Source organism: Dyadobacter sp. HNCC25DJ183, assembly GCF_056895175.1.
In genome coordinates this window covers 229,717-287,387 of sequence record NZ_JBXHAP010000007.1, presented here as the reverse complement: position 1 = coordinate 287,387, position 57,671 = coordinate 229,717, and the positions used below count along the sequence as shown (strand labels likewise).

51 protein-coding genes and 1 other RNA gene (2 of these 52 only partly in view) are annotated in these 57,671 nt (G+C 46.7%); 38 read left to right on the top strand and 14 right to left on the bottom strand.

What is annotated here, in order from left to right; translation table 11 throughout:
• Window positions 1-207 carry the final stretch of a hypothetical protein gene (locus AC1XTG_RS19110; RefSeq protein ID WP_484843044.1) on the top strand. It extends 864 nt beyond the left edge of the window, so the window shows 207 of its 1,071 coding nt (coding positions 865-1,071); its start codon lies off the left edge, out of view; it ends in the stop codon at window positions 205-207.
• 1 nt (window position 208) lies between these two features.
• On the opposite strand, the gene AC1XTG_RS19105 is transcribed toward AC1XTG_RS19110, so the two are convergent.
• Window positions 209-919 (bottom strand): SDR family oxidoreductase, encoded by a 711-nt coding sequence (locus tag AC1XTG_RS19105; protein WP_484843043.1) that lies wholly within the window; start codon window positions 917-919, stop codon window positions 209-211.
• A 193-nt stretch (window positions 920-1,112) separates the two neighbouring features.
• Here AC1XTG_RS19105 and fabG point away from each other — a divergent pair, with 193 nt between their 5' ends.
• From fabG to trmD, 10 genes are all read left to right on the top strand, one after another.
• Window positions 1,113-1,859 (top strand): 3-oxoacyl-[acyl-carrier-protein] reductase, encoded by a 747-nt coding sequence (gene fabG / locus AC1XTG_RS19100; RefSeq protein WP_056285239.1) that lies wholly within the window; start codon window positions 1,113-1,115, stop codon window positions 1,857-1,859.
• Between the two features lie 76 nt (window positions 1,860-1,935).
• Complete coding sequence (locus AC1XTG_RS19095; protein WP_484843042.1) at window positions 1,936-4,011, top strand: VWA domain-containing protein; 2,076 nt, start codon at window positions 1,936-1,938, stop codon at window positions 4,009-4,011.
• Window positions 3,998-4,924, top strand: a complete 927-nt coding sequence (locus AC1XTG_RS19090) for a DUF2279 domain-containing protein (RefSeq protein WP_484843041.1) — start codon at window positions 3,998-4,000, stop codon at window positions 4,922-4,924. The genes AC1XTG_RS19095 and AC1XTG_RS19090 overlap by 14 nt, the downstream gene beginning before the upstream one ends.
• Before the next feature lie 36 nt (window positions 4,925-4,960).
• The gene (locus tag AC1XTG_RS19085; protein ID WP_056285232.1) at window positions 4,961-5,941 is read left to right on the top strand and encodes a Smr/MutS family protein; all 981 of its coding nucleotides are present in this window, start codon (window positions 4,961-4,963) and stop codon (window positions 5,939-5,941) included.
• A gap of 94 nt (window positions 5,942-6,035) precedes the next feature.
• Window positions 6,036-7,376 (top strand): DUF4403 family protein, encoded by a 1,341-nt coding sequence (locus tag AC1XTG_RS19080; RefSeq protein WP_484843040.1) that lies wholly within the window; start codon window positions 6,036-6,038, stop codon window positions 7,374-7,376.
• Between the two features lie 106 nt (window positions 7,377-7,482).
• Window positions 7,483-7,892: RNase P RNA component class A (rnpB, locus tag AC1XTG_RS19075), an RNA gene on the top strand.
• A 154-nt stretch (window positions 7,893-8,046) separates the two neighbouring features.
• On the top strand, window positions 8,047-9,459 hold the full coding sequence (locus AC1XTG_RS19070; RefSeq protein WP_229238628.1) for an OmpA family protein: 1,413 nt from the start codon (window positions 8,047-8,049) through the stop codon (window positions 9,457-9,459).
• A gap of 137 nt (window positions 9,460-9,596) precedes the next feature.
• Window positions 9,597-10,151: a 30S ribosomal protein S16 gene (locus AC1XTG_RS19065; protein ID WP_056285226.1), complete on the top strand. Its 555-nt coding sequence runs from the start codon at window positions 9,597-9,599 to the stop codon at window positions 10,149-10,151.
• Window positions 10,152-10,235: 84 nt separating this feature from the next.
• A complete protein-coding gene (gene rimM / locus AC1XTG_RS19060) occupies window positions 10,236-10,802 on the top strand; it encodes a ribosome maturation factor RimM (protein WP_056285223.1) in 567 nt (188 codons plus the stop codon).
• Entirely contained in the window at window positions 10,792-11,466 is a 675-nt protein-coding gene (trmD, locus tag AC1XTG_RS19055) for a tRNA (guanosine(37)-N1)-methyltransferase TrmD (RefSeq protein WP_056286472.1), read from the top strand. Before rimM ends, trmD begins: the two co-directional genes overlap by 11 nt.
• A 22-nt stretch (window positions 11,467-11,488) precedes the next feature.
• On the opposite strand, the gene AC1XTG_RS19050 is transcribed toward trmD, so the two are convergent.
• Window positions 11,489-11,932 (bottom strand): GNAT family N-acetyltransferase, encoded by a 444-nt coding sequence (locus AC1XTG_RS19050; RefSeq protein WP_056285219.1) that lies wholly within the window; start codon window positions 11,930-11,932, stop codon window positions 11,489-11,491.
• Window positions 11,933-11,985: 53 nt separating this feature from the next.
• Window positions 11,986-13,011: an RluA family pseudouridine synthase gene (locus AC1XTG_RS19045; RefSeq protein ID WP_484843039.1), complete on the bottom strand. Its 1,026-nt coding sequence runs from the start codon at window positions 13,009-13,011 to the stop codon at window positions 11,986-11,988.
• Between the two features lie 40 nt (window positions 13,012-13,051).
• On the opposite strand from AC1XTG_RS19045, the gene AC1XTG_RS19040 reads away from it, so the two are divergent.
• On the top strand, window positions 13,052-13,945 hold the full coding sequence (locus tag AC1XTG_RS19040; protein WP_484843038.1) for a 1-aminocyclopropane-1-carboxylate deaminase/D-cysteine desulfhydrase: 894 nt from the start codon (window positions 13,052-13,054) through the stop codon (window positions 13,943-13,945).
• On the opposite strand, the gene AC1XTG_RS19035 is transcribed toward AC1XTG_RS19040, so the two are convergent.
• The 3 genes from AC1XTG_RS19035 to rfaD all read right to left on the bottom strand — a co-directional run bounded on the left by AC1XTG_RS19035 (window position 13,935) and on the right by rfaD (window position 18,844).
• Complete coding sequence (locus tag AC1XTG_RS19035; protein ID WP_484843037.1) at window positions 13,935-16,208, bottom strand: monovalent cation:proton antiporter family protein; 2,274 nt, start codon at window positions 16,206-16,208, stop codon at window positions 13,935-13,937. The genes AC1XTG_RS19040 and AC1XTG_RS19035 overlap by 11 nt on opposite strands.
• Window positions 16,209-16,315: 107 nt before the next feature.
• The gene (gene sufB, locus AC1XTG_RS19030) at window positions 16,316-17,761 is read right to left on the bottom strand and encodes a Fe-S cluster assembly protein SufB (RefSeq protein ID WP_056285207.1); all 1,446 of its coding nucleotides are present in this window, start codon (window positions 17,759-17,761) and stop codon (window positions 16,316-16,318) included.
• Window positions 17,762-17,878: 117 nt separating this feature from the next.
• A complete protein-coding gene (rfaD, locus tag AC1XTG_RS19025; protein ID WP_484843036.1) occupies window positions 17,879-18,844 on the bottom strand; it encodes an ADP-glyceromanno-heptose 6-epimerase in 966 nt (321 codons plus the stop codon).
• A gap of 110 nt (window positions 18,845-18,954) precedes the next feature.
• Between rfaD and AC1XTG_RS19020 the strand changes: the two genes are divergently transcribed.
• The 3 genes from AC1XTG_RS19020 (at window position 18,955) to AC1XTG_RS19010 (ending at window position 21,831) form a co-directional block, all read left to right on the top strand.
• Window positions 18,955-19,374, top strand: coding sequence for a 6-pyruvoyl trahydropterin synthase family protein (locus AC1XTG_RS19020; RefSeq protein ID WP_056286465.1), 420 nt, complete (start codon window positions 18,955-18,957; stop codon window positions 19,372-19,374).
• A gap of 106 nt (window positions 19,375-19,480) precedes the next feature.
• Window positions 19,481-20,599 carry a lipid-A-disaccharide synthase gene (gene lpxB / locus AC1XTG_RS19015; RefSeq protein ID WP_484843035.1) on the top strand — a complete coding sequence of 373 codons (1,119 nt, stop codon included), beginning with the start codon at window positions 19,481-19,483 and terminating at the stop codon, window positions 20,597-20,599.
• An 83-nt stretch (window positions 20,600-20,682) separates the two neighbouring features.
• Entirely contained in the window at window positions 20,683-21,831 is a 1,149-nt protein-coding gene (locus tag AC1XTG_RS19010; RefSeq protein WP_484843034.1) for a TlpA family protein disulfide reductase, read from the top strand.
• Between the two features lie 24 nt (window positions 21,832-21,855).
• On the opposite strand, the gene AC1XTG_RS19005 is transcribed toward AC1XTG_RS19010, so the two are convergent.
• The 4 genes from AC1XTG_RS19005 to AC1XTG_RS18990 form a co-directional block, all read right to left on the bottom strand.
• A complete protein-coding gene (locus tag AC1XTG_RS19005) occupies window positions 21,856-22,449 on the bottom strand; it encodes a Uma2 family endonuclease (protein WP_484843033.1) in 594 nt (197 codons plus the stop codon).
• 56 nt (window positions 22,450-22,505) lie between these two features.
• Entirely contained in the window at window positions 22,506-23,762 is a 1,257-nt protein-coding gene (locus tag AC1XTG_RS19000; RefSeq protein ID WP_157474738.1) for an asparagine synthetase B, read from the bottom strand.
• 118 nt (window positions 23,763-23,880) lie between these two features.
• Window positions 23,881-25,590: a hypothetical protein gene (locus tag AC1XTG_RS18995; RefSeq protein WP_484843032.1), complete on the bottom strand. Its 1,710-nt coding sequence runs from the start codon at window positions 25,588-25,590 to the stop codon at window positions 23,881-23,883.
• Window positions 25,591-25,670: 80 nt separating this feature from the next.
• A complete protein-coding gene (locus AC1XTG_RS18990; protein WP_484843031.1) occupies window positions 25,671-27,275 on the bottom strand; it encodes an amidase in 1,605 nt (534 codons plus the stop codon).
• Window positions 27,276-27,584: 309 nt separating this feature from the next.
• On the opposite strand from AC1XTG_RS18990, the gene AC1XTG_RS18985 reads away from it, so the two are divergent.
• The 19 genes from AC1XTG_RS18985 (at window position 27,585) to AC1XTG_RS18895 (ending at window position 45,962) form a co-directional block, all read left to right on the top strand.
• On the top strand, window positions 27,585-27,770 hold the full coding sequence (locus AC1XTG_RS18985; RefSeq protein WP_056285187.1) for a hypothetical protein: 186 nt from the start codon (window positions 27,585-27,587) through the stop codon (window positions 27,768-27,770).
• Window positions 27,771-27,912: 142 nt separating this feature from the next.
• Window positions 27,913-28,893 (top strand): FAD:protein FMN transferase, encoded by a 981-nt coding sequence (locus AC1XTG_RS18980; protein ID WP_484843030.1) that lies wholly within the window; start codon window positions 27,913-27,915, stop codon window positions 28,891-28,893.
• Window positions 28,894-29,066: 173 nt separating this feature from the next.
• Window positions 29,067-29,681 carry a TetR/AcrR family transcriptional regulator gene (locus AC1XTG_RS18975; RefSeq protein ID WP_056285184.1) on the top strand — a complete coding sequence of 205 codons (615 nt, stop codon included), beginning with the start codon at window positions 29,067-29,069 and terminating at the stop codon, window positions 29,679-29,681.
• Between the two features lie 447 nt (window positions 29,682-30,128).
• On the top strand, window positions 30,129-30,317 hold the full coding sequence (locus tag AC1XTG_RS18970; RefSeq protein WP_484843029.1) for a hypothetical protein: 189 nt from the start codon (window positions 30,129-30,131) through the stop codon (window positions 30,315-30,317).
• Window positions 30,318-30,403: 86 nt separating this feature from the next.
• Complete coding sequence (gene spt / locus AC1XTG_RS18965; protein ID WP_056285178.1) at window positions 30,404-31,615, top strand: serine palmitoyltransferase; 1,212 nt, start codon at window positions 30,404-30,406, stop codon at window positions 31,613-31,615.
• Window positions 31,612-32,733, top strand: coding sequence for a hypothetical protein (locus AC1XTG_RS18960; protein WP_484843028.1), 1,122 nt, complete (start codon window positions 31,612-31,614; stop codon window positions 32,731-32,733). The genes spt and AC1XTG_RS18960 overlap by 4 nt, the downstream gene beginning before the upstream one ends.
• Window positions 32,730-33,743, top strand: coding sequence for an NAD-dependent epimerase/dehydratase family protein (locus AC1XTG_RS18955; RefSeq protein ID WP_056285170.1), 1,014 nt, complete (start codon window positions 32,730-32,732; stop codon window positions 33,741-33,743). Before AC1XTG_RS18960 ends, AC1XTG_RS18955 begins: the two co-directional genes overlap by 4 nt.
• A gap of 111 nt (window positions 33,744-33,854) precedes the next feature.
• On the top strand, window positions 33,855-36,425 hold the full coding sequence (locus AC1XTG_RS18950; protein WP_484843027.1) for a DUF5686 and carboxypeptidase-like regulatory domain-containing protein: 2,571 nt from the start codon (window positions 33,855-33,857) through the stop codon (window positions 36,423-36,425).
• A gap of 27 nt (window positions 36,426-36,452) precedes the next feature.
• Window positions 36,453-37,166, top strand: a complete 714-nt coding sequence (locus AC1XTG_RS18945; protein WP_484843026.1) for a nucleotidyltransferase family protein — start codon at window positions 36,453-36,455, stop codon at window positions 37,164-37,166.
• A gap of 58 nt (window positions 37,167-37,224) precedes the next feature.
• Window positions 37,225-38,094, top strand: coding sequence for a hypothetical protein (locus tag AC1XTG_RS18940; RefSeq protein WP_484843025.1), 870 nt, complete (start codon window positions 37,225-37,227; stop codon window positions 38,092-38,094).
• The gene (locus AC1XTG_RS18935) at window positions 38,094-39,065 is read left to right on the top strand and encodes a CDP-alcohol phosphatidyltransferase family protein (protein WP_056285158.1); all 972 of its coding nucleotides are present in this window, start codon (window positions 38,094-38,096) and stop codon (window positions 39,063-39,065) included. The genes AC1XTG_RS18940 and AC1XTG_RS18935 overlap by 1 nt, the downstream gene beginning before the upstream one ends.
• Window positions 39,046-40,089 (top strand): lysylphosphatidylglycerol synthase transmembrane domain-containing protein, encoded by a 1,044-nt coding sequence (locus tag AC1XTG_RS18930; RefSeq protein WP_056285155.1) that lies wholly within the window; start codon window positions 39,046-39,048, stop codon window positions 40,087-40,089. Before AC1XTG_RS18935 ends, AC1XTG_RS18930 begins: the two co-directional genes overlap by 20 nt.
• 72 nt (window positions 40,090-40,161) lie before the next feature.
• Window positions 40,162-40,869 (top strand): HAD family hydrolase, encoded by a 708-nt coding sequence (locus AC1XTG_RS18925; protein WP_056285151.1) that lies wholly within the window; start codon window positions 40,162-40,164, stop codon window positions 40,867-40,869.
• 9 nt (window positions 40,870-40,878) lie between these two features.
• Complete coding sequence (locus AC1XTG_RS18920) at window positions 40,879-41,784, top strand: PfkB family carbohydrate kinase (protein WP_484843024.1); 906 nt, start codon at window positions 40,879-40,881, stop codon at window positions 41,782-41,784.
• A gap of 14 nt (window positions 41,785-41,798) precedes the next feature.
• Window positions 41,799-42,371: a DUF4833 domain-containing protein gene (locus AC1XTG_RS18915; RefSeq protein WP_056285146.1), complete on the top strand. Its 573-nt coding sequence runs from the start codon at window positions 41,799-41,801 to the stop codon at window positions 42,369-42,371.
• Between the two features lie 149 nt (window positions 42,372-42,520).
• The gene (gene cmoA / locus AC1XTG_RS18910; protein ID WP_056285142.1) at window positions 42,521-43,270 is read left to right on the top strand and encodes a carboxy-S-adenosyl-L-methionine synthase CmoA; all 750 of its coding nucleotides are present in this window, start codon (window positions 42,521-42,523) and stop codon (window positions 43,268-43,270) included.
• On the top strand, window positions 43,270-43,998 hold the full coding sequence (locus AC1XTG_RS18905; protein WP_056285139.1) for a methyltransferase family protein: 729 nt from the start codon (window positions 43,270-43,272) through the stop codon (window positions 43,996-43,998). The genes cmoA and AC1XTG_RS18905 overlap by 1 nt, the downstream gene beginning before the upstream one ends.
• A gap of 103 nt (window positions 43,999-44,101) precedes the next feature.
• Window positions 44,102-45,403 (top strand): NAD(P)/FAD-dependent oxidoreductase, encoded by a 1,302-nt coding sequence (locus AC1XTG_RS18900; protein WP_484843023.1) that lies wholly within the window; start codon window positions 44,102-44,104, stop codon window positions 45,401-45,403.
• 7 nt (window positions 45,404-45,410) lie between these two features.
• Entirely contained in the window at window positions 45,411-45,962 is a 552-nt protein-coding gene (locus AC1XTG_RS18895) for a hypothetical protein (RefSeq protein WP_056285133.1), read from the top strand.
• A gap of 26 nt (window positions 45,963-45,988) precedes the next feature.
• Here the strand turns inward: AC1XTG_RS18895 and AC1XTG_RS18890 are convergent, their stop codons facing one another.
• Together AC1XTG_RS18890 and AC1XTG_RS18885 are read right to left on the bottom strand one after the other, a co-directional pair.
• A complete protein-coding gene (locus tag AC1XTG_RS18890) occupies window positions 45,989-46,513 on the bottom strand; it encodes a DUF4142 domain-containing protein (RefSeq protein WP_056285131.1) in 525 nt (174 codons plus the stop codon).
• A 56-nt stretch (window positions 46,514-46,569) separates the two neighbouring features.
• Entirely contained in the window at window positions 46,570-48,576 is a 2,007-nt protein-coding gene (locus AC1XTG_RS18885; protein ID WP_484843022.1) for an ATP-binding protein, read from the bottom strand.
• Window positions 48,577-48,818: 242 nt separating this feature from the next.
• Between AC1XTG_RS18885 and AC1XTG_RS18880 the strand changes: the two genes are divergently transcribed.
• Window positions 48,819-50,879: a PAS domain-containing sensor histidine kinase gene (locus AC1XTG_RS18880; RefSeq protein ID WP_484843021.1), complete on the top strand. Its 2,061-nt coding sequence runs from the start codon at window positions 48,819-48,821 to the stop codon at window positions 50,877-50,879.
• A 70-nt stretch (window positions 50,880-50,949) separates the two neighbouring features.
• On the opposite strand, the gene AC1XTG_RS18875 is transcribed toward AC1XTG_RS18880, so the two are convergent.
• Window positions 50,950-52,575, bottom strand: a complete 1,626-nt coding sequence (locus AC1XTG_RS18875; RefSeq protein WP_484843020.1) for an NADP-dependent glyceraldehyde-3-phosphate dehydrogenase — start codon at window positions 52,573-52,575, stop codon at window positions 50,950-50,952.
• Between the two features lie 134 nt (window positions 52,576-52,709).
• Window positions 52,710-54,059 (bottom strand): MATE family efflux transporter, encoded by a 1,350-nt coding sequence (locus AC1XTG_RS18870; RefSeq protein WP_484843019.1) that lies wholly within the window; start codon window positions 54,057-54,059, stop codon window positions 52,710-52,712.
• A 282-nt stretch (window positions 54,060-54,341) separates the two neighbouring features.
• Here AC1XTG_RS18870 and AC1XTG_RS18865 point away from each other — a divergent pair, with 282 nt between their 5' ends.
• The 3 genes from AC1XTG_RS18865 to AC1XTG_RS18855 all read left to right on the top strand — a co-directional run.
• On the top strand, window positions 54,342-56,705 hold the full coding sequence (locus AC1XTG_RS18865) for a TonB-dependent receptor (protein WP_484843137.1): 2,364 nt from the start codon (window positions 54,342-54,344) through the stop codon (window positions 56,703-56,705).
• A gap of 141 nt (window positions 56,706-56,846) precedes the next feature.
• Complete coding sequence (locus tag AC1XTG_RS18860) at window positions 56,847-57,296, top strand: response regulator (protein ID WP_056285118.1); 450 nt, start codon at window positions 56,847-56,849, stop codon at window positions 57,294-57,296.
• A gap of 53 nt (window positions 57,297-57,349) precedes the next feature.
• Window positions 57,350-57,671, top strand: the beginning of a protein-coding gene (locus AC1XTG_RS18855; RefSeq protein ID WP_484843018.1) for a PAS domain-containing sensor histidine kinase. It continues 2,060 nt past the right edge of the window; the window shows 322 of its 2,382 coding nt (coding positions 1-322); the start codon lies at window positions 57,350-57,352; its stop codon lies off the right edge, out of view.

The window sequence follows — 57,671 nt, the reverse complement described above, 5'->3', positions numbered from 1 at the left end:
TTGTTTCTGCTCGGAGTTGCGCTTTTGACAGTCTCCCATTTGTATTTGTATAAAAAGCAAAGTCAGCCCGACGATCACCTCAAAGTATTTCTTTTCGGCTTTGTCGGACTGACTTTGTTGATTCTTTATAAAATCCCGTTGCTTATGCTGGCAGGAGCGGGAATGCTCTTTTCAATCTGGTTTTTCCCAAAGTGGTATAAAACCTGACTTACTTCGGCATCGACGGTCTAACTTCGATTTTGCTCGGCAAAGTCCGTGCAGGAAGTTTGATGAGGTCGCAAATGATCTGACCGATATCTTCCGGCTGAATTTTCCAGGCATCTTTGTCAGAAGGCTGGTGGTTGTTGAATTCACTGGCAACCGAGCCCGGCATAATGGTCGTAACGCGGATACCTGCGCTTCTCACGTCCAGCATCATCGCCTGCGAGAAGCCGACGAGGCCAAATTTGCTCGCATTGTAAGCAGTTCCATTTGCGAAAAAGTTGGTACCCGCAAGGCTGGCAATGTTGATAAAATATCCTTTTGTCTGGGTAAGTGCTTCTAAAGAAGCTTTTGCACTATAAAAAACACCTGTCAGGTTGATATCAATGGTTTCCTGCCATTGTTCCGGCGTCAACTCTGCGATCGGCGCAAAATGGCCGACGCCTGCATTCGCGATGAAATAATCGAGCTGTCCCCATTTATCTATTACCGCCTTAACTGCATTTTGCTGCGATTCGAAGCTTCTTACATCGGATTCAATCCCGATCGCGGCGCCTTCCCGGATCTGGTTGAGCTGTGCGGCTGCTTTTTCGGCATTTTCCTTTGAGCGGCTGGTAATTGCCACCTGGATACCTTCTTTAATCAATACTTCTGCGATCCCGAAGCCAATTCCTTTTGAGCCCCCAGTAATCAGTGCGGTTTTAGTAGTTTCTGCCATCAGTTTTAAGAGTTGTGATAAATAAATGCAAAAAGGTAACAGCCGTAAACCTGATAAGGTTTGTCACAACGGCATATTTCTAAGTTTCAGCCAACTTCCCCTGTTCAGTAAAATGTGGCTGTTTTTTACTTCATAATATCTAAAACCCTATTTTTGCCAACCATTATTTTTTTGTCAGATTTTTAAACCATCTATGAAAATAGTAGAAAACAAGGTCGCGCTGGTGACCGGTGCCTCCCGTGGAATTGGACGTTCAATTGCTTTGCGTTTGGCAGAAGAAGGCGCTGATGTGGCTTTTACCTATCTATCAAGTGTAGAAAAAGGCGAGGCGCTTACCAAGGAACTCGAAGCATTTGGTGTAAGAGCGAAGGGTTACCGTTCCGACGCGGCCAATTTTCAACAGGCTGAACAGCTCGTAACCGATGTAGTGGCCGACTTCGGTAAACTTGACGTGCTGATTAACAATGCCGGTGTAACCCGCGACGGACTGTTAATGCGGATGAGCGAGGAGCAATGGGATACCGTTATCAACATTAACCTGAAATCTGTTTTCAACCTCACAAAGGCGGCAACAAAAAGCATGATCCGCGCCAAGAGCGGCTCTATCATTAATATTACTTCAGTTGTAGGGATCAGCGGTAATGCAGGCCAGTCCAACTACGCTGCTTCGAAGGCGGGTATCATTGGTTTTACCAAATCAATCGCGCTGGAACTGGGCTCCCGCAATATCAGGTCCAATGCAGTAGCACCCGGCTTTATCGAAACCGAAATGACCGGCGCAGTAGAGTCCAAGGCAGTGGAAGAATGGAAGCAATCCATTCCGATGAAACGCGGAGGACAGCCCGAAGAAGTGGCCGATGCATGCGTATTCCTCGCCTCAGACTTATCCAGGTACATTACCGGGCAGGTACTTCAGGTAGATGGTGGTATGTTAACATAGTGTCTTTCTTCGTTTGTAAAATAGCTGGCGGTTTCATTGTATATTGTAAACATTGCCAGCTATTGACTCCGAGCACATGCGGTCCGAACTGATCTTTCAAACTCCTTACTGGTTTATTCTCTTTTGCCTGGCAGCGGGAATGCTGTATGCTTTCCTGCTTTACCAGCCAATTGCTTCCTGGGGTAAAAAGTGGAACTACATTCTGGCTGCATTTCGTGGGATTACCGTTGCGCTAATCTGCTTTCTGCTGCTCAGTCCGCTGGTCAGAAAGACGGAAACTTCCATTGACAAAGCCAAAATTGTATTTGCAATAGACAATTCGGAGTCTGTCGGTGCGTATGGAAAAGAGATCATGAAAGCAGTGGCGGAAGCATCTGCCCAGCTGGCAGCTTCGGGGTTTGAAGTGGGAATTGAAACCCTGGACCAGCAGGCAAAGCAGCTTTCGGCAGATTCTATCCGCTTTGACAAAAACAAAACAGACCTCACCGGAATGCTCCAGACGATCCGGAGTAATTACGAAGGCAGGAACTTGACTGACGTAATACTGGTATCTGACGGTATCGTAAACCAGGGCGTTTCACCGGCTTATAACCGATTTCCATTCCGTATCAGCACGCTTGCAGTAGGGGATACTGTTCCTGATCTGGATATCCGTATCAAAGATGTGGTCAATAACAGGATCGCGTATTTGGGAAATGAATTCCCGATCCGCGCTGAAATTGCTGCAAACGGGCTTGCGGGTAAATCCACTACAGTCACTTTGAAACAAAATGGCCGGGTAATCCAGAGCCAGAATGTAGCGATAGATCGTGCCGATTTCTTCAAGGCAGTGGATTTTAAAGCTACTTCTACCCAGAAAGGCGTACAGCATTTTACATTGGAAATAGGTGCAGTCTCCGGAGAAACTTCCAGGCGGAATAATACCCGTGATGTTTACATTGATATTATCGACGGGAAACAGAAAATCCTGTTAATGGCACTCGCGCCGCATCCCGATATTAAAAGTTTGCGCAGCGTGATCGAGGCGAATGAAAATTACGAGCTGGATATCAATATCCTGTCTATTTCAACAACGCCGCCGGCCGCAACCAAACCGTACGATCTTGTCATTTTGCACCAGATCCCGAATGTACTGGGACTTGGTAATGCACAGATCCGCAAATTTATTGATGCCAAAACACCTTTGTTTTTCATATTGGGAAACCAATCCGCTGTGCCACTGGCCAATTCGCTGAACCGTTCGCTTACGATCAATACAGCGAGTAACCAGATCGACAAGGTAACAGCCCGTTTTAACCCGGCCTTTCAACAACTGAATTTTGATACGGAAAGCTTGAAGATATTAGAAAGGCTTCCGCCGCTTTCGGTCCCATTCGGCGAATACAATCTGTCATCGGGAACTGAAACGATCCTTTTCCAGAAAGTAGGTACATTAAATACGCAAAAACCGCTGCTTGTGCTCAATACCAGTGGCGAGCAGAAGATTGCCGTGCTGGCAGGAGAGGGAATCTGGCAATGGCGGCAGGAAGAATTTGCGCAAACCAATAAGCAGGATGTAGTCGATAACCTGTTCCAGAAGCTGATCCAGGTACTTTCACTGAGGGAAGATAAACGGAAGTTCAGGGTATATCCGACACGGAACGAATTTGAGGCTGGTGAGCAGGTGACTTTCCAGACAGAGATTTACAATGATATTTACGAGCCTATTTTTGGTCAGGAAGTGAAGCTGGATATTACAGACGAAAAAGGAAAAGCAAGGCAATTTACATATACACATACCGCCGAGTCGCCGCGGTTCAACATCAGCGGGCTTTCAGACGGCGTTTATCGCTATACTGCGTCTGCTGCATTGCGCGGCGGGCAGGAGAAGGCGGCGGGGCAGTTTGTTGTGAGGAATGTGGATCTTGAACTTAATAATACAACCGCAGATTTTGGAATGCTCCGGGAACTGGCCGGTCGCTCAGGCGGGGCGTTTATCATGCCCGCGTCACTAACGTCCTATGTTGAAAAGCTGAAAGCTGACAGACCTGCTGACCGTCTCGACAGCTCCGAAGAAATGGTGGAGCTGATCTATTTAAAATGGCTGTTTTTTCTGCTGATACTGCTACTCGGCGCTGAATGGGGATTAAGAAAGTATCATGGCGGGTATTAGAAGTATATTGTTAGCCATTTTTCTCTGTCTTATCCTAACCAGGCCAGGCTTTTCCCAGCAAGCAGATTCGTTACTTCTACCGAACAAGCCGGATACTACACAGGAACAACGCCCGAATTATGCGATGCTGCGCGGGATCTTTGCGGCACAGTCTGCACTGTACCTGGGTACGATCTACGGGCTGAGCAAATCCTGGTACAAACAGCCGCTTACCCACTTTACAATTGAGGATGATACCCGCGAGTGGCTGCAAATGGACAAAGTGGGGCACGTTTACACATCGTACCAGATAGCACGTCACACTGCGGCTCTTTACAAGAAAACGGGCATTTCAAAACGGCAGATGCTGATTTACGGCGCTATCTCGGGCGTTATTTTTCAGACTCCCATTGAAATCCTCGACGGCTTCTCACCCGATTACGGATTTTCGCCCGGCGATATGATAGCCAACCTGGCAGGTTCGGTGTTGTACCTCGGGCAGGTTGCATTGTGGGACGAAGTTCGCATCCATCCCAAGTATTCTTTCCATGCGACGCCACTTTCGAAAGTCCGGCCGGAGCTGTTGGGGAGTTCCCTGACTGAAAGCTGGTTGAAGGATTATAATGGTCAGATTTACTGGTTGTCGGCCAGTCCGCGCTCCTTCTTTCCGGAGAGTAAATGGCCTGAGTGGCTATGTTTTTCAGTCGGTTACGGTATTCAGGATATGGTTTCGGCAGAGCCACGCAAAAGCATAGAAATGGGCTACCGGCCTTACCGGCAGTACTATTTGTCGCTGGATATAGATCTGACCAAGATCAAAAGCAAGAGTAAATTTGTTCGTACGATCGGGTTCCTTGTTAACTCGTTGAAAATACCGGCGCCTGCATTACAGTTCAGCAGGAACGGAATTGGATTTAAGCCGTTATACTTTTAGGCGGCAGGGAAAAACGATGATTTAAATAGTATATCAATGAATATTGGAGATAAAGTTAGGTTGGTACATGGACGTGAGGAAGGCATTATCTATGCTTTCCTGCCTGGAAATGTGGTTGAAATTGAGATCGAAGACGGATTCCGCATTCCGGTACTTCGTAATGAGGTTGTGACGATTTCCCCTGTTGAATCCCAGCGGATGCAGAAAGACAGGGAATTAGTGAAGGCGAGTGCAAAATCTGACGTGATCGTTCCGCGGAATGCACCGTTTGCGGAGAAGGGGATTTACATGGCTTTTGTTTCCATAAATGATAAGTCGCTTACCGTGCATTTGGTGAACAATACAGACTGGATACTTCCGTTTACCGCATCTTCCGTTGGCAATCAGGTACAAACGGGATTGGCTGCGGGCGTTTTACTACCTCGTCAGTCGCAAAAGCTGACCGAAGTTTTGATGAAAGATTTTGAGGAATGGCCTGTATTTGACTTTAATATCCTGTATTTCAGAGAAGGTAAGTACACACTTCCACAGCCTCTGAACAAGAGGATCAAATGCCGCGCGCAATCTTTTTATAAAAGCAAGAAAAAGGCACCTGTTCTGGACAAGGAAGCATTTGTTTATCAGCTGGATGAAGAGAGTTTGAAAAAGGAGCTTATTCCATCAGATATTGATGCTGCAGCTTTGAAGGAAAGTATGCTAAGAGGAACGGAAAGGGAGGAAGTGAAAGTAGGGAAGCCCCAGGAGATTGTTGATCTGCATATTGAGAAGCTTATCGAAGATCCTTCGCGTATTTCCAAGGATAGTATCGTCAAAACTCAACTCAACGTTTTTGAGGAAAACCTGGAAAAGGCGATTGCAAACGGAATGGAAGAAATTACATTTATCCATGGCGCAGGCAGCGGCGCATTGAAGAATGAACTGCACAAGCGGCTGAGCAAAAACAGGCACGTCGCATATTTTAAAGATGCATTAAAAGATAAATTCGGATACGGTGCTACGCTCGTCAAAATCAAGTAACCTGCTGGTCAGGATATTATATGTTTCGTTGTTGTCGGCAATTATGTGGAGCAGCTGGCAATGTCGCTCAAAAAGTACCTCCCCGCAAGCACCTATGGAAGAATATAAGTATTCGGATAAGGAAATTCAGAATGAGAAGCATTTGTCGGTTTTAAATATCCCGATAGAGATTCCGGTTTCAGAAATCGAGACGCAGATTAATGCCAAGATCAAGGGATTGATTTACGAAGATAATAGTTACGAGGACGAGGATAACGACAATCTCAAGGCCAAAGTCTGGAAAATCAGTCCGATCCGCGTTGTAGCAATTGATTCTTCGTTCCTTTTTGAGGTTCCGCTGAAAATCTGGGTAAGTGCCGGTTATAAGGTTAGTCCGCTGGGTATCACAATGTCCGGTTATAAAGACACGGAATTTTCCATTAAAATCAGACTGATATCGAAAATCGGGATTTTGCCCAACTGGCAGATCAAGTCTGAAACCTATGTGGATAGCTACGACTGGATCTCGGATCCGAGCATTAAGGTGGCAGGATTGAACATTCCGATCAAAAGTATGGCGAGCCGGTTGCTGAACAAGAATTTTGACAAGATTACCGAAGCAATCGACGAAGAAGTTGCTAAAAACCTGGAACTCAAAAAGAATGCAGAGCTGGCGTGGAACATCGCCCGCCAGCCGGTTATGCTCGCCGAAGAGTTTGATACCTGGCTTGTTGTAGTGCCGACAGGCATTGTAATGACGCCGCTTTTGGCAAAGAACAATGTGATCCGCGCGGTACTCGGTATCAAGGGATACACGCAAACCATCACTTCGGCTACCAAACCCAGTGTAACAGCAGTAGCCAAGCTGCCGAATCTGCAAATCAGTCCCAAGGTCACCGAAGATTTCAAGGTCGGTCTGATCAGTCTGGTTTCCTACGAAGACGCCGCCCGTCTTGCCACTGCTAAGTTTGCGGGAGAGACGTTCTCTTTCCTCGGGGGACAGTACAAAGTAGAGGTTACCTCTGTTGAAATGTATGGCCAGAATGACAAATTGGTGATCAAGGCAGGATTGAAAGGAAGTATGTCGGGCTTTATCTACCTGAAAGGTGTGCCGTACTACGACCCAGCCACGCAGCAACTGTCGCTTAAAGGGCTTGACTATGATTTGGATACCCGCAATGCAATCGTCAAAACGGCCGGCTGGCTTTTGCAGGGACAGTTCAGCAGAATGATGGAAAAGAAGATGATTTTCCCGGTAGGAGAGCAGATTGCTGAAGCCAAAAAGACGATCCAGAAGGCACTGAGTAACTATAAAGTTACAGACGGAGTGACATTAAAAGGAACGCTTTCCGACATTCAGCCAGACAAGGTTTACCTGACTCCAAAACATCTTTATTCTGTCGTATTTGCGCAAGGAAGGGTAAATTTGCGTGTCGACGGATTGAAAGGAATTTGAGTCAAAACTGTCATAATTGTACGTATAGGTACCATAATTTTTGCTTTTTATAATAAATTGACTGTCGATGAAAGAAGTTATTTGTTAGCTTTGTGGTCAGAGGAAAGGAGTGAGCTGTCCTACCGCTGCGGTATTTTTACCGGAGAGGAAAGTCCGGGCAGCGCAGAGCGCCGTACTTCCTAACAGGAAGGCAAAAAGTTGGGAACGGCTTTTTTGACAGCAAGTGCCACAGAAATGATACCGCCTTGGCATGTTTTTTATAGGTTGAGGTAAGGGTGAAATGGTGGGGTAAGAGCCCACCGACCGGCTGGCGACAGGCGGGGCAAGGTAAACCTTACGGGCTGAAAGATCAAATAGGTGTTGGTTTGCGGGGCTGCTCGTCCCCGTTCTTCGGAACGCCGGCACGGGTAGATCGTTAGAGGTCCAGGGCGACCTGGATCCTGGATAAATGGTAGGAGTTTTCGGGCACTCAGGTGCACGGAGAAACAGAATCCGGCTTATAGGCTTGCCCCTTTTTTCTTGTTTTTAGTAAATTTTTATAGTGCAATATTGAATCACATAACGCGTGTTTCCCATGAAGAAAAAGAATCTTTACGTTGCTTTGCTTTGTTTGTCCCTGCTGAGTTTGGATACGTTTGCCCAGAATCGAACGTATGATGGACCCAACAAAATGAATACCTGGTCCATTACCGGATATGGAGGGATTACAAAATTCTTCGGTGATTTATCGCAATACAACGGCTTCAGACGCGGAGACAGAGAAGTTCTCACCGGCGGATGGGGTCTTTCTGTTAACAAGCAATTGTCGCCGATTTTCGGTGTTCAGATAGTAGGGTATAATGGACGTTTACAAGGAGCGAAGGATAATCACCTGAGTTCTCTTTCTAACAGAACATATAGCGCTACATTTAACAGCCCATCTTTTGTTCAGGTGACACTTGATGGAACTATGAATTTGAATCGCCTATTGTTAGGTTACAAAAAGCTGTTAAGGTGGAAATTTGACGCTCACTTAGGTGCTGGTATCATTTACTACCACACTGATATTGACTGGACTGACGTAAATACTGGTCAGGTAGGCAACTTCTCAACTAACACTGATGCGAGTTCTAAAACTGCTGGTAAATGGGAGCGTAATGGTTCTACTTACACTCGTGAATGGGTGGTTCCAGCAGGATTTACTTTACACTACGAACTTACTCCACGCTTTGATCTTGGACTTGACTATACCCATAACTTTGTAAATACCGAGAAAATCGACGCGACAGTGGGCGGTTTGAGTGACTACGATTCTCAGCAAGGTATCTGGACATTTGCAAAAGGAGATTCTAAAAATGACTCTTACGGAATGTTGTCTCTTGCACTGACTTACAAATTAGGCAAGAATGCAGTAAGAGCAAAAGGAGGTAAGTATGATGCTGCAAGCGGACGCTATCACCTGCGCTGGGCTAACCCACAATCTTTGATCCCTGTACCTTACAACCCAACAATGGAAGATGCAGATTCAATTGCAAAAGCGAATATGCCTAAGCCTGTTGACCCACGTCTTTACACAGATTCTGACGGTGACGGTGTAGCTGATTTGTTTGACAAAGAACCGAATACTCCTGCTGGTAGCATTGTTTCAGGTGGTGGTGTAGCACTTGATATTGACAAAATCATCAGAGACGCTATTAAAAACAACCTTCCGAAAGACGAATGCGAAGCGTTGTTCAGCAATATCGAATTTGATACTGACAAAGCAATCATCCGCAATCCTTCAAAAGAAACATTGAGCAAAGTGGTTGAGCTGTTGAATATGCGTACCAACTGCCGCATAGTTCTGGTAGGTCACACGGATGCACGTGCTTCTGACAGCTATAACGTATCACTATCCCGCCGCCGCGTTGACGCAGCTAAGAGATTCCTGGTTCGTGCTGGTTTGACAGATCCTAGCCGTATCATCGCTGAATACTACGGTGAGTACCGCCCGATCGCAGAGAACACAACTGTGGAAGGTTTGCAGTCTAACCGTCGCGTTGAAATCAAAATATTGCCAAATAACTCAATCCGCTCAACTTATCCTGCTGGTTTCCGCAGATAATCGGATTGAAGATATGAAAAAGGGAAGGCTGCAAAGTCTTCCCTTTTTTTATGGCCACTATTTAGAAACAGAGGATAATTTCATACCTTTGCACCCTGTTTAATCAAGGGACGAGTTCCCGCTATAACAAATTCAAAATGGCAGTTAAAATCAGGTTAGCGCGTCGTGGACGCAAAAAGAAAGCGATCTATGATATCGTAGTCGCAGATGCCAGAGCACCACGTGATGGTCGCTTCATCGAAAAATTGGGTATTTACAACCCAGGTACAAATCCTGCTTCCATCGTATTGGAATCAGCTAAAGCAGTTGACTGGCTTTTGAAAGGAGCTCAACCAACTGATACAGCACGTTCTATTTTGCAACATGAAGGTGTAATGCTTCGCAAGCACTTGCAAGTTGGTGTTTTGAAAGGTGCAATTACTCAAGAAGTTGCAGATACACGTTTTGAAGAGTGGAAAGGATCAAAAACAGAGCGTAAAGCTACTGCTGCTGATACTTTGACCCAACAAAAAGATGCTGACAAGCAAGCGAAACTGGATGCAGAACGCAAAGTAAACCAGGCTCGTGCAGAAGCTATCGCTAAGAAAAACACGCCTCCTGCTGAACCAGTTGCTGAAACTGAAGAAGTGGCAGAAGGAGAAGTTTCTGATGCAGCTGAAACCGAAGCACCAGCTGAGGAATCTGCTGAATAATTATTGCTTCTATATCATTATGGGTCTGTCGGTAACTCCGTACAGACTCATACTTTTTTATACTCACCCTAATTGATATTATCCATGACACAGGATAATTGCTTTTTACTGGGATATATCGTCAGAACACACGGAACTGCAGGTAACGTGGTGTTTTACCTGGACGTTGACTATCCTGATGATTACGAAGATCTTGAAACTGTTTACGTCGAAATAAAAGGCGATCTGGTTCCTTACTTTATAGAGGATATCAATATTCAAAAGCAGGGCAATGCGATTGTCGCGCTGGAAGAAGTGAATACCATGGCTAAGGCGCAGGCTTTGGTGGGTAGCTCTTTATACCTGCCGCTTGAAGATCTTGAAGAACTTGGCGGGGAGAATTTTTACTACCACGAGATCAAAGGATATACAGTTATTGATCAAACTGCCGGTGAGCTGGGAATCGTGCGGGAGGTGTATTCTTTGAATGGACAGGATTTGATTGCAATGGATTACGAAGGTACCGAAGTACTGATCCCGACTGCGAACGAGATAGTACAGCGCGCCGACAAGGAGACCAAGCAATTACTTGTGAACCTGCCGGAAGGATTACTGGAAGTGTACCTGTCCAAAGACTCAGACTCAGAAAACATTCCGGATGATGCGGATTGATATATTAACCTGTGTGCCGGCGCTGCTCGAAAGCTTTTTTGCGCATTCCATCCTTAAACGCGCCCAGCAAGCTGGTCACGCGGAAGTGAAGGTTCATGATATCCGGGATTATTCTACCAATAAGCACCGTACAATTGACGACTATGCATTTGGTGGTGGAGCCGGAATGGTAATGCAGATCGAGCCGATCGCGCGTTGCATTCAGGCGTTACAAGCCGAGCGGGAATATGACGAGATCATTTACCTCACTCCCGATGGCGCATTATTGAATCAAAAAGCAGTTAACCAACTTTCCTTAAAGGGAAACCTGATCTTGCTTTGCGGGCATTACAAGGGAGTTGATCAGCGCGTGCGCGATTTGTTTGTTACTAAGGAGATCAGTATCGGAGACTATGTACTTTCGGGAGGAGAGCTCGCTGCTGCTGTACTTGCCGATGCTATCATCAGGCTGGTTCCCGGTGTTTTAAATGACGAAACTTCCGCATTAACCGATTCATTCCAGGATAACCTGCTTGCTCCACCCGTGTACACGCGACCTGCTGACTATGAAGGTCACAAAGTGCCGGATATTTTAATGTCCGGGCACGAGGCTAATATCGAGGAATGGCGCTATGAACAGGCGCTTAAAAGAACAAGAGAACGCAGGCCTGATCTGCTCGATTAACTGCAACCCAGCCTGAGATGTATTAAAAGTCCAGGCTGCAATTGATCCATTCATTATCGAAATTGGTGCCGTACTTCCGGTAAAAGCCGACTGCTGAGGTATTCCAGTCGAGCACCTGCCAGAGCATACCGGTGCAACCCGTTTGTTTCGCAGCCGAAACCGTTGCATCAAAGAGGATCTTTCCGATCCCATTTCCCCGCATCGATTCCGTCACGATGATATCTTCCATATACAATCGCTTTCCCTTCCAGGTCGAATACCGGTAATAGTAAAGCGACAATCCGATAATCTTGGAATCTGATTCGGCCACAAAAAAGTCGTACAGCTTTTCGTGGTAATCCCGCGTCATTTTCTCAACATTATTGGTGACCTGGTTTAAAGCTCTTTCATAGATCGCCAGTTCTTTTACCAACTCAAAAATGGCTGGTATATCCTCTACTTTCCCTTGCCTGGTTGAAATGTTCATTTGTATATTTTTATTCTTAAAACACCTTTGAATCGAGAATATACCTGTTTTTACTAATAGTTTAGATAGTTTTCCCACTTTTCCAGGATCGTTTGAAAGCCGGCAGGAAGCTCGGTGTCAAACTGGATCCATTCTCTGGATATCGGATGTACAAACCCCAGTGACTTTGCGTGGAGCGCCTGGCCGGGCAGTTGCTGAAAGCAGCTTTCTACCATTCCCTTATAACTCCCGCTGGAAACGCTCCGAAGGATTTTATCCCCGCCATAAACAGGGTCATTGAAAATCGGGTGACCAATGTGTTTCATATGCGCCCTGATCTGATGAGTCCTACCTGTTTCCAGGTTGCATTTGATTAGTGAAACATAACGCAGCGGCTTAATTACTTCGTAATGCGTAACCGCAAGTTTTCCGGAACTTCCATCCGGAAAAACGTCCATTACCCTCCGGTCACGCACGCTTCTTCCTACATTGCCGGTAATTGTCCCGTTAGCTTCTTTCATTTCACCCCAAACCAGGGCATAGTAAGTCCGTTCAATGGTATGATCGGAAAACTGTTTGGCGAGAAACGTCATCGCAAACTCGGTTTTGGCGATGACCAGCAAACCGGAAGTATCCTTGTCGATCCGGTGTACGAGCCCCGGCCTTCCTTCACCATTGCGGCCGGTAGGAAGTTGCTGAAAGTGATAAACAAGCCCGTTAATCAGGGTACCTGTCCAATTTCCGTAAGCCGGATGTACAACCATTCCGGTTGGTTTGTTGACAATCAGGAGTACCTCATCTTCATAGATGATGTCCAGGGGAATGTTTTCCGGCAAAATCTCCGTGTCACGGGGAGGCTGTGGCAGGGAGAGGGTAATAACATCGAGCGGCTTGACCTTGTAACTTGCTTTCGACGTTTGCCCGTTTACCTTTACCGCTTCCGCCTCGATACCATTTTGTATTTTTGTCCGCGACGCATTTGCAACGTGCAAATTGAGGTATTTGTCCAACCTGATAGGTCCCTGCCCTTTATCGGCTACGATCCGGTAATGTTCAAACAGATCATCTTCTTCTGGGATTTCAATAAGGTCTTCGGACATTTGCAGTTTAATTGGACAAGCAACAAAAATATCAAAATAAGTGGATTTATCGGGTCATTTACTTCCCACACCTCTGCAGGAGCTGCTTGACGACAGGTTAGTAAAAGCCGGTATTCAGGTCTTTGTAAAACGTGACGACCTCGTGCATCCCGAAGTTTCAGGTAACAAATGGAGGAAGCTGAAATATGTATTAAGGGAAGTGGAGGAGCGGGGTTTAAGCAAAGTACTGACCTTTGGCGGGGCTTATTCTAACCACTTATATGCAGTGGCCGCGGCGGGTTCAGCAATGGGTCTGGAAACGATTGGGATTGTAAGAGGGGAGCAGCCTGTCGAAGAGAGTGCCACATTGCAGTTTTGCCGGCACAAAGGTATGCAGCTGGATTTTGTATCGAGGGAACAGTACAAGCAGCGGCAAGCTCCCGACTACCTGGTCAGCCTTTCGGAAGAGTTCGATAACCCCTATATGATCCCCGAAGGGGGAACAACTGCTCTGGCACTTCCCGGTGTAAGGGAAATGGTGGCCGAGGTAGCTGCTCAGTTGGGAAAGTCGCCGGATTGTTTTTGTGTAGCTGCCGGCACAGGCGGCACCGCGGCAGGGATACTTTCTTCCGGCGCTAATGTACTTGCATTTCCTGTTCTGAAAGGCGGCCGATTTCTCCGGGACGATATTGCAGCTCTTACCAGTGGCCTCGCCAATAAAGGAAGCCTTGAATTGCAGACTGACTACCATTTTGGAGGTTATGCCAAATGGAACGCCGAACTGCTGACTTTTATTGATGATTTCAAGAGCAGGTTTGGCATTCAGTTAGAGCAGGTATATACGGGCAAAATGTTCTTTGGTCTTTTTGATTTAGTTCAAAAAGGCTATTTTCCGCGGGGATCGGTCGTTGTTGCGGTGCATACCGGCGGGTTGCAAGGTTTGCTCAGGAGATAGCGCTGGTCATTGCTTCCGTATTGTCGGAAGTTTTGGTATTTACAAATTCTTTAATCAGGTCCCTGTCGCCGGCTATCCAGAGCACATCGTGGTTTTCAATAACCATCGACGAATCGGGGTTCAGGATGCGTTCACCATTTCTTTCCAGTCCGACGATCATTCCATGCGTTTTCTCTCTGATGCCGCTGTTCCTGATTGATTTCCCGCGGATATTATATTCATTTCTGACCTCAATCCTTTCCAGTACGACTGTATCCTCGTGCGCCATATAAACGTCACCCGTGGTACTGATTTCGACGTGGCCCCGGAACATATCCAGCTGGTCGTCGGTACCGATTACCTCTATGCGGTCGCAGGGATAGAGTACCTCTGTGGGTTTTGGTAAATAAATCGTCTTGCTTCCCCGCTCGATCAAAACGACGTTAATGCCAAAATTCTCCCTGATTTTTAGCTCCTGTAAAGTCTTTCCTATCAGGTTGGAATCGGGGCTTACTTCAAGAAACGCGAAGTGTGCGTCCCAGGGGAGTAATATCCGCTTCGATTTCCCGCTGCCTTCCAGTTGTCTTGCATTCAGGTTTTGTAAAAAACGATCTTCGATCTTGCTGTAAAAAAGCTGCAACCTTCTGTAAAAAATAGCAAAACCGAGTATCATAATTGCTGCGGCGACAGTCAATGCAGTTGGCGTTGCAAAGAAGGAATTAAGCAGAAATCCCATCAGGATAATCGCGACCAATACGCGGGACAGTTCAAGTAGGAGCAATGGGCCTCGGCTGTATTTGCGGCTCAGCCAGATAGCAGAATAGGCTTTGCGGTTAGAGCGCTTGAAGATCAGCGCCCACAGGAATGGGGAGATAAGCAGGAAGGTAATCCCGAACAGCACCGAGTTGGTAATGTAATTTTCAGGAATTTTGGTATGAAGCTGATCAGCGAGCTGGCGTGAAGAAGCAAGAATAATCCCGACGACAACCACCGAGTTCAGTACCACCGTTTGTGCATAAGCTTTCAGGATTTCCTGCCACTGGGTTGTTTGCGTAATGGTAACTGTGCTGGAACTGTACCTGTTGAGGTAATGCCGCCATTTCTCAGGCAAATGCTTCTCAAACCAATTGTAAAATGGTTCAGAAGCTTTCATCATGTAGGGTGTTGTAAATGTGGTGATAACAGATACCCCTACGGCGATAGGATAAAGGAAGTTGCTGGTAACGTGCAGGGACAAGCCGAGATTGGCGATAATAAACGAAAACTCACCGATTTGCGAAAGGCTCATTCCCGATTGCATGGACTTTTTTAGAGGTTGCCCGGAGATAACCGCCCCCATTGTTACAAATGCTGTTTTTCCCGCAATTACAACAAACACCAGGATCATCGTGGGTACTGCATATTCTATCAGCAGGCCCGGATTGATCAGCATACCTACGGAAATAAAAAACACCGCTCCGAAAAGATCTTTCAGCGGTTTCAGCAGGTGCTCAATTTTTTCAGCGTGTGTGGTTTCGGCCAGAATGGAACCCATGATAAACGCGCCTAGTGCAGCTGAAAATCCGGCCTGTGTAACCAGGAAGACCATTCCAAAACATAGCGCGACCGAAGTAATCAGTACGCTTTCGTCATTCATCAGGTTGCGGTACTTTCTTAGCAATGTAGGAAAGACGAAAATCCCTCCTAAAAACCAGAGCGTCAGGAAGAAGAACAGTTTCAGAATGGACTGCAGCAATTCGTATCCCGCAAACTGCTGGCTGATTGATAAGGTGGAAAGCAAAACCATCAGCAACACCGCTGTAAGGTCTTCGATCACCAGAATGCCAAGTACGACGCGGGTGAATTTCTGGGTCTTTATTCCCAGTTCATCAAAGGCCCGGAAAATGATTGTTGTGGATGAAATAGCTATAATACCACCAAGGAAAAGGCTATCTGTTTTGCTCCAACCCATCAGCTGTCCCGTGACAAAGCCGGTGATCAGCATCATACTAACTTCAAAAAGACCGGTTATTGCAGCAGTGTTACCTACCTTGACAAGCTTTTTAAAACTAAACTCGAGACCGAGATTGAAAAGCAAAAAGATAACCCCTATTTCCGCCCAGATTTCAATCGTCTTGATATCTGTGATGGTGGGAAACAAATGAAAGTTAGGACCTACAAGTAATCCGGCCAATATATAACCCAGCACAATCGGCTGCTTCAGTTTTTTGAAGATGAGGGTAATCACCCCCGCCATTGTGAGTATTAATGATAGGTCTACGATCAGTTGAGGAACATGCGTCATGAAGGATTGGGTTGTGGGATGTCAATGAAAGATCAATAAAATACAAAAAGCCTCTGACGAATCAAAGGCTTTTGTAGTACAAAAACGAAATTTTGTGGGCGTAGTTTTTAACCTACACTGCCTTCGAGACTGATTTCCAGTAGCTTTTGTGCTTCCACTGCAAACTCCATCGGAAGTTGATTCAGTACTTCCTTGGCATAGCCATTCACGATCAATGCAACTGCCTGCTCGGTAGGGATACCGCGCTGGTTGCAATAGAAAAGAATGTCCTCGCCGATTTTTGAAGTAGTCGCTTCGTGTTCAACCGTAGCAGTTGTGTTACTTACTTCGATGTACGGAAATGTATGTGCCCCGCATTTGTCACCCAGCAATAGGGAGTCGCATTGCGAGAAGTTACGTGCTTTATCAGCTCTTTTGAAAACCTGAACAAGACCTCTGTAAGAGTTCTGGCTGTTTCCGGCAGAGATACCTTTTGAAACGATCCGGCTTTTAGTGTTTTTCCCTACGTGGATCATTTTCGTACCGGTATCCGCCTGCTGCATGTTATTGGTAACAGCCACAGAATAAAACTCACCGATCGAATTATCTCCTTTCAGGATAACAGAAGGATATTTCCAGGTAATAGCAGAGCCTGTTTCAACCTGCGTCCAGGAAATTTTAGATCCTTTCCCGTCACAAAGACCACGCTTGGTAACGAAGTTGTAAATGCCTCCTTTTCCGTCTTTATCACCAGGATACCAGTTTTGAACGGTCGAGTATTTCACATTTGCATTCTCGTGAGCGAAAATTTCCACTACTGCTGCGTGCAGCTGATTTTCGTCGCGCATTGGTGCAGTGCAGCCTTCAAGATAGCTCACGTGACTGTCCTCATCGCCGATAATCAATGTACGCTCAAATTGTCCGGTACCTGCTGCATTGATACGGAAGTAAGTGGAAAGCTCCATTGGGCAACGTACGCCTTTGGGGATATACACGAAAGATCCGTCAGAGAAAACTGCTGAGTTCAACGCTGCGTAATAGTTGTCACGCGGAGGAACAACAGATCCCAGGTATTTTTTAACCAGATCAGGATGTTCACGGATTGCCTCGCTGATAGAGCAGAAGATAATCCCTTTTTCCTTTAAGGTACCTTTGAAAGTAGTGAAAACAGATTCAGAATCCATTACCGCGTCAACCGCAATGCCAGAGATTCTTTTCTGCTCATTCAATGAAATACCAAGCCTTTCGAAAGTATTACGCAACTCAGGATCGATATCTTCAATGCTTTCTACCGGTTTCTTCTTTTTGGGCGCAGAATAATACTTGATATCCTGAAAATTGATTTCGGGATAATGTACGTTCGGCCACTTGGGCTCTTTCATTCCAAGCCACAAATGGTAAGCTTTCAAACGCCATTCCAACATCCATTCCGGCTCGTTTTTCTTCGCCGAAATAAATCTTACAATATCATCATTAAGACCTGCAGGAGCTTCATCCGCCTCAATATCAGTTACAAAGCCGTATTTATATTCCGAACTGGTGATTTCCTCCAACAATTCTTCTTCTTTGCTCATAGTCTTTAATTTATCACGCTGTGTTTCTAATTAAGTTAACACAGAGAAACGTTATTCAGTTTATCAGGAGGTCAAAAATACGCAAAAATGTCGAGTTTCCGGGGTTTGCCGGGAACATTAAAGATAGCTTCCCGACGACAGGTAATTCTTCACATAATCAGAAACACCTTCTTCCAAACTGGTAAAAGGCTTGTTGTAACCGATCGTGCGAAGCTTGCTCATATTCGCTTCGGTGAAGTATTGGTATTTGTCGCGGATATCTTCCGGGGTATCTATATACGAGATATCCGGCGTCTTGTCCATTGCTGCAAAAGTGCTTAACACCAGATCTTTGAAAGTCCGCGCCTGGCCAGTTCCCAGGTTGTAAATGCCCGAGTTTTTGCGATGGTGCATGAAGTAAATGCATACGTCGATCAGGTCTTTTACATAGATGAAATCGCGCATTTGTTCACCATCCCTGAAGTCCGGATTATGTGAACGGAAAAGCTTCATCTTATCGGTAGCCTTGATCTGGTTATATGCGTGAAAAATAACCGAGGCCATTCTTCCTTTATGGTATTCGTTCGGCCCATACACATTGAAGAATTTCAGACCAACCCAGAAAATAGGCTTCTGTTCCTGCGCAAGCGCCCAGATGTCGAATTCATTTTTTGAATCTCCGTAAGGGTTCAGTGGTTTTAGCTGGGATAAGGTAGATTCATTATCATCATAACCCAATTCTCCTAATCCGTAAGTTGCTGCCGAAGAGGCATATACCAATGGGATCTGGTATGCGACGCACTTTTCCCAGATCGACTTTGAATAATTTACATTCAGTTCGTCAAAGATATTTTTGTCAAATTCCGTAGTATCTGTTCGGGCGCCAATGTGAAATATAAACTCGATATCGCGGCTGTTTGCATCAATCCAGCTGAACAATGCATCCCGTTCCACGCGCTCCTTGATGATTTTGCCTTCCAGGTTTTCGGCCTTCTCAATTTTTGAAAAATCATCCACTGCGATGATGTTTTTGAAACCATCCTGATTGAGACGGCTGATCAATCCGCTGCCGATAAACCCGGCTGCACCTGTTACGATAATCATAGGAAGATTGTGTGGTTATAGGATTCTTTTTGATGATACACTTGTTGATCTGCAAAACTACGGATACAAAATGTAATTTTGCATCCGATTTCCAAAGTGCAAAGAAGTTTATGATTTACGTAACCAGAAAAGAGCATTTCAACGCAGCTCACCGGCTTTTTAATCCGGCTTGGTCAGAAGAGAAGAACCAGGAGGTATTTGGCCCCTGTGCAAATAATAATTGGCACGGACACAATTTTGAACTCATTGTTACTGTCAAAGGCAAGCCCGATCCGGATACCGGATTTGTGATAGATCTGAAAGTTCTGGGGGATATTATAAAGCAGCGGGTAGTCGATAAAGTAGACCACAAAAATCTGAATCTGGACGTGGATTTCATGGCGGGCAAAATGGCTTCCTGCGAGATTTTCGTGATGGAAATATGGAATATACTGGCACCCGCAGTTACCGAAGCCGCCCCAAATTCAAAACTACATTACATTAAGCTGATCGAGACCCCTAAGAATTTCGTGGAATATTACGGGGAGTAGGAAAGGAGAAAAAGAGTTTATGAGTTTGAAGTTATGAGTGTAAATAATTTTTACTCATATAACTCATCAACTCATCAACTCATAAACTTGCACATTCATTCAATCATTGAAATACTACTTAATTGCCGGAGAGCGTTCGGGTGATCTGCACGGATCAAATCTGATTAAAGGAATTAAAGAAAGCGACCCGGCAGCTACTTTTCGCGGCTGGGGCGGCGACCTGATGCAGGCAGAAGGCCTGGACCTGGTTACGCATTACAAGGACACAGCTTTCATGGGTTTCCTGGAAGTGATCATGAACATCCGTAAGATTTCAGGATTTTTAAAATCATGTAAGTCCGACATTGTAGCCTACCAGCCCGACGCATTGATCCTTATCGATTATCCCGGATTCAACCTTCGCATTGCTGACTTTGCGAAGAAAAAAGGCATTAAGGTATTCTACTACATCTCACCGAAAGTATGGGCCTGGAACCAACAGCGCGCCTGGAAGATCAAGCAGAATGTGGATCACATGTTCGTGATATTTCCGTTCGAAATCGATTTTTACAAGAAGTTCGATTACCAGGTGGATTATGTCGGAAATCCATTAATGGACGCCATTGCCGCATTCAAGCCTGATCCTGATTTTAAAACTAAAAATAACATCGGTACCAAGCCGGTCATTGCATTGCTGCCCGGTAGCCGGCGCCAGGAAATCTTGGGAATGCTGGACGTGATGCTTTCCATTCAGCCCCATTTTCCGGATTACCAATTTGTAATAGCCGGTGTGAAAAACCTGTCCGCCGAGCTTTATGCCAAAGCCGATCTTTCGGGGAAGTCTGTGGTGGTATATGAAAGTACTTACGACCTGCTGCACATAGCCACGGCGGCATTGGTTACTTCCGGAACTGCTACTTTGGAAACAGCGCTCTTCAAGGTGCCTGAGGTGGTATGTTACAAAACAAGCGGCGTTTCTTACGCCATTGCCAAGCGGCTCATTCGTGTGCCATTTATCTCGCTGGTCAATCTGATCATGGAGAAAGAGGTAGTAAGGGAGCTGATCCAGGAAGAACTGAATGAAAAGTTGCTGATGGAAGAATTAAGAAGTATTCTCCCCGGCGGTGCTAAACATACTATCCAGCTCTCAGATTACGAGGTACTTGCCGAAAAAGTTGGGGGCCCCGGTGCTTCTCAGCGAGCTGGGAAATTGATGGTGGGGTATATACAATTTAATTTAATATAGAATTTAGTTGGTTGTTGCATCTGAGATGCCTACATTTAAGTTGTAATTATTACAAGAATAATAATCACTAAAACTGATGTCAGATGGAAACTACTTCAACAAACCTGCCAAAGCTGGGTACAATCCCCGAAATTTTTCTGATCCTCTTATTTAGCACTTGCATTACGTCTTGCGAAAAGGAACAAAGCCAGGATATCGTCATCACAGGCGATCTGCTGAGCTCTAACTCCGTTGTGGAAGGTAAAATGCTTTACCTCGGAAATAGAGGAACACGCGAGTTTATGGACTCGGTGGTAGTAAGAAACGGCAAATTCGAATTCAGAATAAAGCCGGGCGAAGACTTTATCCCTGTGAAAAGCAGCATTGTTTACGCGACTGGGAATCCGAAATGGCCTTATCAGCTGGTAGGTTATAAAAACCCGTACTTCGCAAAGACGCAGGAAAGTACCATATATGCAGATAGAGGGGAAATGCATTTAATACGGGATACGACATTAAAGGTTGCCGGTCGTGATCTGGTAAGTTTTACCATTGATAATCCAAACAAGCAAACACAGGCTGCATTCAGGCATCTCGCATTCAGGAAAAATCCGAAAGCATCAGCTGAGATCAGGAAGTCGAATGCGGCCCTCGTAAAAAGTTATCCCTATTCAGTTGACCTTTTGAATCAGCTTGAATGGTCTAAGAAAGACGTCGATGAGAAGGAGCTGGCAGAGTTGATTGCATTGTTTGAACCGCCGCTCAAAAAGACAGGCTACTTTCAGAGAATCGATACTTATCTCAAAGTAGATAAATCAACCGGCGATAAATTTCCGGCTGACCTTTCGTTGAAATCTCCCGATAATATAGTTACAAAGCGCATTCTGGATAATAATTCGGAGTACAACCTTGTGGTATTCTGGGCAAGCTGGTGCGGGCCTTGCCGGCAGGAAATTGTGCAGCTTAAAAAGCTTTACGCACAGCATAAAAGCCGCGTTACTATTACCAGCATTTCTACTGATACTAACGCTGCTGCCTGGAAAAATGCCTTGAAACAGGAGAAAATGCCTTGGAAACAGTTTATCGTAGATGAAAAATCTATGGCTGTGCTGGATAGTAAATACGACCTGAAATCCATTCCGGTTACCCTGCTTTTCGATTCGGGTAAAAACCTCATTGAAAAGAAACTCGGTTACGCTACTGGCGAAGAAAGCGTTGATTCAATTGTCGAATTGCATTTACTTGGAAACTAGCAATCCTGTTATGCAAGCCGCAGACTAGCCAAATACCTCTTCCAGGTCAATTGTCAGCTCAGGGAAAATGGAAGAGGTTAACTTTGAGACAGCAGGTTTGCGACCGATGTATTTACCCTCCTCATTTAAAACATACACGAAAACCGCATTTTCAGCAGGCTCAACCAGCCAGTATTCACGCACGCCGCATTCTTCGTAAAGCGTGAATTTGTTGTCCATTTCTTTTTTGGAGTTGCCAGGAGATAATATTTCAATAATCAAATCCGGCGCCCCGAGGCAGCCTTTCTCATCCAATTTGGCTTCATCACAAATAATGCAAATGTCTGGTTGTACAACCGTGTAAATTTTTCCGTCCGAAGCATCCTGATTTTTCCTGGGTAAGCGAACGTCAAATGGAGCAAGAAAGACCTGGCAGAAGTGATTTCTGAAAAACAATCCTATCGGTAAATGGAGTTTTCCGAGGATTGTCTGATGAGTCCGGGAAGGCGCGGGCGACATCTTGAATATCTTGCCTTTAATGAGTTCCAAACGTTCTTCAAACTGCCACAGCAGGTAATCTGCATATGTGTAAGTGCCGTCTAGGTCAAGTTGGTTAATGTCTTTGATTATCGTTTGCATAGTATGTCGTTTTTGACAAATCTATTAAAATCCAGAAGAATCCACTCCTCCACTTTTCAAGTCTTCCGTTTCTTTTTTCTGGCGGAAGGAAATAGGATATTGTTGAGTATTAAACGGTAGCCCGGCGAGTTTGGATATAGATTGAGATCGGTTGGCATTCTGCGGCCGCCTCCGCCCCGGCCTTCCGGATCGTGGCCGCCGTAAAAAGTCCACTGGCCGCGCCCCATTTCTCCATAAATGTACCGGTCAGAAGAGCTGCTCGTGCCCATGACCAGCGCGCTCGGCTTGACGGTGTATTTACTGAATGCGGTAGTCTGACCGAAAAACTCGCGGATCAGGTTTTCATGATTTTGAACCAGCATAGCAGGAATAACATCCCATTTAGCGGAAAAGTCGAACAAAGAAAAATATACATCGTTCTCGCCCCAGCTGCGGTACCTGCCCGCAGAGGAATTGATGTCGGAGAAGTTCATTCCCTCATACTCGTCGAGCTGTAACTTGAAATTGTGAAAGGCGAAAGTCTTTTCAAAATCAAGCTTGGATTGTGCGTCAGGATCAATTCCATCCCCGTCGAGGTTATCAACTATGTCCACTCCCTCTGCCGCCAGTGCAATGTCGAAAGTCTCCGCGCCGGAGCACATCGCAAACAGAAAACCACCGCCTGCACAGAATTCCTTGATCAATTTGGCTACCGCGAGCTTCATCTGCGGTACTTTGGTGTACCCAAACCGGTTTGCTATCGCTTCCTGCGCTTTGATATCTTCCTGTGAAGTCCGCCGCAGGTTTTTACCAAACTGGCCTGTAAAATCTTCATGGTGCAAATGCAGCCAGTCATATTTCGGTAATTCGCCTTTCAGAATTTCTTCATCGTAAATCACTTCAAACGGAATCTCTGCATATTTTAAAACCAGCAAAACAGCATCGGTATTTTCAAATTCGGCCGGACTGATCTTAATCGGGGAGTAAACGGCGATTTTGGCTGCCTTGTGGAGCTTCACCACATCCATATTAATGCTCGGATTGCTGATTTCATTGTTGAGCTGCGCGCTCGCAGCTTCCGACATTATCTCGTAGGAAATCGCCCGCAGCTTGCATTCATTTTCAATCGACTTGCTATACTGGACTTTAAAGCTGCCTCCACGGTAATTGAGCAGCCACTCCACGTCGATATCCCCTTTGAGCAGGATGTAAGCAAGCCCGTATGCTTTCAGGTGATTTGTCTGCGACTTATCCATTGGGATCAGAATCTGATTGGCCAGTGAAATTCGCGCAAAAAGTACCAGAAGAAGTAGGATAGAAGTCTTTTTCAGCATTGTGACAGACGATTTTAATCCGGGACTTTATGGAAACGGGAGGTAACCAAATTTAACGAATTAAAATCATTTTACACGACTGGTAGTCAGCTTTTTGTGCAAAGGCCAGAGGGGGATATCATGAAAAACGGATCACATGCCTGAAAGGTGTAAAGCCGGTCAGGAACACAGTCGGCGCTTCCATAGGTGGCAATGCGCCACGCAATGCGATGTTCTTATGCAAAGCGGTTCCCGGGCCGAAGGAAATAGTATCATCGTTGAAGCGGTAAGTCCCTGTTCCTTCCTTCAAAAGCCAGGAATCTTTCGTGTTTTCAATCTTTACAACCCCTTTCAACTCGCCGCCCGGACGAAAAATCAGCTCCAATGCGGCAGGTACCCGCTCGGTTCCGCTGGTAGTTACCTCCACTTCCATTCCTTCCGCTGTTTCTTTAATGCGCACTTTGGTTTCCAGCAGCTGTACTTCGCTTTGCGGCCTGTAAGTGCGCGGCATTTTCTCCCAATCACCATCATTCGGCAACGATTCTTTAGGATAGGGTTGGAAATAAGGCCCGTCGAGTTTTTGGGTCAGCTCCCAGGTATCTCCATTCTGGACAATCTTTTCGGACTGAAACTGGCCTTTTCCAAAAAATGAAGATGCGAACCTCAGCCCCTGCAAAACTGCATTGCCTTTCATGAAAGTAAACCAGACCGGATTATTGGCGATCAGCGTGGAGTCGCGGTTATCCCGCCTGATGCGCACGAGACCGGAGTTAGCAAATGTTTTCACATAACTTACCGGAAACGGTTTTTCGGCTGGCAACTCTACCCAGAGGGAAGGGTCTGTCAGGAAATAATCGATGAATGCGCCTGTTTTTGGCCCCGCTGTTTTCTCGATCATGCGGCACATCGCTGCATACTGCGGGTTTTTGTCTTTGATCGCGAGATAACGATAAGGATAGTAGTAGTTTTCCAAAGTCCCGACCACCGCCTTATCCTGCCTGCCCGAAGCATCGGTCACTACCTCTCCATTCGGATGCACGTAGTACATTGTCATATTCAGGTTTTTGCGGACGTTGTCGAGCAGCCCGGGCTTTTTCATGCCTTTGGCAATGGTAATCAGCAGCCTGTCCGTGAGTGAGGAATATATAAATGTACTCTTCTCGTTGTACTGCCCGTCTGCATCCATATCAATGCGTTCGCCCAGCCACTGTTCAATGCGGCTGACATACTTGGGATTGGGCCAAAGTTCATTTAACCGGGTCAATGCAGCAGATACTACCCAACGGTGATTGGGTGTGTGAATACCGCCCACGCTCAATGCTTCCCCGCATTTGAGCAGAAAGGTTTTCAGATTGGCCAGCACTTTGTCAACACCGGGCGTACCCGATTTTTCCATCAACATATAAGCCATCGCCAGTCTTTTAACAAGAAAGCCGGTGTCGGGCGTTGAATGGAAATTGGTTGAAAGCAGATCAATAGTGCCGTCGCTGTGCTGGGTTTTGATAAGATATAATACAGCCAGGTTTACGCTGGCAAGCAGGTCGGTGGATTTATAATATTTGGAAGAAGGCGAAAAAAGTCCCGCCGCGCCGCATTGCACCATGGCGGAAGTACTGTGCGGATTGAGTATGTCAAAGCCATCGCGGAGACCGCCCAGGTCCGGACTATCGGTGTCTTTTACCTGGAACTTGCGCAAAGATTCAATGCTTGTATCATTCCGGGTAACCATTTCCAGGAGCCAGGGCGGCATTTGTTCGGCTGATCTCCGGGCGACTAAATAAGTGGGCGAAATCGTAGCTACTGAACAAATAGCGAGCGCGCTGTTTTTGACAAAATGTCTTCTATCCATGGAATTGAGTTATTCTTTATGAATAAAAAGGGCTCAATGTGCACGGATTACTACTTAGGTAGCCGATTATTTACATTTCATCATGCTTTACCTATACTTTCAATGAACTTGGGAGCGATGCGGTTTCGCGATGCCTGCTCGTAAGCATATGCAATCCCGATCAGTTCAGGCTCGCTGAATGCACGTCCCAAAAAGGATATCCCGACAGGCAGCTCGCTTACATTTCCCATCGGTACGGTAATGGAGGGAAAGCCAGCAATGGCCGCAGGTCCGTAGGATCCGTACCCTGTCCAGAAATCGCCGTTGACCGGATCAATGCACCAGGAGGCGCCGGTGGCTGGTCCGCAGCACGCGTCCAGTTTACTCTTTTCAAATTCCCGGTTAAGCCGATCGGCTACCTGATTGATCTTGCGTAAAGCTGCCTTGTATTCCTTACTTTCCAGGTCGCCTTTTTGCTGGGATGTTTCAAACAACTCCTGCTGAAAATAGGGCATTGCCTTCGCTTTGTTGGTGTTGTTAAATGCGATGAGACCTTCCAGTGACTTTACTTTTGCATTCGAACCGGCAAGGTACCGGTTCACACCGTCCTTGAATTCAAATTGCAGCAGATCGGATTCGGCGCCTTCTGTATCCTGCGTCTTCATAAATTCAATTTCCACGATTTCCGCACCCAGACTTTCCATCTGGTCCAGCGCTTTTTTCAGCAGCGAATCAATTGCTTCATGTTGTTTCAAAAATGATTTTTCAATGCCGATGCGCTTGCCTTTCAATGCGTCGCGGTTCAGTGATTTCAGGTAATCGGGAATCGGTTCGTTGCCTGCATATCTGGCCGGGTCTGCGGGATCCGCACCAGCGATTACCGCGAGCAATGCAGCCGCGTCAGCTACTGTCCTGCCAAACGGGCCGGCGGTATCCTGCGTCTTGGAGATAGGAATTATGCCGCTCCTGCTCACGAGCCCGACGGTCGGCTTGATGCCAACAACCCCGTTCATCGATGCAGGGCAGGCGATAGAGCCATTTGTTTCAGTTCCAATTGCAACCGCGCAGAGATTCGCCGCCACTGCTACCCCGGAGCCAGAGCTTGATCCGCAAGGCGAACGATCGAGTACATAAGGGTTTTTGGTCTGTCCGCCGCGACTGCTCCAACCGCTGGAGGAGCGGCTCGAACGAAAGTTGGCCCACTCGCTCAAATTCGTTTTCCCGAGAATCACCGCGCCTGCTTCCCGGAGCTTCTTAACAACAAATGCATCTTTTGAGGCAATATTTCCGGCTAATGCGATGGAGCCGGCGGTGGTTTGCATTTTGTCAGCAGTATCAATGTTGTCTTTGATCAAGACAGGTATTCCGTGGAGCGGGCCGCGCAGCTTCCCGTTTTTTCGTTCCTGGTCCATTGCGTCAGCAATACTCAGCGCATCGGGATTCAGTTCAATGACCGACTTCAGAGCCGGCCCATTTTCGTCTATGGTTTTAATCTGGTCGAGGTAAAACTGAGTGAGCTTTCGTGCGCTTAGTTTGTTTTCCTGCATTAACTGCTGCATTTCCGCGACAGTCATTTCCTTTATGTCGTTTTCGGAAGGCTTTTCCGATGACTTTTCTTTGGACTGGGAGGTACATCCTGAAATAGTAAATGCAAACGGAGCGAAGCTTGCGGCGGAGGCAAGGTTAATGAAGGTTCTTCTTTTCATCTGGAGTGAAACAAACGGTTGAAACTGCGTAGATGCAATATACTCTTTTCACAAATCCAATGCGCCGGTGGGCGGGTGTTGAAAAAATTGCCTGTGTGAGTGCCGGAATTTCAGACTTATTACTCATTATACGATTTTAGCATCAAAATTCACGTAGAATGTTGTAGTTGTTATACTACAATGCTGACTTTCAATAAATAGAATAATTAAAAATTTCTTAAAAAATGCTAAAATCGTCCAAAAAATAATGATGGCATGATTATTTAATTTAATTTTGAAAAGGAATAGTACCATATAAATTTTTGCATTATGAGCATACTGTCAAACGTCATATATTATTGCGGGAAGTTTTTCTTTGCAACCATTTTGTTCGTCGCGATGATAATCTCAACCATCGTATCCCTGCCCTTTATTGGCGCGGGTTTGATCAAGGACGCAATGAATTCACATCATAACCACGCCGACCGGAACAGTCTTCTGGATTACTACGGCTGATAAGGTATACCGCAATAAGGACAGGGTATGGACCGGGAGGTTCGTACCCTTTTTTTGTTTATTGGGTTTCAAAAATCAATTTTCCTGGACCTCAAACCGTTCAAATGCTGTAATTTTCGCATTCGTTTCTTTCCAATTCCGCATGAACTACTTCCGCATTTTAGCTTTCCTCCTGATTTTCAGCGTACCCCAAATTGTCTCCGGGCAGGAGACACGTTATAGTTTCGAAAAAGGATTGATGGGTTCTCCGTTTAAGCTCGTGTTTTACACAACAAGCGATACACTGGCCAAGCGTGCTGCCGACAATGCGTTTCGCAGGGTGGAGGAGTTGAATGAGATCATGAGTGACTACCGTGACGGGAGTGAAATCAACCGGCTTTCTGCGCAGTCGGGTAGCGGCAAGTGGGTACCGGTGAGCAAAGATCTTTTTGATATACTCGCCATTTCGCTGGATATAAGTAAGAAGTGCGACGGCGTATTTGATGTGACGCTCGGGCCGGTTGTTCAAATGTGGCGGCATGCAACACGAAAAGGTACTTTCCCAAGCGAGCAGGAAATAGCCGAAGCCAGGTCTAAAACAGGCTATAATAAAATGAAGCTGAATGCTAAAACCCGCAGTGTACTCCTCACGCAAAAGGGAATGCGGCTGGATATCGGCGGTTTGGGGAAAGGTTTCGCCGCCGAGGAAGCATTGAAGGAATTGAAAAAGCTGGGAATTACCTCAGCAATGATGGATGCAGGCGGGAAAATCGTAATGACCAATCCGCCTCCCGGCACCGGCGGGTGGAACATTACCATTTCCAATGGGAGTGATTCGCTGAAAACGATTCAGTTAGCTAATACTTCACTGGCTACTTCGGGACCTACTTACCGATACATGGAATATAAAGGGGTGAGGTACTCGCACATTGTTGATCCGAAAACAGGAATCGGGCTGCTATTCCATGTCCGCACTACCGCCATTTGCGACGGCGGCACAATCTCCGATGCACTGGCCACTGCATTCAGTGTAGCAGGGATCGAGAAGAGCAAGAAGATGATCAAACGATTTCCTGGTACGAAGGTGTGGCTTGTAGAAAGAAAAGGAGAGCAGGTAACAGAGTGGAGCACTCTTTCTAAGTAGTTTAAATTTTTGCATTTTTCCGCGAAACCATTCCCCTGAACGAATATTTTAAACAACCGTTTAAAATATTCGTTTCATACGCTTGTACAAGTCAATTTTACTCCTGACATTTGACTCACGGATTTAGTAAAAGCTTGTTTTAGAAACCAATTTCAACCTAACTATTCGACATTGTGAAGTGCGTATCTGAAAAAAGTGAGGACAAGATCAGAGAAGCGGCGAAGCGGGTTTTCCTGAAAAAGGGTTTCGATGGCACTACATCCCGCGATATCGCCAAAGAGGCTGATATGAATATTGCTCTAACCAACTATTACTTCAGAAGCAAGGAGAAGTTGTTTATGGAGATATTCAAGGATTTAATGGAAATGTATTTCCAGAACATTATCCATATCCTGAACAAGCCGATTGATATCAAAACAAAGATTTCGGAGGTAGTTGAAAACAATTACCGCATGATGAGGCAGGAGCCAGACCTGGTCATTTTCATCATGAACGAAATCCACAAGGAACCGGAAAGGCTGTTGGTGAAATTGTCGCTGTATAGTCAGCTCAAATCAACGCTGTTTAACCAGCAACTTGCCGAGGGAATTGAAAGCGGGGTTTTGCGCCCGGTACCTATGGAAAGCATCTTGCCTTTAATGACAAGCTGCATTGAGTTTTTGTTTTTGGGCAAAGAAATGCACCAGAAGGTGTTTGGTATCTCTGCCGAGGAATTTGAAGCTTTTGCAGAAAATCACAAGGAGCACGTAAAGGCGATGATCTGTAATTATCTGATCCTCGAAAAGTGAGATTTTAAGGAAACGGGAGCATAGCGGCCTAAAATGAACAATTATTAAACGTTTGACTGTCGCTTATCCACCGGTTCAACCGCCGGTAATTTTAGAGTTGGAGCAGACAGCGGGTGGTCTCATATTGATCAACGTTAAATGCAAATCCAAAAAGCCGGCAGGAAAGGCAGTGTGGCGGGATCAGGAATGATGGAATGCATTTTTTTAGAAAGGGGCCGCTTGTTTTGGATAAAAGGCTTAGTTTAGTATTAAGTCCAGACAATGAACATTTTAAGGCTTTGTTTATTCAGCAGCTGCTTTCGCCAATCAATTAATTCAAGAGTAAAAGGAGGCCGGTAAGACTGATATTGTAGTTGCGCCGATCCTGCAAAAAGGTAAGAACAGCGAAACATCTTTGAAGATTTAATCGGTTTTTAACGGTAAAATACAAAAAGAGCAGGCAGTTTTGTGAACCAGAAGAAGAGGTATGTGGTTAATCCGTTAATCGGAACGATTGTATACGTAGAAATGGTCATTTTCGGGTTTACGTTGATCTGGGTGAATCACCAGCGGTCCGGTAAATGCATCGAGTCTCCTATTACTCAGCACCCATTAATTTCGTTTTATATGGAAAACATCAACTACAACACCAATTGATTGCCAGAAGTCAATTAGATCAGGCCTGAACCTGACGCCTCCCGGCACCCCCTAAAAGAAGCTGTTGATTCTGACATTAATTATTTATGGGTAAAAAACTAAATAAGCGCATAGCCGAATTCAAAGACGCGGCAGCCATTAAGGCAAAAGGTCTTTATCCTTTTTTCAGACCCATTGAATCCGGCCAGGATACGGAGGTGATTATCAACGGGAAGACCGTTTTGATGTTCGGGTCTAATTCTTATCTGGGACTTACTTCACACCCTTACATTATCGAGGCGGCTCAAAAAGCGGCTCAGAAATATGGTACAGGCTGTGCTGGGTCACGTTTCCTGAACGGGACACTGGACATTCACGAGGAGCTGGAACGCAGGCTTGCCAAATACACTGGCAAAGAAGGTGCTGTGTTGTTCAGTACCGGTTACCAGGCCAACCTCGGTGCACTTTCCTGTCTCACCGGAAGAAATGACTATCTCATTCTGGATGAAAGCGACCATGCTTCGATCATCGATGGCAGCCGCCTTTCATTTTCAAAAGTGATCAAATACGCGCATAATGATATGCAGGATCTTCGCAAGAAGCTGAGCCTGCTGCCGGATGAAGCCGACAAGCTGATCGCGACAGACGGTATTTTCAGTATGGAAGGTGATATCGTGAAGTTGCCTGAGCTGAATGCAATTGCAGCGGAATACGATGCCACTGTGCTTGTAGACGACGCTCACAGCCTTGGCGTAATCGGAGATAAAGGTGCCGGAACAGCCTCTTACTTCGGGCAAACTGACACTACCGACCTGGTAATGGGCACATTCAGCAAGTCGCTGGCTTCATTGGGCGGGTTTATTGCTGGTGATGCAGCTACGATCGACTACCTGAAACACCGCGCACGTTCGCTGATGTTCAGCGCGAGTATGACGCCGTCGTCTGTGGGAAGTACATTGGCAGCATTGGATATCATCGAGTCTGAGCCACATCACATTGAGCGGCTTTGGGCAAATACAAGATATGCCAAAGAATTGTTGTTGTTCAACGGATTCGATCTTGGTCAAACCGAGAGCCCGATCCTACCATTGTATATCAGGGACAACGACAAAACCTTTATTATGACAAAACGCTTGCAGGATGAAGGCGTGTTTGTTAATCCAGTTGTATCGCCTGGAGTACGTCCGGAACAGTCGTTGATCCGGTTTTCTCTGATGGCCACACATACTTTCAGTCAGATTGAAGAAGCAGTTGATAAAATATCACGCATTTATCGGGAAGTATGTCCGGAGGCCATTATTGAAAGACAAAGACTATGAAGCGAATTGTACCCGTAAACTCTTCTGGGGATCTCAAATCATTTATTGATTTTCCCCACACCCTATATAAAAATGATAAGAGCTATGTTCCTGAGCTGTTTATCGCTCAGCAGGATATGCTTACCCCGGGCAAGCACCCGTTTTACGAACACTCCGAGGTAAAGCTTTTCCTGGCCTATGAAGGGGAGGAGATTGTGGGCCGTATTGCTGCCATTTTTAATACCAATCACAATGCGTTTACTGAACGCAATGATGGGTTCTTTGGATTTTTTGATACTATAAATGACCAGGAAACGGTCAATCTGCTTCTTAAAGAAGCTTCCGGCTGGTTGAGAGAAAAAGGTGCTGATACTGTTTGTGGGCCGGTGAACCTGTCTACAAACGACACCTGCGGGCTCCTGATTGAAGGTTTCGACCGTCCGCCTGTGGCCATGATGCCTTACAATGCGCCTTACTACCAGCAGTTGCTGGAAAATGCTGGGCTGGTAAAGAAGACGGATCTGTTTGCTTACGAAATTACAACAGAGTCTGTGAACGATCGCTCGGTGCGCCTGATGGATGCATTGGAAACGCGGCTTAAAAGAAGCGGCATTGTGATCCGTCCCATTGACCTGAAAAAGTTCAAGGAAGAAGTGGTGAAGATCAGGGAGGTATATAATTCTGCCTGGGACAAGAACCTGGGCTTTGTCCCGATGACCGAAAATGAGTTCAACTATCTCGCGAAAGATCTGAAAATGATTCTTGACCCTGATTTTTGCCTTGTTGCTGAAAAAGATAACAAACTGATCGGGTTCATATTGGGAATACCTGATATCAACCAGATTTTGATAAAAATAAAAAAAGGCCGCCTGTTGCCTACGGGGATCTTCAAACTGCTTTTTGGTAAAAAGAATATCAAAGGCCTCCGCGTACTGACACTGGGCGTTGTGGAAGATTACCGGAAACTGGGCATTGAAGCCTGCCTTTACGGAAGAGTGATCAAAAATGGCCGTACAAAAGGCATTAAAACTGCGGAATGTTCGTGGATGCTGGAAGACAACTATCTGATCAACCACGCCATTGAGCAGATTAACGGAAAGCTGTATAAAAAATACCGCTTGTACGAAAAAGCGATATGAAAGAGCGTGTGTTCATAACAGGAGCGAGCGGGTTTATCGGATTTCACCTGGTAGAAGCTGCGCTGAACGACGGCATGGAAGTACATGCTGCAGTAAGGCCCAGCAGCGATCTGACTTTCCTGCAAAAGCTGGTAACTGACTATCCGGCTGCGCTCAAAGTTGTGAACGTAGATTTCAGTTCCCGTGAAAAGCTGAAAGACTTACTGGAAACGGGAGGCTATACATACATTATACATGCGGCGGGGGTTACCAAGGAAAAAACGGCAGCTGCCTACAATCTGGTGAATGCCCAATATTCCCTGAACCTGGCGCAAGCTGCAATGTCAGCTGATATTCCATTGAAACGGTTTGTTTTTCTGAGTAGCCTGGCCGCCATTGGCCCGCTGAGCTACTCCGAGCAAAAGCCGATCACGGAAGAAACGCTGCCAGGACCAGTGACCGATTATGGAAAAAGCAAGCTGCTGGCGGAAAAGTATCTGGAAGATGTCAGCGGATTGCCTCTCACAATTATTCGACCCACAGCGGTTTACGGACCCGGTGAAAAGGACCTTTTTGTTTTGTTCAAAACCCTTTCGGGTGGATTGGATGCCTACATTGGCAGCAAACCCCAGCGACTGAGTTTTGTATATGTAAAGGACCTGGTAGCCGCTACCCTGGCCGCACTCACTGAAAACAAGAAAGAAGTAACGGTGTACAACATTTCAGATGGGAATGCTTACGACCGTTATGCATTGGCTGACAGGTTTAAAGAGATAAGCGGGAAAAACATCTTTCGTGCACATCTGCCCATGATTCTGGTAAAATGGCTGGCAGGTCTGCTCGACATCATTTACTCCTTCTCACCGAAAACACCTGTCTTAAACAGGGAGAAGCTCAAAGAGCTGACCGCTTCAAACTGGAACTGTAGTATAGACGCAGCCCGGAACAATCTGCATTACCAGCCGCAATACGACCTGCGACAAGGACTTGCGGAGACTTTAACATGGTATAAAGAGAACAACTGGCTTTAATTCCTGCGCCCGATTTGATTTAATATCGGATCACACCATCGGAACAGCGGCACGCGCCGTATGTGAACTGCCGGAGGTGGATGGGTACAACATGTGTTATGATCTTCAAAAATGAAAACAATATTTAAGTCGGTATGGTATAAAATCGCTCCGGTTATCTGTCTGATACAGATATTGTCGGGCGTAGCCATAGCGCAAAATACGACTACGATTAAAGGTACCGTCACAGACGCAAAAACAGGTGAAACCCTGCCTTTCGTCTCGGTGCTGATCCCGGGTACAACTATGGGAACAGCTTCTGATGCAGACGGTCGCTATGCATTGACGCTCCGTGAAAATTACGCTACCATCAAATTCACTTACGTAGGTTACCTGAGTGTAGAAAAGCCGATCACTCCCGGCATTTCACAGGTAATTGATGTGAAGCTGTCTGTGGATGCATCCATGCTGAAAGAGGTAACTGTTAAAGGGAGAGGACGTTACCGGAATAAGGATAATCCGGCAGTACAGCTCATCCGCGAGGTAATTGCGCACAAGGATGAGAACAAAATGGCGGGTAACGAATATGTGGAATACGAACAGTACGAAAAGATCTCACTTGCATTGAGCAATCTTTCCGACAATTTCAAGGACAAGCGTATTTTCAAGAACTACCAGTTTTTGTTTAAAACCCAGGATTCTGCGGCAATGGGCGGCAAGAATATGCTCCCAGCATTTATAGAAGAAAAGCTTTCTCAGGTTTACTTCCGTAAAAGTCCGTACACCAAAAAGCAGCGCGTACTGGCCAGTCGTCGGGCAGAATTTGATGCCAAGTTTGTGGACAATGAAGGTTTAAGCGCGTATTTCAACAGGTTGTATGAAGATATCAACATTTATGATAATGATATTTCCATTGCTACCAACCTGCTGCTGAGCCCGATCGCAAATACAGCGCCGACATTTTACAAGTTCTTTATCAGGGATACCATTAAAACCAATGATCCATGGCTGATCGAACTCGGCTTTGTTCCGAGAAACAAGACCGATATGCTTTTCGAAGGGAAGCTGTTTGTGACCCTCGACGGAAAATACGGTGTGCAGAATGCCTATCTGACCGTAAACAAAGATATTAACCTCAACTTCATGCGCGACCTGGAAGCCAGTCTCGAATTCGAGAAAAGTGCTGACGGCAGGTACCACCCAAGCAAGACGTCCCTCGCAATGGAATTTGCATTGGGTGAGAAAAGCGCGGGACTATATGGTCAGAGGGTAGTTAACTTCAAAAATTATACGATCAATCAGAGCCGGCCCGACAGCGTTTACAAAGGTCCGAATGAGGAAATTGCGTATAATCCCGAGATTAAAGTAGGGGAGTCTTTCTGGGGAAGTGCGCGCCACATTCCGCTGGAAGCTACCGAGCTTGACATTTACAAGAATATAGACACACTCCAGACCATTCCCTCATTCCGGCGTACCATGGATATCGCCACCTTGTTCCTGGCAGGTTACAAGTCGCTCGGGAAAGTGGAGATCGGCCCTTTTAATACTTTTTACAGCTTCAACCCGGTTGAAGGTTTCAGGCTCCGTTTCGGTGGCAGAACTACGCCCGAACTTAGCAAGCGCGTGTATTTTGAAGCATATACCGCCTACGGTTTCAAAGACGAAAAATGGAAGTATTTCGTAGCAGGTACCTACTCGATCAATAATAAGTCGGTTTATCATTTTCCGCTCAACTACATCAGGGCAAGCTACCAGCGCGATACTAAGATCCCCGGACAGGAACTGCAGTTTGTGCAGGAAGATAACCTGCTGCTTTCATTCAAGCGCGGGGACAATAACCGCTGGCTTTACAATGACATTTACAAGCTGGAATACGTCAGAGAGTTTGATAACCATTTGTCTTACAAAATCGGATTTACGCAATGGAGCCAGCGCGCAGCCGGGATACTTCGCTATCAAAGCCTCGATCCCGACGGTTCACTCCACGACGAAGGTATTCTGAACAACACGGAGGCGAACCTGGAACTGCGTTATGCGCCCAACGAGCAATTCTATCAGGGTAAGTTGTACCGCACGCCAATAATCAACCGGTATCCGATCTTTACAGTTCGTTACAATGCAGGTTTGAAAGGTGTTTTCGAAGGTCAGAATAGGTACCACAATTTGTCGGGTAACATTGCGAAACGGTTCTATTTGTCGCAGTTCGGATATGCAGATGTGACGGGAGAGGGTGGTTATATTTTTGGAAAAAATGTATTGTTCCCGCTGCTGACAATCCACCGTGCTAACCAGACCTACGCTTACCAGCTCAATTCATTCAACCTGATGAACTTCCTGGAATTTGTGAGCGACCGTTATGCAAGCCTGGATGTGCAATATTACATGAATGGGTTTTTGTTCAATAAAATACCATTGCTGAAAAGGTTGAAGTTGCGTGAAGTGTTCAGTTTCAAAGGTCTTGTCGGCGGCTTGCGCGATGAGAATAATCCCGCCTTACATCCTTCACTATATCGTTTCCCGGTGGATGAGTCAGGCAGGCCAATCAGCTACACATTGTCGCGGGCACCTTACATTGAAGGCAGCGTCGGTATCGCCAATATTTTCAAGCTGATCCGGATTGATCTGGTGAAAAGGTTTACCTATCTCGATAACCCAGGTGTGTCGGAATGGGGTGTTCGCGCCAGGTTCAAGCTGGACTTCTAGTATCAAATTTCATTAGACACCAATTATATGAATTACGCCATCATAGCCGCAGGTGAAGGTTCCCGGCTCGCCAGCGAAGGTTTTCAACTTCCGAAGCCGATGGTACCGCTTTGCGGCGAGATGATGATCGACAGGCTGATCGGCATTTTCATGCGGAATCAGGCTGAGCGCATCAGGATTATCATCAATGAAAACTCCCCGGAACTCGAAGCGCATTTGCTCGAACTACGGAAGGATCTGCCCATTGATATCATTAAAAAAACAACACCCAGTTCATTGCACAGCGCATTTGAGTTGCTGGATGGCGTTGCCGGAATAGATGCAGTTTGCCTCACAACAACCGACACGATTTTCCGCGAGGAGGAATTTGCTGATTTCATTTTGGCTTTTGAATCCAATGCAGACCTGGGCGGGCAAATGGCGGTAACCTCGTTTATCGATGATGAAAGTCCGCTTTTCGTGCATATAAATGAAAGCGGGATCATCACTGCATTTACAGATTCCAATGAAATGCAGACTCCCTATATCTCGGGCGGCATTTACTGTTTGCGCAAAAAAGCGATTGAAGTTCTAGGGAAATCTGTCCGTAGCGGCACTTCCAGAATGCGGAATTTTCAGCGGCAGCTTGTGGCGGAAGGAATTGAATTGAAGGCTTATCCATTTTCCAAAATCGTCGACGTAGATCACGTCAGCGATATAGAAACAGCAGAATCTTTTTTGAGCCAGGAACACCTCGCTTGAAAATCAGAAAACAAACTGACACCAATGAATTAAAGACCGGTTCATTTACCGGCAGCGTATGAATGAAATTGAAATACTCGGCGTACACCGAAACAAAAAGTACTCGCCAAATCACATTGGCAACGACGACGCGATCTTTTCGCTGACAGCCAAAGCACTTGAAGCAATGGGGTGCAAAGTGACGATCTGCTGTGAAGATGAATTCCTGGCGTTGAAAGAAGTGCAGCAGCCCAGGATTTTTACAATGGCGAGACAAAAGCAGGTTGTAGCCAGGTTGCAGGAGCTGGAAAACAGTGGCGTGAAAGTGGTTAACTCAGCATTTGGCATCGAAAACTGCTTTCGTACCAATCTGACAAGAGCATTGAACGAACACCACATTCCCGTGGCAGACAGCTATATCGTGCCTACCAGCTACGATCAGGAAACGGTGTTTGACGATATCAAAGGCAAAGGATACTGGATCAAACGCGGCGATTTTCACGCGATCCATAAAGAGGATGTTTCATTTGCTGCTTCCCGCGAAGAGGCAAAAGAAATTCTGCGGGAGTATGCATTGCGCGATATCCCGGATGCGGTAATTTCTGAGAACCTCGTGGGTGACCTGGTGAAATTTTACGGCGTGCGCGGTACCGACTTTTTCTTCTGGTTTTATCCTTACGATAACAACCACCATAAATACGCCCAATACCAGCAGGTTAATGGAAATTCGGCGTATTACACCTTTGACTCTGCACATTTGCAGCAGGTTGCGACCGAGGCAGCGAAGGCCGTTGGTATAAGTATTTACGGAGGCGACGCGATTGTAGGGCAGGACGGACAATTCCGGATTATCGATCTGAACGACTGGCCGAGCTTTGCACCTTGCCGGGATCAGGCGGCCGGACATATTGCGGGCCGCATTTTTCAGGAATTTACAAATGACAATTAATGGAGACTTCAACTACCGGACCATCTGAATTAAAGGACGAACCCAGTAATTCAGCTTTTCAAAACTCATTAAAATCAAGCGATACCGAGGAGCAGATCGATATCTGGTTCTATCGCCCGATCGGGTATCAGATCGCATTGTTTTGTGCCAAAGTAGGTATCCGTCCCAATCCGGTCACTATCGTTAGTATTTTCTTTGGGGTAGGGGCAGGTATCCTGTTCTATTCTCAGGAGCTCTGGATCAATGTGATCGGTATGCTGTTGCTGGTATTTGCCAATTCACTGGACAGTGCCGACGGACAGCTTGCGCGGATGACAAATGATAAAAGTCGCCTGGGTCGCATTCTCGACGGTGCTGCGGGCGATTTCTGGTTTATTGCCATTCACGTAGCGTTGTGTTTGCGCGGGATGAATGAGGGCTGGACTGCGTGGATCTGGGTTTGGGGAGTTTTGGCCGGCGCTTCACACGTAGTACAATCCGCAATGGCGGACTATTACCGCAATGTGCATTTATTCTTCATCAAAGGCACTTCCGGCAGCGAGCTGGATAATAGCCGCGAGTTGCAGACGGAGTATGACAAGCTGAGCTGGACCAGGAACTTTGGAATGAAGTTCGTTGCGCGGTTTTACCTGAACTATACCAAAATGCAGGAAAGTTTTTCACCAAACCTTCAAAACCTGCTTTGGGTTGTCAGAAACAAATACAGAAACGGATTACCGGAAAAGCTTGTGACGGATTTCAGGGCGATGAACAAGCCTTTGATGAAGTATACCAATATCGTTCAGTTCAATACACGCGTCATTTTTCTTTTCCTCTGGCTTTTTATTGACCAGTCATGGATCTATTTCTTCTTTGATATGCTTGTTCTGAACCCCATTCTGATTTACATGATCGCGAACCAGGAAAAAGTGAGCAAATATTTTCATCAGCAGATTACGAGCGGTAAAATCAATGAATACCAAAATATATAAAGCAGTTTTTCTCGCGATAGGCGTCATTTCTCTGGGCTATATGATTTATGGCACCGGGGTTGACGTGATCTGGGAGAACATCCAGTTAACCGGCATCTGGTTTGTACCGGTGATCGGAAGCTGGCTGCTGATTTATATGTTGAATGCATTCGCTTTCAAAGCGATTATTCATGAGCCTTCGGTACCCGAGAGTAATCTGTCATACTGGGCTGTTCTCAGGCTGACGATCTCCGGTTATGCCATTAATTACATTACCCCCTTTGTTGCACTGGGCGGGGAGCCTTACCGGATCCTCGAACTCAAACCTGCACTGGGACTGAAAAAAGCGACTTCTTCGGTGCTGCTTTACAGTTTGATGCACATGTTTTCCCACGTGATTTTCTGGCTTGCAAGCATTGTGCTGATCGTCGCAGTTGTTCCGCTCAGCGATGTGATGCTTGCTGGTTGCGGGATTTTGCTGGTTGTGGGACTGGTATTGGGCTACTGGTTTATTAATGTGTACAAAAAAGGCTTCATGGTCAGCACATTCCGCCTGCTTGAAAAACTGCCTTTTGTAGGAAACCGCGCGCGTGAATTCGCTATCAAAAATGCAGAGAACCTGTATGAAGTTGACGAGCAGATCCGCATTCTGTATGCGCAGCGCCGCGATGTTTTTTACGCATCCCTGTTTTATGAATTTGTGGCCCGTGTGATCGGCTGTCTTGAAATATTCTTCACTGCCCACGCGATCGGAATGGAAATGAGTCTCTCACAATCATTGATCGTGAGCTCAGGCTCGTCTCTTTTTGCCAACCTGATATTCTTCTTCCCCATGCAGCTGGGCACGCGCGAAGGCGGCCTGGTACTCGCATTGCGGAGCGTAGGACTCGCAGCCACGCAAGGCATTTTCATCGGCATTGTAATGCGCATCAGAGAGATCGTCTGGATCATCATAGGGCTTGCATTGATGAGCAAGAAAGCCAAGCCAGATGAGCAGCAAGGAACTGAAGACCTGAATGCCGTACCCGCGGCTGCGCACCGCTAATTTTTAAATACATAACAAGGCAAAACGCACCAGGCTGATAGCCGATTGCCGACTGCCGAAAGCCAATTACTAATGATCAACGGAATTTTACTCGACTACGGTGGTACAATCGACACCAATGGCCTGCATTGGGCGCATGTTTTGTGGGAAGCTTACCAGCACAATCGGGTAAATGTTGACAGGGATGCATTTTCGCAGGCTTACAAATACGGCGAGCGGGCATTGGCTATCAAGCCGCTTGTACAGCCACAGCATGTATTCTACGACGTTCTTTCACTGAAACTGAATGAGCAGTTCCGTTTTTTGCAGGAAAGCGGGCACGATATTGATGTGAGCGCAATAGACGCCATTGCACATGAATGCAATGAGTTCGCACGCACTACTGTGGAGAATGCGAAGCCGGTACTTGCCGCACTTTCAGCAAATTATCCGCTTGTAATGGTTTCCAATTTTTACGGGAACATTCAAAGTGTGCTTGAAGACTTCGGTATCCTGGGTTACTTCCAAACGGTGGTTGAATCTGCCGTGGTTGGCGTGAGAAAACCCGATCCGCAGATCTATCAGCTTGGGGTAAATGCACTCGGATTGAATGCAGAAGCCTGTGTTGTGATCGGAGATTCATATTCGAAGGACATTGCACCGGCCAGGCAGCTGGGCTGCAAGGCTATCTGGCTGAATGTAGCCGGCTGGGAAGATGCCGGCGGGTCGGATCAGGTGCTGGAAGGTGTTGTTGAAATTACCGATTTTGCTCAGGCAGAAGGGGTTATAAATCAATTTTAATAAAAGCTTATGTACGATATCTGTACGATAGGGCATATTACCCTTGACAAGGTTGTGACTACTCAGTCGGTCAACTATATGCCTGGCGGCACCTCGTTTTATTTTTCAAAGGCGCTGCGGGATTTTGATGTGAAATACATGCTGGTCACCGCGCTCGCCGAGGAGGAAAGCCACATTGTGAAGTCGCTCAGAGACGAGCGCATTGAAGTTTTCTCCCAGGACAGTCCCTACACAGTTTACTTCGAAAATATTTACAGTGCCAATCAGGACCACCGTGAACAGAATGTGCTGCACAAAGCCGCTTCGTTCACAGTGAAGCAAATGCCTGAAATAGAATCCCGCATCTTCCATCTGGGGCCGCTGCTTTCGGATGATATCCAGCTCGATTTACTCAAACATCTTGCATCCAAAGGTCAGGTTTCGCTCGATATTCAGGGTTACCTGCGGTATGTAAAGGATAAAAAAGTGTATTACACCGACTGGGCAGACAAGCAGGAAGCACTGCCGCACGTGTCAATACTGAAAGCGAACGAATTCGAAATGGAGGTGATCGCCGGCACTTCCGATATCCGCGACGGCGCGAAAATAATCGCCGGGATGGGCGTGAAAGAAGTAATCATTACGCTCGGCAGCAAAGGGTCGCTCGTTTACAAAGACGATCATTTTTACCAGATTCCGGCTTACAAGCCTGCGGCTGTGGTGGATGCTACCGGCTGCGGGGATACTTATATGGCCGGATACCTAAGCAAGAAAGTGAGAGGTGCGGATGTACAGGAAGCGGGGGAGTTTGGAGCAGCAATGGCGACATTAAAAATTCAGTCTTCGGGGCCGTTTTCTGGAAACCAGGAGGCAGTTAATCATGTTGTCTTGCATGGGGAGTGTGATCGTGAAGTGATCGCGCAGGCCATTTACTGAAGCGTTTATCTATTATGAAATATGTGAGGAATTGGTTGATGGCATTGAGCCTGATACTGGCGTCGTACTCGGGGACTTTCTCCGCAGGCGACAAGGACGGCGATAAGCTGCCCAATCCGGACGAATTCCCAGTCCCAAGCGATGTGCCTGGTCTGCTCTTTTACATCCAGCGTGACCCGAATGCAAACACAATCTGTTATCAGCTAAATACCGACAAACAGGGCCGGCTTAGTGTTAAAGATCCTGTTAATACATTCTGGATCAGATATACCGATGGCGGTGAGCGCAGAGAGCTCAATTATCTTCAGCGCAAGTTTGCCTACGGTATCAATGTGAAAGACAAAGGCAATGCATCTTACGAACTGCGTTCGGTGGCTTATTCAAAGCTTCCGTTACAGTTAAGAAGAGACAGCCGCAACACCTACCACGTTTACGCCACGATCGATAAAAAAGAATGCATTCTCAGCCGGGTTTTCATCCGCATTGACGGGGGTACATTCTGGTCGCCAAATGTTCTTTACATAGAATTGAAGGGAACAGAACTTGCTACCGGAAAGACGATTGTTCAACGTATAAAACCCTCCTGAATGGCTCAAATCGCCAAATTGTCATAAGATTGCAACAGGATTATTCAGTTGCTTGTAAAGGTTACGTAACAAGTTCGCATATTTGGAATGGAATTTTCGGTTTTGACCGAAAAGCCAAGCGAAATCTAACGTAATCTAACTATTGACAAATGGAGCATATTGAGAACGGAGGTCAGGATGAAGTCTTCAAAGACGAGATCACCAAAGCCTCCGATTTTAAATTCGGTACTACCGTAGTAAAAGTGTTTGACGATATGGTCAGCCGCTCTGTACCGTTTTACAACGAAACACAGCGGATGCTCGCGGAAATTGCCGCGGACCACGTCAAAGAAGGCAGCTTTTTATATGACCTGGGCTGCTCTACCGGCACCACGCTCATCGAAGTCGACAAGCTTATCCCGTCTGACATTAAATTTATCGGCATTGACGAATCCCCGGAAATGCTTGAAAAGTGCGACCTCAAATTCAAAGAAGCCGGCTTCGTGCGTCCCTACGACTTACAGTCGGGCGATTTGCAGCAGGAGACTTTACCCATTTCAAATGCCTCGGTAGTAATCCTTTGTCTTACCATGCAATTTGTACGCCCGCTCTACCGGGAGCGGCTTTTGCGTAACATCTACGATGGACTGAATCCCGGCGGTGTGCTGCTGCTGGTAGAAAAGGTACTTGCTGAAAGCACCGTTTTCAATCGCGACTTCATTAAATATTACTATAACTATAAAAGAAGAAACCATTATAGCGAGCTCGAAATCTCCCAGAAGAGAGAGGCGCTCGAAAATGTGCTGATCCCGTATAAGTTATCTGAAAACATGCTCCTGTTGAAGGAAGCCGGTTTCGCGGATTGCGAAATATTCTTTAAGTGGTACAATTTTTCAGGAATGATAGCTTATAAAAAATAATGATAGCAATAGGAAACTTCTTTTTTAAGTACAGGAACAATCTGTTCATCTTTCTTTATCTCCTTCTTTTTCTCCCGTCACCATTACTTTTCAAACCCGAGCAATTCGGTGAAAAATACTATTTGTACCCGATCATACTCGGGCTGCTGGTGACATTTGCAGGCGAGATTATCCGCGGGATTACCATTGGCTTGGCCTATATCATTCGCGGTGGCAAAGACAAGAAGGTATATGCCGAAAAGCTGGTGACCGAGGGGATCTTCAATCACTGCCGCAACCCGCTGTATGTGGGGAATATCCTGATGCTTTTGGGTGTCGGAATTCTTGCCAATTCGCTCATTTATGTGGGAATCGTAATGCCCCTTTTTCTGTTTATTTATCAGGCAATCGTACTAGCAGAGGAAAACTTTCTGCGTAACAAATTCGGTGCCCAGTTCGATGCGTATTGCAGCCGTGTTAACCGTTGGCTGATCAACTTCCGGGGTATATCCCACGCATTTGACGGCATGAATTTCAATTACAAAAGATGGATACTGAAAGAGTATAACACGCTGCTGGTCTGGCTGCTGGGTATCTGCGCGATCCTGATCTTCAAATATCCGCAGCTCGTGCCCGAGAGTGATTCGCGCATTATTCTGTTCGTGGCGATTGTACTGGTGCTTGGTGCGGTGTACGGTTATATCCGTTATCTGAAAAAATCAGGAAAAATGACCGATACGATGGCTTGATGCACTTTTAAAATGCTTTGGCATGCTATTTGGCAGTCAGGTAAATCTGAACCCTTCTGAATGAACATAAAAATCATGACCCCCTAAGACCAAAACAGGACTTATGAGAATCGTTATCATTGGAGGAGGATTTGCCGGCGTAAACCTGGCTATGGATCTTGCCAAAAACAAAAAGTTTGACGTGACATTGGTGGATAAAAACAACTACAATTTTTTTCCACCATTGATATATCAGGTAGCCACTGCATTCCTGGAACCTTCGAGCATCAGCTATCCTTTCAGAAAGCTGTTTTCAGAAAGGAGAAACCTGCACTTCCGGCTTGGCGAATTTACAAGGGTAATACCTGAGGAAAACCGCATTATACTCGCAAATGGAGAGTTGGAATACGACCAGCTCGTATTTGCAACCGGCGCAGAAACCAACTTTTTCGGAATGGAGAATGTGAAAAACAACTCCACTCCGATGAAAACGCTGGAAGACGCAATTGGCATGCGTAACAAATTGCTTCAGCAAATGGAAAAGGCGACGATCTGCGAAGATCCCGCCGAAGTAAAAAAGCTGCTCACCGTTGTAATTGCAGGCGGCGGGCCGACCGGAGTTGAGATTTCGGGGATGTTTGCAGAAATGCGGAACGGCGTACTGCGGAAAGAATACCCCGAGCTTGCCGGAAAAGGTAGTGAAATTTACCTGGTCGACGGGGGAGACGCTTTGCTCTCGCCTATGAGTGTGAAATCGCAGCAGGATACCTACGAAGCGCTGAGCAAGCTGGGCGTAAAAATCAAGCTGAATGCGCATGTGGTAGACTTCAAAGAAGATAAGGTTTACTTCACGGACGGTGAATTCATAGAAACCAAAACACTCATCTGGGCTGCCGGAGTTACGGGTAAAGTTTTCGACGGAGTTCCGCCGGAAGCTTACGGAAGAGGCCGCAGAATGCTTGTAGATGCGTATAACAAAGTCAATGGACTGCATAATATATATGCGATCGGCGATGCGTGCCTGCAACTTACTGACGCCAACTTCCCGCAGGGACACCCTCAGGTAGCGCAGGTTGCCATACAGCAGGGGAAAACACTGGCCCACAATTTCAAGGCGGCTGACGAGAACAAAACATTGAAACCGTTTGCATACCACGACAAAGGTTCAATGGCGATTATCGGTCGTGCAAAAGCCGTTGTGGATATGCCACGACCCAAGCTTCATTTCAAAGGTCTTATTGCGTGGCTTGCCTGGCTTTTCATTCACCTCATCGCATTGATCAACCAGCGTAACAGGATCAAGACGCTTTATAACTGGATGGTCGCGTATTTCACGAAAGACCAGTCTTTGCGGATGATCATCAAGCCGGCCGAACGTGACGAGCAGGAAGCTCCAGTATCCATACAAAAAGTCCCAAGTATCTGATTGCGCTATGACAGAATCTTCATCCTACGCTTACGACTCGCCGGGTACGGTATCTGCTGTTTTTCTGACCAGGGCTGATGCGGATAAAGCATACAAATCGCTTTTGAAAAAAGGCTACACAGAAGACGAGATCTCTGTACTCATGTCCGACGAAACGCTGAACAAGCATTTAAGCGATTCAAGCGATCACTCCGAACCGGAGTCCAGACCGGCGAACGAGGAAGAAAAAGGGAAGGTGATCGGTGGCGCGACAGGCGCATTCACCGGATTATTTATGTCATTGAGCCTTATAGCTGTACCCGGACTGGGAATATCCATTGCAGGGCCGGTTGTGGCAGGGATCACAGGCGCAATTACAGGTCGCACGCTGGGGGGGATAATAGGTGCAAGAATTCCGTCAACACACTCGGAAACATACGAAGAGGGCGTAAAAGAAGGTGGTATCATCATCAGCGTCGATCCCAAGAACCTGGCTGAGCGGGATGCCATTATTCAGGATTTCAAACTACACAGTGGCCGTGATATCCTGACTAACGACGGCTATTCCAATTGGGGATAATTCAACTTCAATTAATTTCTCCTTCATTATTGCGGCGACTTGCTGAGCGCTTTGGCTTGTTCGAGATAGCTGCGCAACACCGGAATTTTTCCATTGATCCAGGACTTTAATGCATTGTCCGAAACTGTACCTGCCTGAGCTTCAAAAAAGGAAATGGTATTGGTATGCATAGCTACCATAGTGGCTGCGTAAGTGGTATCAAAAGCAACCATTTTGCGGGAAGCGAGGCTGTCGAGCGCCTGCTGTCGCTCGTCGGAAATCGTGTTGGGGATAGTCAGGTCTTTATCAGCTGCAAATGCCTTCAACTCGTCATTTGATTTTGTATAACCATCGATCATCAATTGTGCAAAGTCCGCATAGTCTTTGGAAGCCTGGTTCTCCAATGCAAGCTGACCCGCGCTGATCTGGAAGAGTCCTTCATCAGCAGCGGCAAGCACAAATGCGCGATCGTCTTCGGTAATGGAAATGCGCCGTGCGTTTTCATCGTCGTCGTCACTACAGGAAAGGGTGAGCGTAAGCAGAAGCAGGAAATACAGGCGGGGCTTTTTCATGAGAGTTGCAATGGTTTGTGCAAGCTCAAATAATATTATGCCAATCAGAAGTGGGATTAAAGGTCGCTGTCCTTGTTCCTTTTATAGGAAGCAATTTTGGAATAAAGCTCGGCAGGACTGAAAGGTTTACTGATATAATCGTTCATGCCAACTGTAAATGCAATATCCTTGATATCCATCATCGCCGAGGCGGTAAGTGCAACAATGGGAAGATTTGCATATTTCTCACCGGGAAGCTGCCTGATTTTCAAAGTAGCCTCGTACCCGTCCATTTCGGGCATTTGAAGATCCATTAACACCAGATCGTAATCGGCCAGCTGCACCTTTTGCAATGCAATCAGCCCGTTATCGGCTACGTCATAATCAACCTTCCATTGTTTCATGAAGTTGCGCATCAGGAGCACGTTGATCGCATTGTCTTCCACAATAAGTACCCGCATTCCTTCCAGGCTGAACGTGCCGGTGAATGTACCCGCAGTCTGTTGGGCAAGTTGTTTTTCGCTGATTTTGAATGCGAGACTGAAATAGAATGCGGATCCTTGTCCCGGGTCGCTTTCGACGTAAATTTTGCTTTGCTGTAATTCCAGCAGCCTTTTTGTGATGGTAAGCCCGAGACCTGAGCCGCCGTATTTCCGTGTCGTATCGGAGGTTGCCTGGGTAAAGCTGTCGAATATGTTTTCGATTTTTTCAGGCGGGATCCCGATTCCGGTATCTTCCACCCGGAAGTCGATGAGGATGGTGTCGCCTTCCCTTTTAGCTACATCAGCCGAGATCGTCACTTTGCCGCGCTCTGTGAATTTGACTGCATTGCTCACCAGGTTCGTCAGTATCTGCCCCAGCCTGACCGGGTCTCCCGTCACCGTTACATTGACGCTGTTGGTTACTTTTAATTTCAGCAGGATACCCTTTTCATTCGCTTTCTGAAGAACACCCGAGCGGATGTTTTCCAGCAGGAACAATACATTGAAATCTGTCTCCTCAAACTCGATCTTGCCAGCCTCTATTTTACTGAAATCAAGAATATCGTTGATCAGTACCAGCAGGTTTTCGGCAGAAAATTTCAGGATGTTCAGATACTCCATTTGCTCCGAGGTCGGATTTTGCTGCAGCAGCAAATGGGTGAAGCCGATTACCGCATTCATGGGCGTGCGGATCTCGTGGCTCATGGTTGAGAGAAACTGCGATTTGGCCACAGCCGCCATTTCCGCCATTTCTTTGGCGTGGATCAGCTCCTGCTCCGCTTTCTTCTGGTTATCAATGTCCATGATCGCGCCATACAACTTGACAACTTTGCCGGAAGCGTCGGTATAAGGTTTTCCAATGGCGTGTATGAACTTGATATTTCCGTCCGGCATCACAATCCGCAGGTCAAAGCTTGCGGGTTCAAGGTTATTGATTGCCTCCCGGATGTGTTTTCTGTATAGTTGAAGATCATCCGGGTGGATCATTCTGGAAAAAAGCTCGGTATCCGGCCCGGCATAGTCCGGTTCCAAACCGAAAATCCGGAAAGCTTCGTCAGACCAGAAGTTCTGACCGGTTACCAGATCTGCCTCCCAGCTGCCGCTGTGCGTAAGTTGCTGCGATTCGGCCAGCAATGCCTCGCTGCGCCTGATTGCTTCCTCTGCCTGCTTGCGCTGCGTTATATCGTGCCACACGACGAGCAGTACCTTCTTATTGTTGATCGGAACGGGATTGAGGGTAACTTCAACAGGGAACTCTTCTCCATTGATTCTCCGGTGAATCCACTCGAATCGATTGTAGCCGCTTTCATAAGCCAGCTTATCCATTGCCTTCGACTTCTCGGAAGATAACTGTCCGTCAGGCTGGTATTCAGGAGAAAAAGCAGCAGGGTGAATGGAGAGCAGTTCTTTTTTGTCTTTGCAACCCAGCATTGTCACAGCGGCCTGGTTGCAGTCGATAATCCCGTTTTCATCAAAGAGCAAATGCGCATCTGTAGAATACTGGAATATAACAGCCAGTTTCTCTTGCAGGAGCTCCCGCTCGATATCATCTTGCGAACCGGTTCGCCTGAATGCTTCGTCTCCTGTCGCTGGTAAACTCATGCCGGTGGCTGCTGTTTTTTATAGAAGAAGGTTTACAATTAAAGAAGATTCTGACCACTTTTCCAAAGCGGTTTTAAATAGAAAGGCAAATAACGATGCCAGTAAAAATTTAACTTATTGAACGGTATTGAAGCGGCAGACATTGCTTTCGAAAGTACAAATAATCGGATGTTAATTCAAGATCGGAATCGCGAATGCAGCCGTGATCTCGTAAATTGATTAGTGACAACATTGCCTACGGCATGAATGCAGATTATAACTCATTAATAAAGCGGATTGCCGACCTGGAAGAGGAACTGGCGAAAGCGCGTGCTTCTAATACGACCTCTTACGTCGAACTACGGGAAGCGGAGGGCGAGGGCTGGAATGAAGCAGAGGCGAGGATTCGGGAGAGTGAAGAGCGGTTCCGGGTCATTGCTGACACTGCGCCCGTTCTCATCTGGCTTTCGGGTATTGATAAGAGCTGCTACTTCTTCAATAAAGGGTGGCTGGATTTTACGGGTAAGACCATCGAGCAGGAATTCGAGAACGGCTGGGTAGCAGGTGTTCATCCCGACGATCTGGAGCGTTGCCTGCACATTTACACGTCGAGCTTTGATGCAAGGCAGGACTTCAACATGGAATACAGGCTCCGCCGGTTCGATGGGACCTATCGGTGGATTGCCGACAGGGGTGTGCCCCGCTATACTTCCGACGGTGTCTTTATCGGCTATGTGGGCGGGTGTATGGATGTGCATGAGCAGAAAAACTTTGCCGAGGAGCTCGAACGCAAAGTGGAGCAAAGAACCGAGCAGCTAAAAAGATCGGAGGAGTTTTTACAATCTATACTTAACACGACCAGCAATAGCATATCATCCTACGAGGCGGTGCGGAATGAACAGCAGCGCATTGTCGACTTCCGGATCGTGTATACCAATTCGGAAGCTTTTTTCAGGAAAGCGGAAGGACAACTGGGAGTTATAGGCGCGAGGTGCAGCGAAGTGTATCCGGACATTTTTGAGAATGGTGTTTTTGAAAAATTAACGAAGTGCCTGGAAAGCGGCATGTCCGATAACTTTCAGGTGAGTCACGTGCGTGGAGGGGAAGTTACCTGGTACGATGCGTCGATCGAAAAGCTGGGTGACGGTGTGACCGTGACAGAGCGCAACATTACTGAACAGCTCCGGTCGGATATGGAGCTGCTGGACCTGAACCGGAAACTGAAAATCCAGAATTCAATTTTCAAGCATTCGGAGGAAAACGCGAATGTGGGCAGCTATGCGTGGAATCTTACTACCAGCGAGCTGGAATGTTCCGACAATCTCTACCGCCTGATCGGTTATGAGCCGCAGGAATTTGCGCCTTCTTTCGAACAATTCATCTCGTTTTTACACCCGAATGACCGCAGCAAAGCTATCCGGGACGGTATACGCGCGTTTGAGACGAAAGTCCTGATCCAAAGTACCTACCGTGTTGTTACACGTACCGGCGATATCAAGCACTTGCGCCTGAGCGGGAATTTTATTCTGGAAGCAGGTAACCAGCTGATGATCGGCGCATTGCAGGATGTTTCAAAAGACATTAAGCTGAATGAGGCGCTGCGGATCAAAAACATCGAATTGCGGCGAAACAATGAGGAGCTTGCATCTTTCAGCTATGTCGCCTCGCACGATCTGCAGGAGCCACTTCGCAAGATCCGTGCATTCAGTGGACGCATTCTGGAAAGAGAAAAGCACCTTTCCGAAAATTCAACCGACTATTTCAACCGGATTATGCTCGCGGCTGCCCGGATGCAAAAGCTGATCGAAGCACTGCTGAGTTACTCGGGGACAAATTCAAACAACATACAGTTTGTGGATACGGATCTCAACGGGATCGTACAAGAGGTAATCACAGATCTGGAAGGGATTATTGACGAGAAAAAGGTTGTATTTGAACTGGGTAAGCTGCCCGTAATTCCCGTAATACCTGTACAATTTTACCAGCTGATGCAAAATCTGGTAAGTAACGGAATCAAATACAGCAGGCAGGGGGAAGTGCCGGTAATCCGCATTCACTGTGAGATCATTGCCAAGGAAGGAGACGAAAGTGAGTTTTATAAGATCAGCGTAGAAGACAACGGGATCGGTTTCGATCAGCAATATGAGAGCCGCATTTTCGATCTGTTCCAGCGGCTGCACGGGAAAAACGAATACGAAGGAACAGGTATTGGCCTGGCAATCTGCAAGAAAATCGTGCAGAACCACGACGGCTATATTACTGCGGAGGGGCGACCAGGACAAGGGGCTACATTTAACGTTTACCTGCCTGTCAGCCGGGACTGATTTTAGTTTTGGTATAAATGAAAAAACCTTCTCAATGCAGACTGAGAAGGTTTTTTCATTTATGTTATTATTAGAAAATAAACTTGGTGCTCAGGAAATTGGATGTATCCTCGTGCACGATCTCGTTGATCAGCTGCTTATTCTGCTCGTTCATTTTGAATGCGACAAGCGACCGGATCGAGAATGCACGGATGGCGTCGGGAACAGATAATGTACCTTCCGCACTGTCCTTGCGACCCGTGAATGGGAAAACATCAGGTCCTCGCTGACATTGTGTATTGATATTTACCCGACTTACCTGGTTCACAAGCGGATCAATCAGCGCAGCCACTTCGTCGGCATCGTTGCTGAAAATACTTACCTGCTGCCCGTGGGTAGACTCGATTAAGAACTCGATTGTCTCTTCAAGATCCTCGAACGGAACTACCGGAACGATTGGACCGAACTGTTCTTCATGGTATAGCTTCATTTCTTTATTCACCGGATAAACCACCGCCGGATAGAAGAACGAGCCTTCCGATTTTCCACCATTTTCATTCACGACAGACGCGCCGTGCGTTAATGCATCGGAAATGCATTCATTGAGGTATTCGATCTTGTTGGTTTCCGGAAGTGGTGTGAGGGAAACACCTTTCTCCCACGGCATTCCAAATTTAAGCGTACCTACGGCGGCGCTCAGTTTTTCCAGGAACTGGTCAGCCACGCTTTTATGTACCCAAATGATCTTTAATGCAGTACAGCGCTGTCCATTGAAGGAAAGTGCACCCAGGATGATCTCCTTAACTGCGAGGTCAAGATCTGCATTGGGAGTAACTATCGCCGCATTCTTTGCGTCCAGTCCTAAAACGGCACGCAGCCTGTTTACTTTCGGGTGCTGCTTTTTCAGCTCATTGGCAACCTTACTCGATCCGATCAGCGTAAGTACATTGATTTTACCGGATTGCATCAGCCCGGGTACGATGGCATTCCCGCGACCGTAAATCACATTAACAACCCCTTTTGGAAAACAATCTCTGAATGCTTCCTGCAAAGGGTAATGTAGTAACGTACCGAATTTCGGGGGTTTGAAGAGAATGGTATTGCCCATGATCAGGGCAGGGATCAATGTGGTAAATGTCTCATTGAGCGGGTAGTTGAACGGCCCCATACAAAGTACAACACCCAGCGGGGAGCGGCGTACCTGCGCGGCAATTCCGTCCACAATATCGAAGCCGGATGAATCCCGGTCGAGGTTTTTCAGTGAGTCAATGGTTGCGTAAATGTATTCAACGGTCCGGTCAAATTCCTTGGCAGAGTCAGCGAACGATTTACCGATCTCCCACATAATGAGCTTGACAATAATGTCTTTCTGCTCGATCATGAGGCCGGTGAATTTCTCGACCCGGTGGATCCTTTCCGCTACGCCCATTGTCGGCCACTCGCCGCGACCGTTGTTATAAGCAGCAACTGCCGCATTCAGCGACTCTTCGGCTTCTGCGGCTGTACAAACCGGGTAACTGCCTATCAGCTTCCTTTCAAGTCCGTTTTCTGTTTTGACACAAACGGGTGAGTAAACTTCGTGAACAGGACCGTCCCAGGGTTTCATGACACCGTCGCTCAGGTATTCGCGCTGGTGGATCAGGGAGGGTAAGCTAAACTCCGACGGGATTTCGCTTTCTTCGACAAAGATGTTCTTCAATGCGGCGTTAAAATCCATTTTCTAACTGGCTAAATGAATGCTTGGTTTATTTAAGTAATGATTTTTGAAGACGGACAGTTCCCGTTAGAAAGACCTGACGACGTATATTACCAAATAACCTTAAACACTGTTTGCAATTAGCGGAGATCAGCTCAAATGCGGCTCGCAGCAGGCACTGCTGCATTCCTTTTGCCCATTTTCAAAAAACGGGTGATCAGGAACCCTGAGGCCAGCGTAAGTCCGGCGATCAGTCCGAGCCACATACCTGGTGCGCCCATACCAAAATGGAATGCAAGCAGGTAACCGACCGGAATACCAATAACCCAGTACGCAATCCCGATCAGGAAAGTGGGCGTTTTTACATCCTTGATGCCCCGTAGAAGTCCGGCACCGATCGCTTGGGTACTGTCCGATATCTGGAAAATAGCGGCAAATAGCAGCAGCAATGCAGCAAGTGAAACAACCTGCGGCTCTTTATTGAATGCGAAAGGGAGTATTTGGCGTAGTGCCACGAACATTGTAGCGCAGAGGATTCCGTAAATCAATGCGGTGATCAGGGTACTCTTGCCGATCACGATGATCTTCTGCCAGTCGGACCTGCCCAGCGCATTGCTGACGCGGATAGAGCCTGCCTGGGCAAGTCCCATGGAGACCATGAATGTAAATGAAGCGCAGCTCAGTGCGATCTGGTGTGCAGCTTGTGATACCGCACCTAATGTACCGATGATGATCCCCGATACTGCAAATGCACCCGCCTCCATACCGATCTGCAGGCTGCTTGGTACGCCGATATGCAGGAGCTCGCCCATGGTGTGGCTTTTCAGCTTCCACTGTTTGCGGCGCACTGCAATGTATTTGGCGAAGGTTTTGTGGCTGAGCACTACGTAACCCAGTGCCAGGAACATGCAGGTACGGGTAATCAGCGTAGCCCAGCCGGCACCCAGCAGTTCAAGCCGCGGAAAGCCCCAGTTGCCGTAAATAAGCAGCCAGTTCAGCAGAATGTTGAGGGGCATACCTGCTAGCGAGAATATCATGGCAGTGCGGGTTGATTCCAGTCCGTCTGCAAATTGTTTTAATGTCATAAAAAGCAACATCGGGATAATGGAAATCCCCATCAGCTGCATGAATGGAATTGCAAGGGTAACTACCTCAGGATCCTGGCCCAGGTGATAAAGCAGGTCTTTGCCAAACACCAGAGTGAATGATATAGCGAGCGCGGTAAGTGTACAAAGCACAAAACCATTGAAAAGGTAATGTGAAACCTGCTGCGCATCCTGCTTTCCATTCGCAAGCGACACCATTTGGGATACCGAGATTGTCATTCCGATCCCGATCACGAAAGGAATGTTCATGGCATTGATCACCAGCGCAGCAGCAGCCAGGTGCTTGTAGCTGATCGCACCTACCATCGCGCTGTCGATCAGGTGGAGCGCCATTTGGGCAAGCTCTCCGATGATGATTGGAAAGGCTAATCTTAACGTTTGTGAGGCTTCGTTTTTCATGGAATCGTGTGGATATGCTAAAAAGGTTGCAAAGGTAGCCAATTAGAGGTCAGCGCAAGAATCTTTCGTCCTATTATGTAGCAGGTTAGAGTAAATCCGGTTTGCAAACCGGTTTCTATTGTTAGCAATTTCAAGGCAGTGAGTATCGATAAAAATATTACAAAAAACAGAATGGGCATGAACAGGGAGTTCGCCGCTGGCGGGGCGCCGGCAGTGGGACAGAGGCAATTTTTGAAGGCATTTGGTTTATTCGCGTGTGTTTGTCTCAGTGCCTTCGGCGTAATGGGGCAGGGTACTGCAAAGCTGAAAGTAACCGGTAAGATCGTAGACGCACAAACGAGTGGTCCGCTGGGATATGCGAGTATCAGGCTCTTTAAAGCCGCAGACAGTTCTTTTGTAAGCGGTGCAATTACCGACGAAACGGGAGGCTTCATTGTCGACATTTCAGCAGGTAACTATTATGCACTTTCAGAATTTATCGGGTACAAGCCGCAGTTTACCTCTAACGTACGTCTTGCCGCCTCCAATTCTCCGCTTGATTTAGGATTAATCAAAGTCAGCCCGTCTGCACGCACATTGGACGAAGTGACGGTGCAGGCAGAGAAAAGCACCATGGAACTGTCTCTTGACAAAAAAATATTTAATGTAGGTAAAGACCTCGCCAATGCGGGTGGGACAGCCGTGGATATACTCACAAATGTACCCTCAGTAGCTGTGGACGTGGAAGGCAATGTAAGTCTGCGCGGAAGTGGTAATGTGCGTATACTCATCGACGGTAAACCTTCGGGCCTGGTGAGCATCAAAGGAGCAAGCGGCTTGCAGCAATTGCAGGGAAGCATGATCGAGCGGGTTGAAATTATCACTAATCCGTCGGCGCGCTATGAAGCCGAGGGAATGGGAGGGGTGATCAATATTGTGCTGAAAAAAGAACGGAAAGAGGGTATCAACGGATCTTTTGACATTATAACGGGGCACCCGACCAACTACGGAGCGGCGGCTAATGTTAATTACAGACGCAAGAACCTTAACTTCTTCATTAATTATACCATGTCGTACCGGAACACGCCGGGTAAAAACTTCGTATACCAGGAGCTTTACCGTGACGATTCCACGTTCATCATGGAGCGGGATATGAAGACCAATCTGAAAGGAATGGCCAACTCTGCACGCGGGGGGATTGATTATTATTTCAATCCCAAAAACATCCTGACCGGCTCCTATACCTGGCGCACAAGCAAGGGTAAACGTTTTTCAACGCTGACTTACCGGGATTACCTGACGAACAAGAACAATCTTACGAGCTACACGATCCGTACCCAGGACGAAACAGAAACAGAGCCCAATTCAGAGTATTCCATTACTTACAAGAAGACATTTAACCGTAAAGGCCAGGAGTTTACAGCAGATGTGCGGTACCTCGACAACTGGGAAAACTCTGACCAGTATTACAATGAGAACGTGTACAATCCGAATGGAAGTCCGTCGGATATAGCGCCGCTATTGCAGCAGGCTGTGAACTATGAAACGGAGAAGCAGCTGCTTTTCCAGGCTGATTATGTGCACCCGTTTGCCAAGGACGGCAAGTTTGAGGCGGGAGGCAGGAGCAGCTCACGCGATATGACAAACGACTACACCGTAACACAGCGTGCAAACGACGGCGGCTGGATCACCTTACCAAATCTGACCAACGATTTCCTATACGAAGAGAACATCAATGCGGTTTACGGGATCGTTGGCAATAAAACTGGTAAGGTATCTTATCAGGCGGGGTTGCGTGCAGAATGGACAGGGGTAACAACCGAGTTGAAGCAGACTGCGGAGGTGAATAAACGAACTTATGCAAATCTGTTCCCGAGCGTGCATGTTACTTATGACCTGGCAAAACAGAATGCATTCCAGCTCAGTTTCAGCCGCAGGGTGCGCCGGCCGCAGTACAACGATCTCAGTCCGTTCGCGACGTACAGCGATAACCGGAATTATTGGAGCGGAAATCCCGACCTTAATCCGGAGTTCACGAATGCATTTGAGCTTGGCCACATCAAGTACCTCGCAAAAGGTTCGCTTACTTCTTCGCTTTACTACCGGCATACGAATGGGAAGATCACGAGTATCCGGCGCGTGCAGGAGGATGGAAGCTCTTATACCCGGCCTGAGAACCTGGGTACCGAGGATGCTTACGGAGCAGAGTTTACGAGCTCTTTCAATCCGGTTCAATGGTGGAAGTTTGATGCAAGCTTCAATTTTTTCAGGGCAATTACCGACGGCGCGAATGTGGATGATACATTCAAAAGTGATACTTACAGCTGGTTTGTACGTGCCATGTCGCGGCTGACATTGTGGAAAACAACCGACGTACAACTTCGCGGTAACTATGAAGCGCCGCAGCAAACCCCGCAAGGCAGAAGAAAAGCGCTCGCCACGCTCGATCTCGCAGCCACCCGGGATATCCTGAAAAACAATGCTACGCTGACGCTCAGTGTGATCGATGTTTTCAATTCCCGCAAGTTCAGGTCGATTACGGAGGGAGCTAATTTTTATACAAGAAACAGCTCGCAGGGCAGGCTGCGACAAATCAATCTTACACTAAACTATCGCTTGCACCAGGCGAAGAAAAAGCCGAAAGAGAGCCTTGAAGGCGATTTTTAGGAATTCTCTTTTTATTTAAAATTTTAATTTTCTTACCTTGTATATGATTTTGAAATCGTGAGCAAGTAAACCATTATTAAGGTTTTACGGAATGTATTGATCAACGTTTTTGTTATCTACCCTAATACTTAATTTTGGACTATGAGCACTAAACCAAATAAATCAATTTTCCTCGCCGACGACGATGCAGACGATTGCATGTTGTTCGAGGATGCGCTAAGGGAGGTAAGTACTTCTGCTGAGCTGGTGACTGCGAATGACGGGGTTGAGCTTATTAATTTAATGGAAACCACGGTACCACCTCCGCCCGACGTGATATTTCTCGATCTCAACATGCCGAGGAAAAACGGGTTTGAATGTCTTGAACAAATCAGAAATACAAAAGAATGGGAGGGTATTCCTGTTGTGATTTTCTCAACTAGCGGACAGGAAGAAATGGTGCGTAAGGTACATCAGCAGGGAGCCAACTTTTTTATCAGGAAACCAGGCTCTTTCCCCAAATTGAAGCAGGCGATCAAGCAGGTGCTGGACATTGACTGGAAGAAGCACAACTGGGCTCCGGCAGCAGAAAATTTTTATTATCAGTATTAATCCTTCCTTTTGTTCACTGTTTACTTTTGTAAAGTACAACTCCCTACGAACAAGTGAACGAACCAGGCGCATCTCCTCAAAATCCGGAGTTTATAACTAAGCAGCCGACAGACAGCGAAAGCAGATTCAGAAGCGTGATGAAGCAGGCTCCCGTGGGAATGGCTATCCTCCGTGGAGAAAGCTTTTTTGTGGAAATGGCCAATGATACCTACCTGAGTATCGTTGATCGTGAGGAAGTGGCTTTTGTAGGAAAACCGCTTTTTGAAGCATTGCCGGAAGTGCGGGACTATGTAGAGCCGATCCTGCTCAACGTCCTTAAAACAGGACAGCCTTTTTACGGTAGCGAGTTCGAAGTTACCCTCCGCAGGTTCGGTG

Excerpts from the sequence above, each read along its gene's own strand:
- AC1XTG_RS19105 (WP_484843043.1), bottom strand. The coding sequence starts at position 919 with ATGGCAGAAACTACTAAAACCGCACTGATTACTGGGGGCTCAAAAGGA.
- fabG (WP_056285239.1), top strand. The coding sequence starts at position 1,113 with ATGAAAATAGTAGAAAACAAGGTCGCGCTGGTGACCGGTGCCTCCCGT.
- AC1XTG_RS19095 (WP_484843042.1), top strand. The coding sequence starts at position 1,936 with ATGCGGTCCGAACTGATCTTTCAAACTCCTTACTGGTTTATTCTCTTT.
- AC1XTG_RS19090 (WP_484843041.1), top strand. The coding sequence starts at position 3,998 with ATGGCGGGTATTAGAAGTATATTGTTAGCCATTTTTCTCTGTCTTATC.
- AC1XTG_RS19085 (WP_056285232.1), top strand. The coding sequence starts at position 4,961 with ATGAATATTGGAGATAAAGTTAGGTTGGTACATGGACGTGAGGAAGGC.
- AC1XTG_RS19080 (WP_484843040.1), top strand. The coding sequence starts at position 6,036 with ATGGAAGAATATAAGTATTCGGATAAGGAAATTCAGAATGAGAAGCAT.
- AC1XTG_RS19070 (WP_229238628.1), top strand. The coding sequence starts at position 8,047 with ATGAATACCTGGTCCATTACCGGATATGGAGGGATTACAAAATTCTTC.
- AC1XTG_RS19065 (WP_056285226.1), top strand. The coding sequence starts at position 9,597 with ATGGCAGTTAAAATCAGGTTAGCGCGTCGTGGACGCAAAAAGAAAGCG.
- rimM (WP_056285223.1), top strand. The coding sequence starts at position 10,236 with ATGACACAGGATAATTGCTTTTTACTGGGATATATCGTCAGAACACAC.
- trmD (WP_056286472.1), top strand. The coding sequence starts at position 10,792 with ATGCGGATTGATATATTAACCTGTGTGCCGGCGCTGCTCGAAAGCTTT.
- AC1XTG_RS19050 (WP_056285219.1), bottom strand. The coding sequence starts at position 11,932 with ATGAACATTTCAACCAGGCAAGGGAAAGTAGAGGATATACCAGCCATT.
- AC1XTG_RS19045 (WP_484843039.1), bottom strand. The coding sequence starts at position 13,011 with ATGTCCGAAGACCTTATTGAAATCCCAGAAGAAGATGATCTGTTTGAA.
- AC1XTG_RS19035 (WP_484843037.1), bottom strand. The coding sequence starts at position 16,208 with ATGACGCATGTTCCTCAACTGATCGTAGACCTATCATTAATACTCACA.
- sufB (WP_056285207.1), bottom strand. The coding sequence starts at position 17,761 with ATGAGCAAAGAAGAAGAATTGTTGGAGGAAATCACCAGTTCGGAATAT.
- rfaD (WP_484843036.1), bottom strand. The coding sequence starts at position 18,844 with ATGATTATCGTAACAGGTGCAGCCGGGTTTATCGGCAGCGGATTGATC.
- AC1XTG_RS19020 (WP_056286465.1), top strand. The coding sequence starts at position 18,955 with ATGATTTACGTAACCAGAAAAGAGCATTTCAACGCAGCTCACCGGCTT.
- AC1XTG_RS19010 (WP_484843034.1), top strand. The coding sequence starts at position 20,683 with ATGGAAACTACTTCAACAAACCTGCCAAAGCTGGGTACAATCCCCGAA.
- AC1XTG_RS19005 (WP_484843033.1), bottom strand. The coding sequence starts at position 22,449 with ATGCAAACGATAATCAAAGACATTAACCAACTTGACCTAGACGGCACT.
- AC1XTG_RS19000 (WP_157474738.1), bottom strand. The coding sequence starts at position 23,762 with ATGCTGAAAAAGACTTCTATCCTACTTCTTCTGGTACTTTTTGCGCGA.
- AC1XTG_RS18995 (WP_484843032.1), bottom strand. The coding sequence starts at position 25,590 with ATGGATAGAAGACATTTTGTCAAAAACAGCGCGCTCGCTATTTGTTCA.
- AC1XTG_RS18990 (WP_484843031.1), bottom strand. The coding sequence starts at position 27,275 with ATGAAAAGAAGAACCTTCATTAACCTTGCCTCCGCCGCAAGCTTCGCT.
- AC1XTG_RS18985 (WP_056285187.1), top strand. The coding sequence starts at position 27,585 with ATGAGCATACTGTCAAACGTCATATATTATTGCGGGAAGTTTTTCTTT.
- AC1XTG_RS18980 (WP_484843030.1), top strand. The coding sequence starts at position 27,913 with ATGAACTACTTCCGCATTTTAGCTTTCCTCCTGATTTTCAGCGTACCC.
- spt (WP_056285178.1), top strand. The coding sequence starts at position 30,404 with ATGGGTAAAAAACTAAATAAGCGCATAGCCGAATTCAAAGACGCGGCA.
- AC1XTG_RS18960 (WP_484843028.1), top strand. The coding sequence starts at position 31,612 with ATGAAGCGAATTGTACCCGTAAACTCTTCTGGGGATCTCAAATCATTT.
- AC1XTG_RS18955 (WP_056285170.1), top strand. The coding sequence starts at position 32,730 with ATGAAAGAGCGTGTGTTCATAACAGGAGCGAGCGGGTTTATCGGATTT.
- AC1XTG_RS18950 (WP_484843027.1), top strand. The coding sequence starts at position 33,855 with ATGAAAACAATATTTAAGTCGGTATGGTATAAAATCGCTCCGGTTATC.
- AC1XTG_RS18945 (WP_484843026.1), top strand. The coding sequence starts at position 36,453 with ATGAATTACGCCATCATAGCCGCAGGTGAAGGTTCCCGGCTCGCCAGC.
- AC1XTG_RS18940 (WP_484843025.1), top strand. The coding sequence starts at position 37,225 with ATGAATGAAATTGAAATACTCGGCGTACACCGAAACAAAAAGTACTCG.
- AC1XTG_RS18935 (WP_056285158.1), top strand. The coding sequence starts at position 38,094 with ATGGAGACTTCAACTACCGGACCATCTGAATTAAAGGACGAACCCAGT.
- AC1XTG_RS18930 (WP_056285155.1), top strand. The coding sequence starts at position 39,046 with ATGAATACCAAAATATATAAAGCAGTTTTTCTCGCGATAGGCGTCATT.
- AC1XTG_RS18925 (WP_056285151.1), top strand. The coding sequence starts at position 40,162 with ATGATCAACGGAATTTTACTCGACTACGGTGGTACAATCGACACCAAT.
- AC1XTG_RS18920 (WP_484843024.1), top strand. The coding sequence starts at position 40,879 with ATGTACGATATCTGTACGATAGGGCATATTACCCTTGACAAGGTTGTG.
- AC1XTG_RS18915 (WP_056285146.1), top strand. The coding sequence starts at position 41,799 with ATGAAATATGTGAGGAATTGGTTGATGGCATTGAGCCTGATACTGGCG.
- cmoA (WP_056285142.1), top strand. The coding sequence starts at position 42,521 with ATGGAGCATATTGAGAACGGAGGTCAGGATGAAGTCTTCAAAGACGAG.
- AC1XTG_RS18905 (WP_056285139.1), top strand. The coding sequence starts at position 43,270 with ATGATAGCAATAGGAAACTTCTTTTTTAAGTACAGGAACAATCTGTTC.
- AC1XTG_RS18900 (WP_484843023.1), top strand. The coding sequence starts at position 44,102 with ATGAGAATCGTTATCATTGGAGGAGGATTTGCCGGCGTAAACCTGGCT.
- AC1XTG_RS18895 (WP_056285133.1), top strand. The coding sequence starts at position 45,411 with ATGACAGAATCTTCATCCTACGCTTACGACTCGCCGGGTACGGTATCT.
- AC1XTG_RS18890 (WP_056285131.1), bottom strand. The coding sequence starts at position 46,513 with ATGAAAAAGCCCCGCCTGTATTTCCTGCTTCTGCTTACGCTCACCCTT.
- AC1XTG_RS18885 (WP_484843022.1), bottom strand. The coding sequence starts at position 48,576 with ATGAGTTTACCAGCGACAGGAGACGAAGCATTCAGGCGAACCGGTTCG.
- AC1XTG_RS18880 (WP_484843021.1), top strand. The coding sequence starts at position 48,819 with ATGAATGCAGATTATAACTCATTAATAAAGCGGATTGCCGACCTGGAA.
- AC1XTG_RS18875 (WP_484843020.1), bottom strand. The coding sequence starts at position 52,575 with ATGGATTTTAACGCCGCATTGAAGAACATCTTTGTCGAAGAAAGCGAA.
- AC1XTG_RS18870 (WP_484843019.1), bottom strand. The coding sequence starts at position 54,059 with ATGAAAAACGAAGCCTCACAAACGTTAAGATTAGCCTTTCCAATCATC.
- AC1XTG_RS18865 (WP_484843137.1), top strand. The coding sequence starts at position 54,342 with ATGGGGCAGGGTACTGCAAAGCTGAAAGTAACCGGTAAGATCGTAGAC.
- AC1XTG_RS18860 (WP_056285118.1), top strand. The coding sequence starts at position 56,847 with ATGAGCACTAAACCAAATAAATCAATTTTCCTCGCCGACGACGATGCA.